Below are 47,261 nucleotides of genomic sequence, written 5' to 3'. Positions count from 1 at the left end.
GTTTGCCCCGTTCCGCGGTCAACTCGTTTCGCCTCGACGCGCCCTCGACTGGCGCGCCCCTCAATAGTTGCGATCGCAGTTCGGTCGGCAGCAGACAAAGCATCGCCGGCCCGGCGGCACGGTGTGCCGCCGACAAGCCTTGATGGCATTTGTCCGGGCGCAATCAAGGGCGTGTCCCAACTCGTCCCCACAAGCCAAGGGCGGCCGCCGCAATGATCGCGCGAATTGCGTTGGACAATACGGTACCCCGACATCCGTCGTTTGCACCGGCGCGACCAGAGCAGTCGGTCGCGTCATCCGGTGCGGGTTCCTGTCCCCCCAAGCGTGAATCGCCTGGTGAAATTAGCAATTGAGTCAGCGCAACAGCAACTGTTCTTAGCGCTTGACACGAGCTTTCCGCGAAAAAAGATCAATGGTCCCGAGTCGTTCTCAACCATAAAAAAAAGGTGCCGGACGATTCGGCACCTTTTCCTTCAATAGCTTAGTGTCGTCGCTCAGCCGATCGATTTGATCCGCGAAGCAAGCCGCGACATTTTCCGCGAAGCGGTGTTTTTATGAAACACTCCCTTGGACACGCCGCGCATCAGTTCGGGCTGCGCGGTACGCAGTGCGTTTTGTGCAGCTTCCTTGTCGCCGGACGCGATTGCTTCCTCGACCTTGCGCAGGAATGTGCGAATCCGCGAGCGGCGCGCCTTGTTGACGCTGAGACGGCGCGCGTTCTGGCGCGCACGTTTTTTGGATTGAAGAGTGTTGGCCATGGTGTGAACCTTTTCGGGTCTGTCATTTCGTTTCAAGTGTGCACGACGACAACCCGTTCCGGCAGGCCAATGGGCCGGAATGATTCTGGCCAGAGCGGGCCGCACGCGCATGTATGGCGCAGGCGTATAGCGGCAAACTTCGCGAAAGCAAAGCGGGAATCGATGAAAACCGCTTTCGCCCGCCTCGCGCGCCCGGCATGATCCGACCGACGCAACCGGAGAAACCAAGATGACCCTTGCCCACCGGAACTGGGTGCCCGCACGAAGCGAGACCCTGGTTCAGACCATCGCGACCCGAACGGGCTCGGAAACCAGTGCCGCGATTGCCACAAGGATCGAGGCCCTGGCCGAGGAAAACCGCAAGATCCACGAGCGCGACTGTTTCAACCTGAACCCGGCCACGAACGTGATGAATCCGCGCGCCGAAGCACTGCTGTCCTCGGGGATCGGATCGCGGCCATCGCTGGGCTATCCCGGCGACAAGTACGAAATGGGCCTTGAGGCCATCGAGGAGATAGAGGTCATCGCCGCCGAGCTGGTCGCCGATGTCTTTCAGGCGAAATTCGCCGAGATCCGCGTGCCGTCCGGGGCGCTGGCGAATCTTTACGCGTTCATGGCGATCTGCAAACCGGGCGATACGATCATCGCGCCCCCGGCCACGATCGGCGGGCATGTCACGCACCATGCCGATGGATGTGCCGGCCTGTTCGGTCTGCGCACCGTACCGGCGCCGGTCAACGCGGATGGGTACACGATTGACCTGGATGCGCTCCGGGAAATCGTCCGGCAAGAGAAACCAAAGCTGATCACCGTTGGCGGCTCGTTGAACCTGTTCGAGCATCCCGTGGCCGAGGTGCGCGCCATTGCCGACAGCGTGGGCGCGAAGGTCATGTTCGACGCCGCCCACCAATGCGGGATCATTGCCGGGCGGGCGTGGAAGAACCCCCTGGCGGAAGGCGCGCATCTGATGACGATGAGCACCTACAAGAGCCTCGGCGGTCCGGCGGGCGGCGTGATCGTCACCAACGAGCCCGAGATGGCGGAACGGCTGGACGCCATCGCCTTTCCGGGCATGACCGCCAATTTCGATGCCGCCAAGTCGGCGGCCCTGGCGGTGTCGATGCTGGACTGGCGCGAGCACGGGACGGCCTATGCACAGGCGATGATCGAGCTGTCTCAGGCGCTGGCAGAGGCGTTGGCGGTACTGGGCATTCCGGTCTTCGAGACGCCCAAGGGATATACCACCTCGCACCAGTTCGCCGTCGAGGCGGCGCAGTTCGGGAGCGGACAGGCGGCCTCGAAGACCTTGCGCAAGGCCGGGTTCCTGGCCTGCGGAATCGGCCTGCCCATCGCGGAGGTACCGGGCGACATGAACGGTCTGCGCATCGGAACGCCCGAGCTGGTTCGCTGGGGCGTCACGGCAGAGGACGCGCCGGCGCTAGCGGAGCTGATCCACGCCGGCCTCACCGGCGATCCACAAGCAGTCGCGCCGCGAACTCAGGAGATGCGCAGTCGGTTCGATGCGCTACATTACGTGATCTGAAACGGGCGGGGGCCTACAGGCCCCTGCGCCTTACTTGTCGCGGAACTGGGCTTCGCGTTTCTCGGCGAAGGCGGCCATGCCTTCCTTCTGGTCCTCGGTCGCGAAGAGCGAGTGGAAGACGCGGCGCTCGAACAGCAGGCCCTCGGCCAGCGGCACCTCGTAGGAGCGGTTGACCGCTTCCTTGACCGCCATGACGGTGATCATGGATTTCTCGGCGATCTTGCCTGCCGCCGCCATCGTTTCCTCCATCAGCTTCTTGGCCGGAACGACGCGGCTGACGAGGCCCGAGCGGTCGGCCTCTTCGGCATCCATGAAACGGCCCGTCAGGTTCATGTCCATGGATTTGGATTTGCCGATGAACCGCGTCAGGCGCTGGCTGCCGCCCATCCCGGCCATGACGCCGAGGTTGATTTCGGGCTGGCCGAACTTGGCGTTGTCCGCGGCGATGATGAAGTCGCACATCATGGCCAATTCGCACCCGCCGCCCAGCGCATAGCCCGAAACGGCGGCAATGATCGGTTTGCGGATGCGCACGATGGCGTCCGCCTCGGGGCCGAAGAGGTTGCCTGCGAAGACGTCCACGAAGGACTTTTCCGACATCATCTTGATGTCCGCCCCGGCCGCGAAAGCCTTTTCCGAGCCGGTGATGACGATGCAGCGCACCTTGTCGTTGCCTTCGGCATCCTGCAACGCATCGACAAGCTCGCCCAGCAGCTGGTCGTTGAGGGCGTTGAGGGCATCGGGGCGGTTGAGGGTAATCTTGGCGACGTGGTCTTCTACTTCGACGATGATCGTCTCATAGGCCATGAAATTTGCTTTCGCTTGTTTCTGTCAGGTCTGAGTCATTACCATTTGAGACAGTCGGATCAAGGTTATCTTTGACAGGTCGCACAATAGAAGCTCGAACGGCCCGATTGCACGACGCGGCGCACAATTCCGGTGCATCCGGCGCGACGGCACGGCGCGCTCTCGCGGTCGTAGACGTCGAAGCTGTGCTGAAAATATCCAAGCTCTCCATCGGCTTGGCGGAAGTCGCGCAAGGAGGAGCCGCCAGCGAGAATCGCGTCGTTCAGCACGGCGCGGATGATCGGCACCAGCGCCGCGACCCGGCTGGCCGAGACGCGACCGGCGCGGCGCAGGGGCGAGATACCGGCCCGGAAAAGCGCCTCGCAGACGTAGATATTGCCCAGCCCCGCGACGATTCGCTGATCCAGGAGGGCCGACTTGACCGGCGTGTTCTTTCCCGCCAGCGCGGCGACCAGGTAGGGCTCGTCGAACTGGTTGCCCAGGGGCTCGGGGCCCAGCTTGGCCAGCAGGGGATGCGCCTCCGCGGTGTCGGTGGCCATCAGGTCCATCGCGCCGAAGCGGCGCGGATCGTTGAAGGTGATGCGGGCACCGTTGGCCATGTCGAGCACCACGTGGTCGTGCTTTTCCACCGCGGGATGGTCGTGCACGAACTGCCCCAAGGGATCGCCCGAGATCAGGATGCGGCCGGACATGCCGAGGTGGATCAGCAGCGTCTCGCCCGAGGACAGGTCGGCAAGGATGTATTTCGACCGCCGCCGCAGGGTCAGGACGCGCTGGCCAGCCAGACGCTCGGCCATGCCCGGCGGGAAAGGCCAGCGCAGATCGGGGCGGTTGACGCGCGCGGTGGCGATCACCGCGCCGGTCATCGCGGGTTCCAGCCCGCGGCGCACTGTCTCGACCTCTGGCAATTCCGGCATTCCGTCCCCTCTGCGACCAAACGGGCGCATTGTAACCCGCCCCCGGCGACCTATAAGAAGGACTCGAGGATCAAACGGCAAGGCCGCGGGGATAAATGACCGGGAAAACAACGCATTTCGGATACGAGGACATCCCCGAGGAGGAAAAGGCGGGCCGCGTGCGCGGTGTGTTCGGGTCGGTCGCGTCGAAATACGACGTGATGAACGACGCCATGTCCTTTGGCATCCACCGCATCTGGAAGGACGCGATGATGGACTGGCTGGCGCCGCGTGCGGGGCAGCGCCTGCTGGACGTGGCGGGCGGCACCGGCGACATCGCCTTTCGGTTTCTCAAACGCGCCGGTTCGGGCCATGCCACCGTGCTGGACCTGACCGAGCCGATGCTGGTCGAGGGCCGCAAGCGCGCCGAGGCGGAGCAGATGGCCGCGAACCTGGACTGGGTGGTGGGCGACGCGATGGCGCTGCCCTTTGCCGACAACAGTTTCGACGTTTACACAATCAGCTTCGGCATTCGGAACGTCACCCGCCCGCAGGAGGCCCTGAACGAGGCCTTTCGCGTGCTGAAACCCGGCGGGCGATTGATGGTGACGGAGTTCAGCCAGATCCCCAATGACCTGATGCAGAAGGTCTATGACCTCTACTCCTTCAACATCATTCCGCAGATGGGGCGGGCCATCGCCGGGGACCGCGACAGCTATCAGTACCTGGTAGAATCGATCCGCAAGTTCCCGGACCAGGAGACTTTCCTGGGCATGGTGCGCGACGCCGGGTTCGAGCAGGCCAAGTACCGCAATCTCAGCATGGGAATCGCCTGTCTGCATTCCGGCTGGAAGATCTGAGCCATGCGCGGGCCGCACAATATCCTGCGCCTGATCCGCACGGGCGCCACGCTGGAGCGCACCGGCGCCATGGGCCTGATCATGGATGCGATGGATGCACCGCCCTTGGTGCGCGGGACCATGCGGTTCCTGGCCTGGCCGTTTCAATGGCTGGGCTACAAGGGCGACACCAGCATGCCGCCCGCCCTGCGCGCGCTGACCGCGCTGGGCCCGGCCTATATCAAGTTCGGGCAGGTCTTTTCGACCCGGCCCGATATCGTCGGCGATGCCCTGGCGCAGGAACTGCGGGTGTTGCAGGACAAGCTGCCGCCCTTCGACGCCAGCGTCGCCAAGGCCAGCGTGGCCAGTTCGCTGGGGCAACCTGTCGACGCGATATTCTCCGAGTTCAGCGCACCGATTGCCGCCGCGTCGATTGCGCAGGTCCACAAGGCGCGGCTGCGCGATACCGGCCAGGACGTGGCGGTCAAGGTGCTGCGCCCGGGGATCGAGCGGGCCTTTCGCAGGGATATCGACGCGTTCTATTTCGCGGCGCGCATGATTGAGGTGCTGTCCCCGTCCGCCCGCCGACTGAAACCCCGCGATGTGATCGCCCATTTCGAAGGCGTGGTTAACGGAGAGCTCGACCTTCGGCTCGAAGCGGCCTCGGCCAGCGAATTCACCGCCAACACCGCCGAGGATGAAGGTTTCAGCCTGCCGGCCGTCAACTGGGATATGTCCGGGCGGCGGGTGATGGTGATGGAATGGGCCGACGGCGCGCCGATGGGCGACAACGCCGCCATTGATGCCGCCGGTCACGACCGCGCGGAACTGGGCGAACGGGTGCTGCAGCTTTTCCTGAAACATGCGCTGCGCGACGGGTTCTTTCACGCCGACATGCACCAGGGCAACCTGAAGGTCGCGCCGAACGGAGATATCATCGCCTATGATTTCGGCATCATGGGACATATCGACGAGTACACGCGCCGGGTCTATGCCGAGATCCTGTACGGGTTCATCAAGCGTGACTACCGCCGGGTCGCCGAAGTGCATTTCGAAGCCGGATACGTGCCCGCCGACCGCGACGTCGATGAATTCGCGCGGGCGCTCCGCGCCGTGGGCGAGCCGATCTTCGGCATGGATGCCTCGAAAATCTCGATGGGGGGGCTGCTAAGCTATCTCTTTGAAGTGACAGAGAGATTCGGGATGGAAACCCGGACCGAGCTGATCCTGCTGCAACGCACGATGGTGGTGGTCGAGGGCGTCGCCCGCAGCCTGAACCCGCAGACCAACATCTGGCAGGTCGCCAAGCCCGTGGTCGAGGATTACATCCGCAAGAACATCGGACCCGGCGCCGCCGTGCGCGACTTGCGCCGCACGCTGATGGTCGTGTCGCGCTATGGCCCGCGCCTGCCGCAGATCGTGGAAAGCGCGTTGATCCGCCAATCCAGGCCTGCGCCGGAACCAAGGCAGGGCCTGCGCTGGAAATCCGTGCTATGGCTGGGGCTCGGCGTCGCGTTCGGCACGATGGCGACGCTGCTGGCGACGACCCTTTTCTGAGACGTGGCTTTGATGTGACTCCGCCCGTGTATCAAGTTGCAATCCACCGCCAAGGGTGTCGGAATCAAGGTTGCCTCGCTATCCTGCAGGGGACGTCAAAGGAAGGAAACGCGCAGTGATCCGTACATCGACACGCGTTCTGATCACGCTCGGATTGCTTGGCCTCCCCGGCCTCGCGCTGGCCGACAATCTGAAAACGCTGACGACCAACAATTACGGCGTGCCCGGCGGCCTGATCGACATGCCGACCGCCGAATCCGCGCCGGACGGTCAGTTGTCGACCAACGTCACGTATTTCGACGGGTTTTACCGCGCGACCCTGAGCTTTCAGATCACCGACCGCCTGACAGGCAGCTTTCGCTACGCGGGGACGGAAGGCATCTCGCCGACCTTTTCGACCTATTACGACCGCAGCTTCGACCTGCGGTTTCGCGTGTTCGACGAGACGGATTGGACACCCGCCGTCTCGGTCGGCCTGCGCGACTTCGTCGGCACCGGGCTGCTTTCCAGCGAGTATGTCGTCGCCACCAAGTCGATCGGGGACCGCCTGCGCGTGACCGGCGGCCTCGGGTTCGGGCGGCTTGGCAGCTACGCAAGTGACGGCAGCATCGGCTCGCGGGCACCATTCAGTTTTGCCCAGGCCGGCACGGGTGGCCAGTTCAACGTCGACGACTGGTTCCAGGGCGACTACGCGTTCTTCGGCGGTGTCAGCTATCAGGCGACGGACAAACTGTTGCTGAGCGCTGAGTATTCCTCGGACAATTACGACACCGCGCAAGCGGCAGGGGTTCTGAAACGGTCGACCCCCTGGAACTTTGCGCTGTCCTATCAGATCAACGATGGCACGGCCTTGCGGGCGTTTGCCCTGCATGGCGAAGAGTTCGGCGCCGCGCTGACCTTCAGCCTCAATCCCAAGACTCCGTCGGTCAAGGGCGGCACCGAGCTGGCGCCCCTGCCGGTCGCCGTCCGTGGGCCGCGCAGCGCCGAAGACCTTGGCTGGACCACCCAACCGGGCCGCGAGAAGGCGATCACCGCGTCGCTGGAGAACAGCCTTCAGCAATCCGAACTGGACCTCGAGGGCGTGACGCTGAACGCTCGCAGCGCACATGTCCGCATCCGCAACGAGAAATACGATGCCACGTCGCAGGCGCTGGGCCGGACATTGCGCGTCATGAGCCGCGAATTGCCGGCTTCTGTCGAAATGCTGCATGTGACGCTGATTGAGAACGGCATCCCGGCCAGCACGATGAGCTTCAGCCGCACCGACCTGGAACGGCTGGAACACAGGCCGGCGCGCGAGGCGCTCGCCGCCGCGCAGTTCAGCGATACGCTGCGCTTCGGCGACTATCCCGACCCGTTCCCCGAGGTCTATCCGCGCTTCGAATGGTCAATCGCTCCGTATCTTCGAACCTCTCTGTTCGATCCGAACGATCCGCTGCGCGTCGATCTTGGCGTGCGGGCGAAGGGCAAGTATCACCTGGGGTCCGGGTGGGTCCTGTCGGGGTCTGTCGGTCAGAAGGTGGTCGGCAACCTGGACGAGGCGGCGCAACCCAACAACTCCCAGTTGCCGCGGGTGCGGTCCGACACGGCGCTTTACAACCAGACGGACGAACCGTTCCTGGAGCACCTGACAGTCGCCAAGTACGGCCGGCTTGCGCCGGATTTCTACAGCCGTGTCACCGCCGGCTATCTGGAACGCATGTATGCCGGTGTTTCGGGCGAGGTTCTGTGGAAGCCGGTGAACAGCCGGTTGGCGCTCGGGGCGGAGCTGAACTACACCCATCCGCGCGATTTCGATCAGCAGTTCGGACTTCGGTCGCGGGTCACGCCGGGCGGCACCATCCCCGAGTTCAATGGCCATGTCTCGGCCTATTACGATTTCGGCAACGGCTTTCACGGCCAGCTGGACGCCGGGCGCTACCTGGCCGGCGACTGGGGGAGCACGATCACGCTCGACCGCGAGTTCGCCAACGGCTGGAAGATCGGCGCGTTTGCCACGTTCACTGACGTGTCGTCTTCGCAATTCGGCGAAGGGTCGTTCGACAAGGGAATCCGCTTTACCGTTCCGCTTTCGTGGCTGCTGGGCCAGCCCACCAAGCAAAAGGCCAGCGGCGTCATCCGCCCCCTGACCCGGGACGGCGGTCAGCGGCTTGAAGTGGACGGGCGGCTTTACGAGACCATTCGCGGATCGCATCGCCCCGAAGTCGCAAAGAGCTGGGGGAAATACTGGAGATGACGCGTATATCGAAGCATCTGCTCGCCGCCGGTCTGATCGCGGTGCTTGGCCTGACGGCGTGCACCAACACGCGCCAGGAATCATCGATCCTGTCCGTCGGCAAATCCTTGATAGACTCCCGCCGCGCCCAACCTGGCGCCAGGCCCAAGGTCAACGACAGCATCGTCCAGCGCGAGATAGGCCGCGCCCTGCAATCGACCGACGGTCCGCTTGCCCTCATGCAGATCGAGGGAACGGGCAGCGTCGCGGTGCTGCGCGTGATCGAGACCAATGGCCCGCATTCCACCTGGGCCGCCTGGGGCACCAGCGAACGCCGCAGCGTGTCGACACGCGGCGGGGTCATCACATCGACCCGCGGGCTGGGCACCGACCTGATGTCGTCCAGTATCAAAGGGCTGCTGACCATGCTGTCGCGCCGGCAGGACGGGATCGAAAGCCAGATTCTCAGACATCTGGACGGCGAAAACCAGATCGAGGAAACGCTGGCCTATTGCGCCTTCACGCCGGGCCCACGTCAGGACTATGCCGCGGGCGCGCTGCGGCTGCAGGCAACGCGGGTCGACGTCTATTGCAAGTCCGACAACGGAACGTTCAGCAATTATTACCTGGTCAGCCAGAACGGCCGGATCGTCAAGTCGCGCACCTGGCTGGGCGAGGGGTTGGGATACTTCACCTTGAGCCATCTGCGCTGAGATCCAAAGCGTTTCGCCTTTTCCCTGAACCATCGGCGAATGGCGAAGCGCGTGCAACGATTGGCTGTTGTGCTGGGTTTCGCGGGTAAGCTGTGATCCGGGTTTATCGCGAAACGCTTTAGTGCCGTGCCGGAGTGCTGCCCGGGTCAGCGAAAGATGGGAAAGCAAAAGAAAAGCGGGCCCGAAAGCCCGCCTTTAAATCGGAATGTACCGCAAATGCGGTTTTATCAGTTCGCCACAAGGCTCGTCGTGGAGGACGACGAGTCGGCGAGGGCGACGATCAGGCCAGCGGCGACAACGCCGACGACAACGTAGGTCACGCCGCCGATTGACAGCAGCGAGCCTTGCTGGGCCTGGGTCGACACGAACGGATCGTTCGTTGCGGGTGCGTCCTGAGCGGCGGCCGGCGCAACCGAGGCTGCGACAACAGCAGAGGCAGCGATGAGTGTCGAAAGTTTCTTCATGACAGTCTCCAAGTGATAGGGTTGCACGATGCCGAAGCACCACATTTCACGCCCTGTATCTCATATCCGGGTCGGAATTAAAACCTTATCTGTACGCCAGCGGGCAAATTCGCGGATTATTTTGGCGCTGTGACCAATACGCCAATTTATTGATCCGGTCGCGGCAGACGGAGGCCCAGCAGCGACGCGGCACCGACCTCCTGGCCGTTTTCCATGACCAAGACCGTCTGGCCTGCGTCGATGCGCGCCTCGATGATTCGTCCGTGCACCTCGACCGGCGTCGACGCGACGACCTCGGCACCCGAGAACGATTCGACCGTCACGTCATAGGTGCCGGGCGCCAGCACGGTGCCCGAAGCGTCCGTGCCCAGCCACGCGATTTCCTCTCGGTCTCCGGACACGGCGAGGCGCTGGAGGCTGTCGCCCGCAATCGTCAACCTCACGGGTGCGCCCTCGAAGACCACGGGCGCGACCGCCCGCCCTTCCATGCCGATCCAGCCGGACAGTTGCGACACGCCCATGAGGCTCATCTGGGCACTGAGCGCCGAAAGCAGGTCGTTGCTCTTGACCTGTTGTTCAACGCCCGAGAATGTCGCCAGCTGTGTCGCGAACTCGGTCGACTCCATCGGGTTCAACGGGTCCTGGTTCTCCATCTGGACGGTGAGCATTTTTATGAAGGTCTCGAAGTCGGAACTGAGAACGGTCGAAGCGGAGCGCGACGCCTGTGCCGCAGCCGCGCCGGTCGCAGAGGTGGTGGGAGCAACGTCCATCATTTTGTCCTTTCAGAGGGTCAAAGCCGAATATCGACGCGATCGAGCGCAATGGATGCGTGCCCGACCTGCGGGTGCGTGGCCGGTGCCTGATCTTCGGTCAGCGCCGCGTCCACCGGCCCGATGGCATCGCCCTCGGGCCCACGGCCCTGACCGGAGCGCGGATGTCCGCTTTGGCCGAACGAGAACTGGGCCGCGCCGTAGCCGATATCGCGAAAATCCTGCGCAAGCATGTCTGCATGCCGGCGCAGGAGGTCGAGTGTTTCGGGGCGGTCGGCCATCACGCTGACAAGAACCCCGGCATCGCCGGTCTGAAGGCTGATCCGCACGCGCCCAAGTTCGGCCGGATTCAGGTGAATCTCGGCGGATTTGTCGCCCGCGCCGCGGAACCCCGTGGTCAGCTGTTCGATCACGTGGCGCGGCAGGTCAGGACCGCGCGTCGCCGCCGCAAGGGAGCTTTGGCGCAAGGGCGCGCTGGTCTCGACCTGGCTCGTGTGGGCGGAGCTTGGGCTGGTGCGGCCCGTTTCATCCAGCGTGTCGCCGACGCGCTCCTCTGCGGGCAGAACCGGGTTGCGAGCTGCAAAAACCGGGGGGGTGGGTGCGACGGGGGCCGCAGGAGCGGCCACGACCGACGGAGACGGCGCGGACGGGGCCCGCTCCAGCTTTTCTGCGGGCTCGACTGTTCCTGGCGTCGGCCGCGCTACATTCTCCAAGGCCTGTTCGGGTCGAACCATCGCCGCGGGCGCAATGCGATCGATTGTTCCCGCCGGGGCGCGCGCTGGCGCCTTGGCCCGTGTCAGACCCTGCTCCGGCCGACTCTGAGGGCCCGGATGGAACGGCGCGGGTTGCTCGCCGCGTGAATACGGGCGGTTTGCAGACCCCGCATCGCGGGTTTCACCCCCGGTGTCGCGCACCGTCGCCGCAGGCTCGGCTTGGGTGTCATTTGAAGGGTTCGGGCGCGTTTGGCCGGCAGGGACGTCCAAGCTGCCGGCTCGCGCGAGTCGCGGCGCTGCATCATTTGAGGCGTTGGCCGCCTGCGTGTCCAATGTCGGACGGGCCGCGTTTGGCGCGGGTCCACCTTCGGCGGCCCGGGCAACGGTGACCGGGCCATCCGCCAGGTCGACGCGAGAGGCCGCTGTGTTCACGGACGATTGAGGCGGCTCACCCGGTGTCAGTGACGGCACGCCCGGGCCATCCTCTGCCACCTTCGACAAGGACACCTTGGCATTGTTCGCGATGGACGCGGTTATGTCAGGGTCGACGCTGCTGGAAGCCGCCTGCCCCATTTCCAAGGCCGCACGCTCCGCGCCCTGTCGCCGCATTGCTGGTGACGGCATCTTTGCAAGCAGTTCAGCGTTCGAGGACGCGGGACGATCACCCGCAATCGCGCCGGGCACTATGCGGGCCGGCCCGACGTCCTCGGATGAATCCTCCGCCTGATCCGCTTGTCCGCCCGGTCCGCCAAAGACGGTTGCCGGGTCGCGAGCCGCGTCGGGGCCAGCCGCATGCGACGATGCGGCCCCGTCTTGCCGCGATAGGTGCGCGGCTTCTGCGGATGCCTGTGCGTCTGGGCGTTCTGCAACGGGGGTGTCGGGACGACCTGTTGCAAAGCCTGCATGAGGACCGGAGGTGGCCGGATCCTCGTTCGGCGGTCCGCCGCGCCCCGTGCCTTGTTCAGTCGCCGCAGGTAGATCGGCGGGAAGGTCGTCAGGACTGCCGGCCGCTTCCGCAAAGGCGGGCGGAAAGAGCGACGAATCCTTGCCGCGATTAGTAGCCGGATCATCAACCGACACTTCCGACACTTCTTGATCTTGCGCTGCCGCATCGTCTTTCGTGTCAGGGTGCGCAGGCACGACGGACCCTGCGGTATCGTTTACCGCACCCGCCTGATCGCGGGCGCGCATGTCCGTGAAAACGGTCGCAAAACTGCGCCGGTCGGCCCCTCCGGACGTGTTGCCCGCCTGAATCGGATCGTTCCCCTGCCTGGGAGGGCCAGCGCGGGAATGGGCGGTCGTGGCGTCGCCGGTCGGTAAGTGAAACATCGAATAGCTCCGGGATTTCTTCCTCAGCCCGGAAAACTTCGCAGATCGGAATTACCAGTTCTTTACCGCTTTGATGTCAAATGGCGGAGAGTTCACTGCATTGGAGGAATTCTGGTGACGGTTTTTTTACCCATCGGGCCGAAACTCGACCCACAAACAACGCAGCCTGCGACACCGGCGGACGCGCGTCGTCACGCCGCCGCGATGCAGGCCGCCCAGAAGCTCGAGGCGACTTTCCTCGCGGAGATGCTCAAGGCCGCCGGCCTTGGTGAGCAGGCCAGTTCGTTTTCCGGCGGCGCGGGCGAGGACCAGTTCGCCTCGTTCCACCGGCAGGCCCTTGCCGACAGGATTGCGCAAGCAGGGGGCATTGGTCTGTCCGAACATTTTCTGAGGTCAATCATGGAGAGACAAGGTGAGTGAGACTTCCGCCCAAACCCTGATCGATGAACTGGACCGGCTGCTCGATTTCGAGCGCCAAGCCGTCCTGGACGGCAACCTTCAGGAAATGTCGGGCATCATCAGGAAAAAGGAATGCCTGATCGACGCGCTGAGCGATCTCGATGCGTCCCATGCCGCCCCGATGTCCGAGATCCAGGACAAGCTCACGCGCAACCAGACATTGCTTGACGGCGCGCTGCAAGGCATCCGGCGCGCGTCGGCGCGACTCGCCGCGGTGAGAAAGGTGCGCCGGACCCTCGAAACCTACGGCGAGGACGGACAGAAGAAGACCATCGACGCACGAGTCGCCCGCCAACTGGAGAAGCGGGCGTGAGGCTCGAAGCCGTTTGGCAGTCATTTGTCTCAAATGCCCATCAAGCGAGCGGCCGGTGTTAAGGGTCTCTTAGCAGTTCAACGGCATTTCTCGGCCTGCGTCCGGAAACGGATGGCGCGATGCCAATCAGATGCATCGCACACGTCAGAACGACTTTCGAGGCAACCGCGTGACAGCGGTGCAATTGGACCGGCGCAAAGCGCCGCAAGTAAAGGAATATGCTATCGCGACCTTCCAGGCACCGCCATGGTGCCCGTCACCGCCCGTGACCTTTTTCCGTTTGATGATGACCGGCGCGGCGTTGTCACCAGACGCACTCATCTCACCACCTATTTACTCACCCGAAACAATCGTTAGCAGACCGCGGCTTACTCGATTGTTAACAGATCAATTTTTCCGCGTTACGCGGCGGCGGATCCCCGCGGGGAGACCAGAGCATTTGAAGCAAATGCCCTGCACTTGGCTTTTGAGATTCCCTCGCGGAAATGGTATCAAGGGATAGATCGCGCCAGTATGGCCGAAACCAATTCCAGTGACACGTGTGGTGCGTAGGGAGCACGTGGGGCAACGGAGGGTATCGGCAGATACGCGCGATACCCTCCGTACGATTTTTCCATGCGAACCTGCGAGAGGTCTGCATCCTAGGGCGTCAGGCCCGCCATCCCGCAAATGATGGTCCATTCGTCCTCGGTCACGGGTTGCACCGACAGGCGAGAGTTGCGCACCAACACCATGTCGGACAAGCGCGGGTCGTCCTTGACCATGTCCAGGGTGACCGGCGTCTTCGCGGCCTCCAGCGCCTTGATGTCCACGCACTCCCAGCGGTCATCCTCGGTCGTGCTGTCGGGATGCGCTTCGGCGATGACTTCGACCGTGCCGACCACCGCCTTTTCCGTTTGACTGTGATAGAAGAACCCGCGGTCACCCACGGCCATGTCACGCATGAAATTGCGCGCCTGATAGTTGCGCACGCCGTCCCATTCCTCGCCGGCATCGGCCTTCGCCACCTGCTGGTCCCAGCTCCAGGTCGACGGCTCGGATTTGAACAGCCAATAGCGCATGGCTCAGATCACCTTGTTCCAGGGAATCAGCTCGACACTCTGAAAAAGGTCGGCCGCCTTGTAGGGATCTTTCGCCGCCCATGCCTCGGCGGCGGCCATGTCTTCCACCTCCAGAATCACCAGCGACCCGATCATGCCCCCCTCGGCATCCAGGAGCGGGCCGGCCTGGCTGACGATGCCGCTGTCCTTCAGATAGGCCACGTGCTTGTCACGGTTGTCGAGACGGGTTTGCAGGGCGCCGGGCTTGTCCCGGGCAATCAGGGCGATCAGCATTCATTCTTCCTTCAATGGACGTTGCAACAGCATATCGACCGCGTCGCGCACGTTCAATTCACCACTGACCAGCCCGGTCACGACGCGGGTGATCGGCAGGTCCAGGCCGGTCTCCTGCGCCATCTCCGCCAGCGCCTGGGCCGTCGCCGCGCCCTCGACCGTCACACCGCTGTCAAACGCATCGCCCGCGCCGATGCTTTGACCAAAGCGATAATTGCGCGACTGCTCTGACGTGCAGGTCAGCACCAGATCGCCAAATCCCGAAAGCCCGGCCAGGGTCTCGGCCTTTGCGCCATATTTTTCCGCCACCTTCACAAGCTCGGCGAAACCGCGCGTCATCAGCGCCGCCCGCGCACTCTCCCCCAGCCCGGCACCGATTGCCACGCCGCACGCGATGGCGATGACATTCTTCAGCGCGCCACCAAGCTCTGCGCCGATGACATCCGTGGTGCGATAGAGCCTGATGTTCGGCGTCGTCAGTCGCATCTGCAGGCGTTCGCCGGCGCTTTCATCTGCGCATGCCAGGGTCAGCGCGGTCGGCAGGCCGCGGGCGATATCATGGGCAAAGGACGGGCCGGTCAAGGTGGCGGGAATGGCGTCGGGCACATGCTCGGCGACGATCTGCGTCGGCCTCAACCCGGTGCCGCGCTCCATCCCCTTGCAACAGGCGACCACGTGTTTGCCCGCCAGGGTTTCGCCGCAAGTCTCCAGAAAGCGTCTCAGCTTTTGCGCCGGAACGGACAGCAGCACGATTTCGGCCTGCAATATAGTCTCTATATCGGCTGAAACCGCGATATTGCCCGGCAGGTCGACGCCGGGCAGACGTCGCGCATTCTGCCTCGACGCGTGGATTTCGCGCACCTGCTCGGCATCGCGCGCCCACAGGGTCATCGGGCCGTTTCGGGCCAGGGAAACGGCCAGCGCTGTTCCGAATGCACCGGCGCCGATCACCGCGATCATGCCTTCGCCCCTTTCTTTCCCCCGCCCAGAAGGGACGGGCTGCGTTGGTCCAAGGGCCAGCGCGGACGCGCGGCCAGGGTCATGTCGTCAATCCGCCCCGCGCGGAAGAGTTCCCCGCCGGCATAGGCGATCATCGCCGCGTTATCCGTGCAGAGCGCCAGCGGGGGTGCAACGAAAGCCACGCCGAATTCGCTTGAAACAGTCTCTAACCCACTGCGAACGAACTGGTTCGCGGCCACGCCACCGGCAACGGCCAGCGCCGGCGGCGCGGACAGGATTCTGCCGGCCTCGGTCAGGGCACGCCGCGTCTTTTCCTGCAGCACGTCTGCGACCGCACCCTGGAACCCGGCGCAAAGATCGGCCCGGTCCCGCCGTGTCAGCCCGCCCTTCTCGGCGATCACCTCGTCCCGGGCGCGCAGCAGCGCGGTTTTCAACCCGGAAAACGACATGTCGCAGCCTGGCCTGTCCAGCAGGGGCCGCGGGAAACGGAACCGCTCCGCATCGCCCGCCCGGGCCTCGCGCTCGATCTTCGGGCCGCCGGGCTGGGGCAAGCCCAGCAAGCGCGCGGACTTGTCGAACGCCTCTCCAGGTGCGTCGTCGATGGTGCCGCCCAGCCGCGTGAAACGGTCGCTTCCCTCGACCAGCAGAAACTGACAATGACCACCCGAAACCAGAAGCATCACGTAAGGATATGCCAGACCATCCGTCAGCCTTGGCGTCAAAGCGTGCCCCGCAAGGTGGTTGACGCCCACGAGCGGCAGACCCCGCGCGGCGGCGATGGCCTTGCCCGTCATCACGCCTGACAGCACGCCCCCGATCAGCCCCGGCCCCGCCGTCGCGGCCACGAGCTGAATGCGATCCAAGGACGTTTCAGCGTGGTTCAGAGCCTCATTGACCGCGATATCCAGCTTTTCGGCATGTGCGCGTGCGGCGATTTCCGGGACGATGCCGCCAAAGGAGCCGTGCAGGTCGTCCTGCCCCAGAACGACCGACGACAGGATCTCCGCACCGTGCTCGCGCATCCGCACGACCGCCGCCGCGGTGTCGTCGCAGCTGCTCTCCAGCCCGAGGATCGTCAGGTTGTCCGTCATTTCACGCCCGTTGCGCCAAGCCCTTGTGGCAGGTAACACCGCAAGGGAGCGCAAACAACTCCGGAGCGTCCATGTCGCCCCTGATCCTCATCACACGCCCCCGGGACGCGGCAGACGCCTTCGCAGCCGACCTGGAGGATAAGCTGGGCCGGGACGCGGACGTATGCATTGCGCCGCTTCTGCGGATCGAGATGTCGACGGACTTGCCCGACCTCGCACCCTACAGGACGCTCATATTCACCTCCGCTCACGCGGTCGAAAGCTTTGCCACGGCCACCCGGTGCCGGGATTTCGCCTGCTACGTCGTCGGCACCGGCACCGGCAAGGTCGCAGCACAACACGGCTTTGATCCGGTCGTGGGGCCCGGCACGGGCAAGGAACTGGCGCAGGATATCCGCAACGCCTCTGCCGCCACTCCGTGCCTCTACCTGCGTGGAGACCCCATCGCGTTCGACCTCGCCCAATACCTGAATTCCGCCGGAACCGAGACGCACGAGGCCATCGTCTATCGCCAGCTGCCCTGCGCCCTTTCGAAAAAGGCGCTGGACCGCGTGAAAAGGCACGGTATCGTGGTTGCGCCGGTTTTTTCGCCGCGAAGTGCCCAGCTTTTGCTAGATGCGCTGCCGAAAGGCGCTAACTTGCATGTCGCGGCGATCAGCGAGGCCGTGGCGGGGATCTTTCCCCGGAACAGAGCGGCAAGGATCAGTGTGGCGGCGCGGCCCGACAGACCCGCGATGCTGTCCTGCGTCGCGCAACTTTGGTCTGATGCCAATCGGCTTGAGAGCGGAAGCACCGCACAGTAAGCTTTCTGGCAGGCTGCAATGGCAAGATTCGAAAGAGGTTTTCACGTGGCAAAGAAACCATCGTCCGGGGCAAAGACACCGCTCGACATGGACGCATCGAAGGAAGACGAGACCGCGCAGCCGGAAGACACCGTTAAAGCCACCGACAACGATACCGTCGCGCCCACAGGCGACGACACGGTCGAGGCGTCCGGCGCGACCACCGATGCGACCCCGGACACGAAACCGGCGGGCAGCCACTCCGGCATCGAAGAACCTGCATCGGGGCAGTCCGAAACGCCTGCGCACGACGCGATGACCAAGGGCGACGGCGACACCGAAGAGCCTGCCGCCGAGACATCCGGCACCGATACGCCCGCGCACGACGTGACGTCGGAAACCGCCACGAATATGGGCGCTGACACTGACGAGACTTCCGACGGCGAGACCTCGGACGCGGCAGGGTCCGGCAGCAGCCCCACCGCGACCGAACCCGCCACCAGCCTGCCCGCCACGGCACCGCAGCCCGCAAAGGGGGCCGGCGCCGGAAGCATGATCCTGGGCGGCGTCGTTGCGGGCGCCATCGGCTTTGCCGCCGCCTATTTCGGCGTGGCGCAGCAAGTCATCCCGCGCGACGAGGTTCTGATCGGGGATGTCGGCGCCCTCAACCAAAGGGTCGAGGAGCAGGCCGACACGATCGACGCCCTGACCGAGAAGGTGGGCGGCATCACCAATACCGATGACAGCGCGCTTCAGGCGCAGGTCGAAGCGCTCGGAACATTGTCCGACCGCGTGGCAGAGACAGAACAACGGATCGAGGACCTCGCCGCGCGGCTGGGCGATGTCGAGCAGCGCCCGGTTTCCGAAAGCGCCGACGCCGCCGCCATCGCCGCCTACGAGAACGAACTGAATGCCGCGCGCGAGGAATTCGCCGCGCAGCGCGCCGAACTCGAGGACTTGATCGCCCAGGCCATGCAGACCGAAACCGTCGCCGACGAGGCCGCGGTCGCCGCGATGAAACGCGCCGCGATCAGCCGCGTTCAGGCCGCGCTCGACAACGGCACCGGGTTTGCCGGCGCGGTGGCCGAGTTGCAGGACACCGATGTCGAGGTGCCGGGTACCCTGACCTCCGTCGCCGAAGAGGGGGTCGCAACCCTGCCCAGCCTGCAGGAAAGCTTTCCCGACGCCGCCCGGGCCGCGCTGGATGCGTCGCGCGAGGTCACCGGCGAAGGCACCGGACTCAAGGGCTTTCTGAAGAGCCAGCTTGGCGTGCGGTCGCTGGAACCCCGCGAAGGGGACGATCCCGACGCGGTGCTGTCCCGGGCCGAGGCCGCCGTGCGCGACGGCCGGCTGCAGGATGCACTGGCGGAGATCGAGACGCTGCCCGAAGAAGGCCGCGCCGAGCTGTCCGATTGGGCCGGCCGGGCGGCAGAACGGCTCGAAGCGGTGGGCGCGGCCCAGTCGCTGAGCGAGACATTGAACTAAGGCCGGGGGGAATTCAAAGAATGCTGTGGTCCGTCATCAAGATCGTTCTCTTCATCGGCCTCGTCGCCGCGGCCAGTTGGAGCGCGATCTACCTGCTCGAACTCGACGGCGGCGTGCGCATCGTCATGGCCGGACAGGAATTCAACCTGACCCCGCTGATGGCCGTGATCGCGCTTGCCCTGCTTGTCATCGCCGTCTGGCTGCTGCTGAAGATCGTATCGCTGCTGGTCGCTGTGCTGCATTTCATCAACGGGGACGACACCGCGCTGTCGCGCTATTTCCAGCGCAATCGGCAGGAGAAAGGCTATCAGGCCCTGTCCGAGGGGATGATGGCGCTGGCCTCTGGCGAGGGCGAGCTGGCCATGGCCAAGGCCGGCAAGGCCGAGCGCTATCTCAACAAGCCCGCGCTGACCAACTTGATCACCGCGCAAGCCGCAGAGATGTCCGGCAACCGCCGCAAGGCCGAGGAGACCTATAAGCGCCTTCTGACCAACGAGAAGACCCGTTTCGTGGGTGTGCGCGGCATCCTGCGTCAAAAGCTGGCCGACGGCGAAACCGACACCGCGCTGAAGCTGGCCAAGACCGCCTTCACGCTGAAGCCCAAGCACGAGGAAGTGCAGGACACCCTGCTGAAACTGCAGGCGCAGACCGGCGACTGGAAAGGCGCGCGCGAAACCCTCAGTGCCAAGCTGAAATCCGGGAACCTGCCGCGCGACGTGCATCGCCGCCGCGACGCGGTGCTGGCGCTCTCCGAGGCGCGCGACATCCTCGACGAAGGCAAGAGCATCGAGGCGCGCGAGGCGGCGATCCAGGCGAACAAGCTCTCGCCCGATCTCGTACCGGCCGCCGTGCTGACCGCCCGCGGCTATATGGAGCAGGGCAACAAGCGCAACGCCACCCGCGTGATCAAGAAGGCATGGGATGCCCAGCCGCACCCGGACCTTGCCGCCGCCTTCGCGGAAATCGAGCCCGACGAGACGCCGCAGGCCCGCATCAAGCGGTTCGCCAGACTGCTAAAGACTCATCCCGATCACCGCGAAACCCGCCTGATCGACGCCGAACTGCACCTTGCGGCCGAGGATTTCCCCGCAGCCCGCCGTGCGCTGGGGGATCTGGCCGAGGTAGATCCCGATGCGCGTGCGCTGACCATCATGGCCGCCATCGAGCGTGGCGAAGGCGCGTCGGACAGCGTGGTCAAAGGCTGGCTGGCACGGGCGCTGTCGGCCCCGCGCGGGCCGCAATGGGTGTGCGAGAACTGTCACCACATCCACCCCGAATGGGCGCCGTCCTGCAGCAACTGCCACGCGTTCGACACGCTCAGCTGGCGCGCGCCGCCGGCATCTTCGGTCGCCTCGTCCACGGGCATCGAGATGCTGCCGCTCATCATCGGCTCGGTCGAGGATCACACCACGCCCGATGAGACCATCGACGAGGATGATACGACCGACGCGGAAATCGACGACGCCGAAATCGTCGAGGAACCGAAGCCGGCAGAGACGGAAAAATAGTCCTTTTCGGATGGGATTTGTGGTGCTATAGCCGCCCCCCACGGGGCCGCTGTAGCTCAGCTGGTAGAGCACGTCATTCGTAATGATGGGGTCGGGGGTTCGAGTCCCTTCAGCGGCACCACAATCGCCCAGTAGACCACTGAAAAATTCGGTTTCTCTGCTGGATGCTTGTCTTTATCCCCTTAAATATCCACTCTTTCATTTTCGCTGGCGCGACCTGTTAAGCGCGCTGGCCGAGGAGAATTCGTCTCAATTGGTATCATGTGGCTGAGCGCGGTGTTTTTCTGCTGGAAAAGGACACGTCCTGAAAGGCGCACGAATTGGATAGTATCGTCCCGGAGAATGTTTGCGAAGCTCGGCTACAAGCCTTTCGTAACGCGAAATTTCAGCTTCATCATCCATATTGACGTCATCATTTATCGACATTCGACTAAGACCCAAAACGGATCATACCCCAATCAACCCTAGGTGCCTATACTGGGTTGCTAGACGGGGTTAGCGTTATCGCCAGATTGACTGCGGTCTCGGCCCAGAGCGGACACTGGTCGACCCAGTCCAATGCTGTGGTGCGGCTCGTCGAAGTGGCCATTCAAGCCCAGCGCAGCATTTCTCTCGCCGAATGACGGCAGAGCGGGACGAAGTCAACTTTTGCTGCAACTGCGCCAGTGTCTGCAATCATTGGCTATGCAATTTTGTGTATAGCCCAGCTGCGAGATTGAGGTCCCAGTCATCGCTAGGCGCATACCGCCATTCTTCCTCTTCCCATTTGCCATTTATCCATTGCGCAAAGAAACATCGAACAAAGTCTGGTTTGTGACGGCATAACGACCCTGACAACCAGTCTTTCCGCTTGTCAGGGATGGCTTCCAAGGCTTTGACAACCTCTTCTTGCGGTGCTGTCTCAAACTCGTCCAAATCCCACGCGCCATGACGCACCAACCAAGGACCAAAATCGTCGGTCCATTTAAACGCTTTGTTAGATATAGTCTCCATGTATCCGCACTCGGCCATGGCAAAGCAAACCCTGTTCAAAGAGTGTTTTGTTGGGACAACAGCCTCATAGTGTCGATACAGATCGTTGACGTAATCAGAGTGGCAGGCCAGCCCGTCAAGAAGGTGGTCAAGGTCGCTACGCTTGTGTCAGATAGCCAAGGTGGGTTGGTCGTTGTTTGGCTCTAATACTCGCCAATAGTGGCCTTCAGACGCAAGCAGACCCACTCTCTCTAAGGCACTACAGCTAATCTCGTAATTGCTTTGAGCCAAGTCGTGTAAAAGATCAGGCGCGGGTGACATATCAACAAGGTGCGATAGCATTTCTTCACGCAACCAGAACGCAACGGCCTGAAGTAGAGCGGTTTCCTCTTCGGATAGTTTTTCGACCATTTATTGTCCAAGCATTGCGTTTTAGGAGCACTGAATCGGACATTGGTTCAATACGCAACATCAGTCAAAATGGGCTCGCTGCAGACCTTCTCTGCAGGAGCTACTTTCGGTGATATGCTCTATTTCCAACGTCGGGTTGGCGTTGAGGCAGGGAGCGGCAAACCGGAGTAACCGCCATGACAATTGCGAACTTCCCTGCCATTCGAGCCTGCAGACCCGCCTGGAACAAAGGCCGTGTAATCGGCCAGAAGCGACCCTTGCTGCCCAAGCACGTCTGGGCCATTCGCGTTGGTCCTGAGATCGCCGAGAGCCATCGGGAGCTGGCTCGCTTCAACCTCGCCATCGACAGCAAACTGCGAGGGTGTGATCTGGTAAAACTCAAGGTGACCGACGTCTATGCCTCCGGCCAAGTGAAGGAGCGCGCTTCGGTCATCCAAAGCAAGACGCAGAGGTCGGTGCGTTTCGAGGTCACAGAGGGCACACGCAAGTCGCTCGCGCGATGGATGGATGAACCGCTAATGGTTGGCTCAGAATTTCTGTGGCCGGGGCCGTTTCATGAGCGCCTCCACATATCGATGCGACAATACGCCCGCCTCGTGCGGGACTGGGTGAGCTCCATTTGATTGGAAGCTACGTCCCACGGCACGCACTCGATGCGCCGGACCAAGGTTGCACAAATCTGCAAGAAAACCGGGACCCTGCGTGCCGTGCAGCGCCTGCTCGGTCACACCAAGATGGACAGCACCGTCCGCTATCTCGGGGTTGAGCTTGAAGATGCGCTCGCAATCGCGGAGGCAGTGGAAATCTGAACGATACGGGCCGGTTGGTCACGGCCGGCCCAGAGCGGTCCTTCATGGTATATCTTGCGAGGTCCGGTCAGCTCCGATCCAGTGCAGGCATCACGACCCGACCCCCAATTCCACGGCGTTCGGTGGTACCGCTCCGGGCAACAAGTCGCGTCAGGGAATTATTTCCAACTCGGCTACTTTGTTTCCTTCCAGACGGAACAGATACCGCAGATCGACCGGGCTCCCCGGAAAATTGCCGACGAGATGGCTGGTTACGATAGTGCGACCACCCTCCTCGGTCAGCGAGAATGGTTCCACGGTATAGGTGTATTGCGTTGAGGCGTTGGCCATCCACTGCCGGATCGCCTCCCGACCCTTGTACGTATTGCCTTCATCGACAACGATCGCGTCATCGGTAAAGCATTCCGCTATCGCCTTCGCGTTGCCCTTTTTGTCGGCCGAGAAATACTGGGCGATCACTGCCGGTAGTTCAAGTTTCATCATCATTCTCCTGTTGCGGTCCAAGGCGCGACAACCCTCTGACCGCCGCGCCAACAGGTAATCTAAGTGAGGATGAAAATTCGATAATAGGGATAAAACAACACGCCGAATCCCAGAATCCGGGATAATCAGTCTGCCGAAACCTCCCGAAAATTATCCCGGATTTCAAGATAGCGCATGTCATTTAATCCATATTTTCTAAACACACGACGTCCCTTAATTTTCCAGAAAGCAACATTCAGCAATAAATCCGGAGCTCAGATCATGACCGATTTTCTCAACCTGACTGGTAAGCGCGCACTCGTGACCGGGGGCACCCAAGGTGCCGGAGCCGCGACTGTCGAACTGCTGCGAACGCTCGGCGCAACGGTCCTGACGACCGCGCGCTCGCGCCCGGAGCAGATGAATGCAGACGTATTCGTCGCCGCAGACCTGACGACACCCGCAGGCTGCAAGGCGGTGACCGATGCGGTCCGGGAAGAACTGGGCGGCATCGACATCGTTGTCCACATGGTCGGCGGGTCATCCGCGCCGAGCGGCGGCCACGCGGCACTCGATGACGATCAATGGCAAATGGAGCTCGATCTGAACCTCTTTCCTTCGGTCCGGCTCGACCGGTTGCTGGTGCCCGAGATGGTGGCCCAGGGCCACGGTGTCGTCATCCACGTCACCTCGATCCAGCGCGTCCTGCCCCTGCCGGAGGCCACAACAGCCTATGCCGCAGCCAAAGCCGCTCTTTCGGCCTACAGCAAGAGTCTGTCCAAGGAAGTCTCTCCGAAAGGCGTCCGGGTCCTGCGAGTCTCTCCCGGCTGGATCGAGACCGAGGCATCGGTGCGTCTCGCCCAGCGCCTCGCAGAGGAGCAAGGGACCGACTACGAAGGCGGCAAGCAACTCATCATGCAGTCTTTGGGTGGTATCCCGATAGGCCGCCCGACAAAACCCCAAGAGATCGCCAGCCTGATCGCCTTCTTGGCGTCGGACCGCGCGGCCACGATAACGGGCACCGAGTACACCATCGATGGCGGAACCGTTCCGACCGTCTGAGCGCCCGCCCCTTTGCGCGTCGGACCCCATAACCCCGGCGCCGGGCCGCATGGCCAACTTGCGGCGTTGCATCGTCCATTCCGGTGAACGGTGAAACCACCAACGGTGGTCTGTTTGCGGTGTGCCGCAGCAACCACGTCATCTCGACCAAACCGTTTTCGACATCAACACAGCCATCCCACGGAGAATCCTGCATGGACACCGATCCGACCCTGACGCGGCACGACCTCGCCGTCTTGGACAACCAGAAAGCCCTGCGCCAAGCGCTTCGATCCGATTACGACTTCATCGTCTGTGGCGCCGGGTCCAGCGGCTCGGTCGTCGCGGCCCGGCTGGCCGAACAGCCGGACGTCAGCGTTCTACTGCTCGAGGCCGGCGGCGACGACACGGCAGACACGGTCACCAACCCGGCCCTGTGGCCCCTGAACCTCGACAGCGAGCGCGACTGGGGGTTCTCCGGCGAACCCAGCCCGACCCTCGGCGGTCGCAGGCTTCCGCTCAGCATGGGCAAAGGCCTCGGCGGTGGATCGAGCATCAACGTCATGGTCTGGGCCCGGGGTCACAAAGAAGACTGGAACCACTTCGCCGCCGAATCCGGCGATCCTGCCTGGGGGTACCAGTCCATCCTTGGCTATTACCGCCGCATTGAGGATTGGCATGGCACACCCGACGCCGAACGGCGCGGCATGGGCGGCCCTGTCCACGTCGAACAACCTGCAGCGCCCCAGCCCGTCGCCCGCGCGATGCTCGAGGCTGCCGGGCACATGGGCATCCCGGTCTTCGACAGCCCGAACGGGGCGATGATGGAAGGCCCCGGCGGGGCCGCTATCGCGGATCTCCGCATCCGCGACGGCCGGCGCCAGTCAGTGTTCCGCTCCTACACCCACCGCATCATGCACCAGCCCAACCTGACCGTTCTGACCGGCGCCCTCGTCTCCCGCGTCCTGCTGGATGGCTCGTCGGCCATAGGAGTCGAAGTCCTGCTCGACGGCAAGCTCCGGCAGTTCCGCGCACGCTGCGAGACCATTCTGTCGCTTGGCGCCATCCAGACCCCGAAAGTCCTGATGCAATCGGGTATCGGACCCCAGCACGAGCTTGCCGCACATGGCATCCGGACCGTGCGCGACCTTCCCGGCGTCGGCCAGAATCACCAGGATCACCTCGCCTTCGGCTGCACCTGGGCCTATCAAAAGCCGGAGGGTGTCGGCGGCGGCGGATGCGAGGCGACGCTCTATTGGCAAAGCTCTGCGCGCCTCAAACAGCCCGATATCCTGCAATGCCAGCTCGAATTCCCGGTGCCCGCCCCAGAGGAAGCGGGCATCGGCACGCCGCCCCATGGCTGGACCATGTTCGCGGGCCTGGCCCAGCCGAAAAGCCGGGGCCGCCTGCGGCTGTCAGGGCCGAATCCCGACGATCCGCTCCTGATCGAGCCGAACGCGCTCAGCGAACCCGAGGATCTGGAGACCGCCCTTACCGCCGTCGAGATGTGCCGCGAGATCGGCAACCACGCGGCATTCACGCCCCTCGTCCGGCAGGAGGTCGCGCCTGGCAGCCGGAATCGCAAGGCGATGGTCGATTTCATTCGCAACTCGGCGGTCACCTATTGGCACCAGTCCTGCACCGCCAAGATGGGACGGGACGAGATGTCGGTCGTCGACCATCGGCTCAAGGTCTATGGCATCGACAACCTGCGCATCGCTGATGCCTCGATCATGCCCCGCATCACCACCGGCAACACGATGGCCGCCTGCGTGGTGATCGGAGAGCGTGCCGCCGACATGATCCGCCAGCAACACGGTCTGACGCGCGCCGAACAGCCCCTCGCAGCCAGGGCATGAACAAAATCGACGCGGATCGGGGGCACGACATCCCCCGGTCCGCATGTTCCGGCGCGTCCAGATCAAACGGACAATGACACCGACCGAGGCCGGACCGTGCCAGCCTACATCGCCTTCCATGCCGCATGGCCACGCACCGACAACCCGCTTTCTTCGAATCCGGAACTGTGCCTTAGATGATGCAGCAAGGCGCATCAGAACACCCGAGACCTGCGGAAACCCGAACAATGCCGGAAGATCCTTTCAGCCCGGACCTCGATCGGATCGATCGAAACATTATGCGTGCGCTTCAGAAAGATGCCCGGATGGCCAATTCCGACCTGGCTCGGCTGGTGAACGTCAGCGCCGCGACATGCCACCGCCGCACCCAGCGTCTGATCGAACAGAAATACATCACATCCGTCCGAGCGCAGATCGCGCCGGCCAGCGTGGGGCTGGGGACGCTCGTGATGGTCGGCGTTGTGCTGGACCGGTCCACACCCGAAAGCTTTTCCGAGTTCGAAGAGACCGTCGCAGGTATGAAAGAGGTCCTCGACTGCAACCTCGTCGCCGGGGATTTCGACTATCTGCTGAAGATCAGGACACGGGACATGGAAGGGTTCAACCTGTTGCACGGCCGCAAACTCATCACCCTGCCGGGCGTTCGCCAGATCCGCACTTTCTTCGTGCTGAAAGAGGTCAAGGACAACGCGCCTCTGGCATTCTGACGGATTCACCTCAAACCGGCGTCCCCGACCTCTGCGGTCGCTGTCAAGGGGCGGCATGACCCGCCCCTGTTGTATGCACCGCTGGCGACCCGGCGGCCATCGGATCGCACGCGCACCGTCACGCCGCCCTGACCTGTCGGACCATGTGCGCCCATGTGGCCATCCGCGCCCCCTGGTGCCTTGCCGCACGCAACGTCGCCTCGGGAAGAGGCGCACCTTGTCCGTCCGTAAAGCTGGTGCCGTACGGGTTTCCCCCGGCGGCATGAATTGCAGGATCGGTATACCCGGGCGGCACCATGATCGCGCCCCAGTGATAGAACACGTTGTGCAAGGCCAGCAGGGTGGATTCCTGCCCACCATGAACGTTCCCGGCCCCTGTGAAGGCACTCACGGCCTTGTCGGTCAGCTTCCCGTTCATCCACAGACCGCCGCAGCTGTCCAGGAACTGCTTCAACTGCGCCGCCGGCAGCCCGAAACGCGTCGGCGTGCCGAAAACGAAACCATCCGCCCATTCCAAATCCGAGTGGGTGGCAACGGGTACTTCACGCGTTGCCTCAAGGTGTTTCCTCCATGCCGGGTTGGCATCTATTGCCGCGTCGGGCGCCAGCTCCGCGACCCGCCGTATCCTGACCGCGGCGCCGTTCTTTTCGGCGCCGGCGGCGATTTCCTGTGCTATCGTGAATGTGTTGCCGGTGCTGCTGTAATAGACGATTGCCAGCCGGACGGGATGTTGATCTGTCATGTCGCTTTCCTTTGTTTGACGCATGGAAAGCTATGTGCGCGCACCCGTCTGCACTACGGCGTCAGATTTCGTTTCACTGTCTGCCCATATGGACAATCACATGTCTAAGACGCCCAGCCTCGATGACCTCGCCCGCTTCAGAAAAGTCGTCGACAAAGGCTCTTTCGCAGCCGCCGCCCGGGATCTCGGCATTCCCAAAAGCACCCTCAGCAAGGCCATCGCACGGCTGGAGCAGGATCTGGGCGTACGCCTGCTTGAGCGGACGACGCGCAACATGCGGCCGACCGAAACCGGGCGGATCGTGGCGGATCACGGCAAGACGATGGTCGACGCCTTCGATGCGGCCCGGCGCGCGGCCAGCGACACCGACGGGCCGTCGGGCCGCATCCGTGTCGGGTGTCCGCCGGGCCTGTTGAATGATCTGCTGGATGATGTCATCGCCGAATTTCTCACCGACTTTCCCAGGGTCCGGATCGAACTGGTCGCGATGGCGGGCCCGCTCGACCTCGTCAGGGACGATGTGGATATCACGATCCGCGCGCGGTCACAGGTCGAGGCCGGCGCCTCGCATGTCGTGCGGCGGCTTGGGGTGTCGCGTGGCATCCTTGTTGCCGCGCCGTCCCTTGCCGGTACGAGCCATATGCTGACGCCTCGGGATTTGCAGGCCATCCCGACCCTGTGCCTGCCCGGCGACAGCCGTGTATGGGAGCTTTTTAACCGGGATGGCAAACCCCATACCATCGACGTCACCCCGCGGCTGGTCACGAGCGACATCGCCACCCTGCGGCACGCTGCAATCAGGGGGCTGGGCGTCGTCCTGCTGCCCGAACATTCCTGTATGCCGGATATTGCAGGCGGCCAGCTGATGCGAGTCTTGCCCGACATCTCGACGGTCGAGGGCACGATCTACGCTGTGTTCTCACGCGACACCGCAAGGGCCTCGGCGCTTCGCGCCTTCATAGACCACCTTGCACGCGCCTTCGCCATCGCCCCATTCCGGCGATAGCCCGGCCAATCTTCACACCGCCCGGGCCGAGCGCGCCAGCTCGCGCGCAAGATCGACGAATACCTTGAACGCAGCAGGCGGGTTGCGCCGGCTGGGGTAATACAGGCACAGCGGCGCAACCGGCGGGGTCCAATCGTCGAGAATCCGCACCAGTCGGCCCGCCGCGATATCCGCGCGCACGTTCGACTCCATGAAATAGCCGATGCCCACGCCATCGAGGACCGCGGTGCGCGCCAGGCTGGCCTCATCCAGGGTCAGTGGCCCGTCCACGTCGACATGCACCGGCTGGCCCTCGGATTCGAACTGCCAGCGAAACAGCGCGCCGTTCGGCAGGCGGACGCGAATACAGGTATGCGCCTTCAGGTCGGCTGGAACCCGCGGGACATCCCGGTTCGCAAAATAGGACGGCGCGGCCACTACGGCATGGCGCCGCGCTGGCCCCAGCGGAATCGCGATCATGTCCGACGGAACGAGGGTTTTGCTGCGCACCCCGAAATCGAACCCGTCCGCCACGATGTCCACAAGGCTCCCCTCGGTCACGAGATCGACCTGAACCTGGGGAAACCGCTTCAGGAACTCCAGGATCAGTGGTTCAAGAATCTCCTGCGCAGCGGTGACGAAGGTGTTGATACGCACGGTGCCGGAAGGCGTCTCCTGCTGCGATCGGACAGTGTCCAGAGCCTGATGGATATCCCGCACCGCCGGGCTGACCTGATCGACAAACCTGTGCCCTGCCTCGGTCAGCGAGACACTGCGCGTCGTGCGATTGAACAGGCGCACGCCCAGTTGTCCTTCCAGCTTGGAAATCGCATTGCTGAGCGCGCTCGTCGACATGCCCATATCGAGTGCCGCAGCCCGGAACGATCCTCTGCGGCTGATCGCGAGCACGGCATCGAAGTCGGTCAGCTTGTAGTTTTTCATTGTCCTGATTTCCGTAATTCAACATCTCACTTTATCCTAATTATCAAAACGCCGTCAAAAGCATAATTTACGGTCACGCATCAACTGACCGAAAGGAGCAGACAGCACAAAAGCTTACCCGGACCGGCGCTGATTCGAACGAGCCGGACATGAAATATTCTTTCAAAACTTGGGTAAGCCTTGGCCGAAAAAACGCCGATTTTCAATCATGCTGCAGCGTATCCAGCAAACCATACGCCAAAGTTGCAAGCACCCATCAGCGTCAAAACGCTACGATGCCGACGCCTGCGACAGGGATGCCATCCAGTAAAAAAGACCGGAAAGCCGCCCTCCCACGGCCTTTATGGACCTCTGCCAATATCAACCAAAGGAACATTCAAATGTCCAAGAAACTCAGAACTGCTGTCGCCGCCGCTGCCGCCGCCGCGACCATCACGACCAGCGCAAACGCGCAAGATACGATCCCGTCCGAACAGCCGGTCAAATCCGTCGTCCTCGTTCACGGCGCCTTTGCCGACGGGTCGGGCTGGCGCGGCGTGTACGACATCCTCACCGCCCGCGGCTACCGTGTCAGCATCGTGCAGAACCCGCTGACCTCTCTTGCAGATGACGTGGCCGCCACCGACCGCATCCTCGACCGTCAGGACGGTCCGGCGATCCTCGTAGGGCATTCCTACGGCGGAACGGTCATCACCGAGGCGGGCATCAACCCCAAGGTTGCAGGCCTCGTCTACGTCTCCGCGCTGGCCCCAGACGTGGGCGAGACCACGGGCGACCAGTTCGCCGACATCCCCGCTCCGCCGGAATTCATCATCGAGACCGGCGATGACGGGTTCGGCTTCGTCAACCTCGAAGAGTTCAAGACCGGCTTTGCCGGCGACACCGCCGATGCGGACGCGGCTTTCCTTCGGGACAGCCAGGTGCCTATCAATATGGATATCTTCGGAACGCCGGTGAAACACGCCGCCTGGAAGGAAAAGCCGAGCTGGGCCGTAATCGCGACCGAGGACAAGGCCATCGACCCGAAACTGCTGCGCCAAACCGCCGACCGGATTGGCGCCGTGTCGGTCGACGTGCCCGGCAGCCATGTCGTCTTTCTGACCAAGCCGGATGAAGTCGCCGACGTGATCGATGAGGCCGCCCGCGCCTCTGGCGGAAGCTGAATTATCAAGCGCGTGCGGCGGGGCCCGCCTCGCCGCATGAACCCGCAATCTGCTCAACCAGAAATCTCACTTGGGGAAATCACCCCGGCAATGGAGCCACACCATGTCCCATCTGAAAGTGAAATCTATACTCTCCTGGAGCGCGATCCTGTTCCTCATCTCGGTCGCGGCCGTCGCCGTCGCCTCCTGGATCGTCAATGTAGACAGTTTCATCGGTGGTCACGTTCAGGCGAACCGTACCTGCAAGCTGCCGAAATCCGACCCGTGTCAGTTGATCATATCGGGAAAACGCCATGTCCGGACCTGAATCAATCCCGCTCACCCGCCGCTGCGCGATTGCCGGTGGCACGGGCCTGCTGATTGCAGCGACCACACCGCTGCTGACCGCTCCCGGCCTGCGGGCCGAAACATCTCCCTCCATCAAAGGAACTCAGACCATGACCTACATTTCCGCCGAAGACGGCACGCAGATCTTCTACCGCGACTGGGGCCCGCGCGACGCGCAGCCCATCGTGTTCCACCACGGCTGGCCCCTGACGGCCGACGAGTGGGATGCCCAGATGCTCTATTTCCTCGGCAAGGGCTTTCGCGTCATCGCCTTCGACCGGCGCGGACACGGGCGCTCGGACCAGACGGAAACCGGCAACGAAATGGACACCTATGCCTCCGATGTCATCGCCCTGGCCGACGCGCTGGACCTCAAGGCAGCCGTGCATGTGGGCCATTCCACCGGCGGTGGCGAGGTCGTGCACTACGCCGCCCGCGCCAAGCCCGGGCGCGTCTCGAAGCTGGTGCTGATCGGTGCCGTGCCGCCGGTCATGGTGAAGAAGGACAGCAACCCCGACGGCACGCCGCTGGACGTATTCGACGGCTTCCGCCAGGCGCTTTTGGCGAACCGGCCGCAATTCTACCTCGACGTGGCATCGGGCCCGTTCTATGGCTTCAACCGCCCGGACGCGGAGGTCAGCGAAGGCCTTATCCGCAATTGGTGGCGGCAGGGGATGCAGGGCAGCGCCAAGGCGCACTACGACTGCATCGAGGCGTTCTCGGAAACCGACTTTACCGAGGACCTCAAGGCGATCCAACTGCCGACGCTGGTGATGCATGGCAGCGACGATCAGGTCGTGCCCATAAAGTCCTCTGCCTCAAGGACGGTCGAGATCATGCCGAACGCGACGCTCAAGGTCTATGACGGCGCCTCTCATGGCATGGCGGCGACGATGGCTGAAGCGATCAACGCGGACATCTTGGGCTATCTGCAGTCCAGTTGACGAACAGCACCGATCTGACGCAGAACGCGCCAGTTCGGGCCTCGCCTGCCAAGCTTCCCCCGTCTCTCCCCGGGGGAAGCCACCAGTCGGTTCTGGAAAAGCAATAGAAACTCCCACTCCAATTGACCAATGGCATCCAGACAGCGAACAGCCCAAAGCCGCCCTTGGTTTTTAGCGGTGCCGCTGCGCGGCAGAATACTCAAAGCTGACCTCAGTGATGCCAGCATGCTTCACTGGCTAGACCCAGTTTTTGATACCAAGTTGGCAACTCATCGAACCACACGGTAGATTTGGAGACGTGTTCGACCGCCCGCTTAAATCAATACCTATATGACCAAGTCCCCGCTCATCGCGGATTGCCGTATGCGCGTTCTTTTTCCAATAGACCCTGCCGCCTCTAATCGAGCTCAGAACTTCATCAACGTCTTGATCCGTGTTGGCATCACGCCAGAACGGCCCAAAAAGCTGCTTCGTGCTTGTGCTAAAGCCTTGATTTTGCAATTCAGATTTTCATCAGCTGACAAACCGCCTTGACTCCCGACCGACCCGCCTATGAACCTCGGGTATGCCAGACACCTACACAACGGAGGCAATCACAAACGCCGAACACTCCGAGAGACCGGTAACCGGCACGCGGCGTGTAACGGAAAATTCGCGAGCTATCAGCACAACCGGGCGGTTTTTGAAATCCCGGAAAAGTGACCATCGCGAACATCAACAGGGAGATTTAAATGAAAAAGACACTGACAGCCTCAATTCTGTACCTCGGGCTTGCGCTGCCGATATTGGCACAGGACACCGGCGGCCGGCTTGACATCGTGGTGCAACCCGAACCGCCCAGCCTGATGTTGGGTCTCGTACAAAACGGACCGACGCAGCTGGTTGCGGGCGACATTTACGAAAGCCTTTTGCGCTATGACACCGACCTGAACCCGATGCCGTCGCTGGCCAAGTCGTGGGAGATTTCAGACGATGCGCTGACCTATACCTTTACGCTTCAGGACGGGGTCACCTGGCATGATGGCGAGCCCTTCACCGCCGAGGACGTGGTGTTTTCGGTCGATACGTTCCTGCGCGAAACCCATGCGCGACTTCGGGTCAGTTTGGAACACGTTGAATCCGTGACCGCGCCAGACGATCACACCGTCGTTTTCAAGCTGAAGAACCCTTTTGGCCCATTCATCGGCGTCTTCGAGGCCGGAACCATGCCGATGATCCCCAAGCATATCTACGAGGGGACGGATTTCGCCAACAACGAAGCGAACAACGCGCCGATCGGCACCGGCCCGTACAAGTTCAATGAGTGGGAGAAAGGCAGCTACATCCACCTGGTGAAGAACGAGGATTATTATCTGGAGGGACAGCCCTATCTGGATGAGGTCTATTATCGCGTCATTCCCGATGCCGCCTCGCGCGCGGTGGCGTTCGAAAATGGCGAGGTCGACGTGCTGCCCGGTGGCTCTGTCGAGAACTGGGACGTGAAACGCCTGACCGAGATGGACGGTGTCTGTTCCACCGGCAAGGGTTGGGAGTACTTCGCGCCCCATGCGATGGCGTGGATGAACACCCGCGAAGGGGCCACGGCAAACAAGGATTTCCGCAAAGCTGTGATGCACGCGATGGACCGCGAATTCGTGAAGGATGTGATCTGGAACGGGTTCGGCACGGTCGCCACCAGCCCGGTATCGTCCAAGACGAATTTCTACACCGACGACACCATCATGTACGATCATAACCCCGACAAGGCACGCGAGCACCTGGAGGCCGCAGGCTATGACGGGGAAACCGTGCGCATTCTGCCTTTGCCCTACGGCGAGACATGGCAACGCTGGGCCGAGGCGATGAAGCAGAACCTCGAAGAAGTGGGCGTCAACGTCGAAGTGGTGGCGACCGACGTCGCCGGCTGGAACCAGAAACAGGCCGAGTGGGATTTCGATATCGCCTTCACCTACCTCTACCAGTACGGTGATCCGGCCTTGGGTGTCGCACGCAGCTATCTTTCGTCCAACATCGCCAAGGGCAGCCCGTGGAACAACGTCGCCGGTTATGAAAACCCTGAGGTGGACGAGATGTTCGCCGAAGCCGCCATCGCCGCCACCCCGGAAGAGCGTCAGGAGATTTACACGCAAGTCCAGAAACAACTGGTCGACGACGTGCCGGTCGCCTGGCTTCTGGAGATCGAGTTTCCAACGATCTATCGCTGCGACGTGAAGGATCTCGTGACCACCGCCATCGGTGTGAATGACGGGCTGCGCGACGCGTGGGTCGAGCAATAGATCCAAGTGAGGATGCAAAGCTGGCCCGGAATGACCCGGGCCAGCCTCTATTCGGTCCCTGACGACCACCGCGAACCGAGCAGGCCCAGACAATGAACCTTGCCGCCGCCATATTTGGCCGTACCGCCAAAGCCATCATCACGCTTTTGCTGGTCGTCGTGCTGAATTTCTTCCTGATCCATGCAGCCCCCGGCGACCCGGCGATGGTCATGGCAGGCGAAGCAGGCGCAGCGGACGAACAATTCATCCAGCAATTGCGCCAGCAGTTCGGGCTGGATCAGCCGCTTTACGTACAGTTCTGGAATTACGTCTCGGGCGTCGTGCAACTAGATCTTGGCTACTCCTATCGTCAACAGATGCCCGTGCTGGACCTGATCCTGGACCGATTGCCCGCTACGCTGTTACTGACGATGACCGCCTTTGGCATGTCCCTGCTTCTGGGGATCGTGTTCGGCCTTGCCGCCGCCGCACGGCAGGGCAAATGGAGCGATACCGCGATCACCACCATGGCATTGCTGTTTTATGCCACACCGCTTTTCTGGGTTGCGCTGATGGCCGTCGTGCTGTTCTCGGTGCATCTGGGCTGGTTCCCGGCCTTCGGATACGAAACCGTTGGCGCTGAATACACCGGCATAACCGCTGTGCTGGACCGGCTGAAACACCTGTTCCTGCCGGCGCTGACGCTTGGGCTTTTCTTCATGGCAGTGTACCTGCGGATGACACGGTCCTCGGTTCTCGAAGTCAGCCAGATGGATTTCGTCAAGACGGCCCGCGCCAAGGGTCTGCGCGAGGGAACCATACGGCGTCGTCACATACTGCGCAATGCCCTGTTGCCCGTCGTCACACTGGCCGGTCTTCAGGCAGGGCAGCTGGTGGGCGGTGCCGTTCTGACCGAAACCGTGTTCGCATGGCCCGGTATCGGTCGCCTTATGTTCGAGAGCTTGACCGCGCGTGACTATAACACGCTCCTCGGTGTGTTCCTTGTCTCGGCCGCCATGGTGATCGCCTTCAACATCATCACCGATATTGTGTATCGGCTGATTGATCCGCGGATTTGAGGAGACACCCATGATCGATTTCCTCAAAAGATTCTCCCGCAACCGGGGCGCGGTGATCGGCGCGGTGATCCTGACTTGCGTTGTTCTCTTGGCCATCTTCGCGCCTCTGATTTACCCAGAAAGCCCGTGGAAGATGGTGCAGCGGCCCTTCCTCGAACCGTTCAGCACCGAGGGCTTTCCTCTAGGCACCGATACGTTGGGCCGCGACGTGGCGGCGGGGTTGGTGCATGGCGCGCGCGTGTCGCTGATCGTGGGGCTGGTGTCGACCCTGGTGGCGCTGTTGATCGGCGTGCCGCTCGGGGCATTCGCGGGCTTCTACGGAGGGCTGGTGGATGACGGCGCCATGCGTTTTACCGAGTTTTTCCAGACCATCCCGAACTTCGCGCTTGCCATCGTCCTGGTCGCGATCCTGGAACCGACGCTGCCGACGATAACGCTGGCCATCGCCATCGTCAGCTGGCCGCCCGTCGCCCGCCTCGTGCGGGCCGAGGTACTGTCGCTGCGCAAGCGTGAGTTCGTCGATGCCGCACGGCTTGCTGGGCTATCAAACGCCCGTATTCTTTTCGGACATATCCTGCCCAACGCGATGTCACCGATCATCGTCATGGCCTCTTTGATGGTGGCAACGGCGATCCTGCTGGAAAGCTCGTTGTCCTTCCTCGGCTTGGGGGATCCCAATATCATGAGCTGGGGCTACATGATCGGCGCGGCGCGCACGGTGATCCGCACGGCCTGGTGGCTAAGCTTCATTCCGGGCGTGGCGATCCTGCTGACGGTTCTGGCCCTGAACCTCATTGGCGAGGGGTTGAACGACGCCCTGAACCCCCGGCTGGCAAGAAAGGGGCGCTAGGATGGAAACCGTGCTGTCGATCCGCGATCTGGCGATATCCCTGCCGCCCGGCGCGGACCGGGACTATGCAGTTCAGAACGTGGACTTCGACCTGAAGTCCAGCGAAATCCTCTGTGTGGTCGGCGAATCCGGGTCGGGCAAGTCCATGACCGCCAACGCACTCATGGGCCTGCTGCCCGATCAGGTTGAGATCGCCCAAGGCTCTGCCGAATTCGAAGGGCGCGACCTGATGGCAATCCCGGACCATGAAAGGCGCAAACTGCGCGGCGACCGGATCGGCATGATCTTCCAGGAGCCGATGACGGCACTCAACCCGTTGATGCGCATCGGCGACCAGATCACCGAGGTCTTCGAGGCGCATAACCGCCACAGCCCGCCCGAACGGCGCGCCAAGGCGCTGGACCTGGTCCGCGAGGTTGGTCTGCCCGACCCCGAAAAGATCATCCGCGCCTATCCGTTCCAGTTGTCGGGTGGGCAACGGCAACGTGCGATGATCGCCATGGCGTTGGCTCTTGATCCGGCGATCCTGATTGCCGACGAACCGACAACCGCTCTGGACGTCACCACGCAGGCCAAGATCCTCGACCTTATCAAGACCATCCAGTCCCGGCACGGCATGGCGGTGATGTTCATCACCCATGATTTTGGTGTGGTCGCGGAAATCGCCGACCGGGTGATCGTGATGCGCTATGGCGAGATCGTCGAGCAAGGCGCGGCGCGCGAGGTTCTGGCCAATCCGCAACACGCCTATACCAAGGCCCTGCTAGAGGCGATCCCGTCCGATCACGTCCCGACGCCGGAGCCTGTACGCGCGCAGCCGGTGCTAGAGGTCCGCAACCTGTGCAAGACCTTTGTCACCTCGGGCGGGCTATTCAAAGCCTCCCGCAGCGTGACCGCAATCGACGATGTCTCTTTCACCATCGCACGCGGCGAGGTCTTGGGGATCGTCGGAGAATCCGGCTCGGGCAAGTCCACCGTGGGCCGTGCAATCGTCCGGCTGGTGGAGCCCGACAGCGGCGAAGTCATCCTTGACGGCCAAGACATGAACAGCCTCACGGCTCAGGAGCTACGCCACGCCCGCTGCCGGGTTCAAATGATTTTTCAGGATCCTTACGCGTCACTTAATCCGCGCAAGAAGATCCTCCATGCGCTCTCCGAAGGCCCCATCGTGCAAGGCGTGTCCAAAGAGAAAGCCCATGCCCGCGCACGTGAACTGCTGGAAATCGTCGAGTTGGATGCAGGCGCCGCCGATCGCTTTCCACACGAGTTTTCCGGCGGACAGCGACAGCGCATCGGGATTGCCCGGGCCTTGGCGATGGATCCAGACCTTATCATTGCGGACGAGGCGGTTTCGGCGCTTGACGTATCTATCCAGGCCCAAGTGCTGGACCTTTTGCGAGACCTGCAAAGCCGACTGAATCTTTCGCTCATGTTCATCACTCACGACATGCGCGTGGCGGCTCAACTTTGCGATCGGGTGGCCGTGATGCAAAAGGGCAAGCTGGTGGAGATCGGGCCGGTGGCCGAGGTGTTTCTCGATCCCAAAGAGGACTATACGCGCAGCCTTCTGGCGGCCGTGCCCGGCACGACATGGGATCGACAATTGGCATGAGCGATCCTTGGACAAGGATCAATCCGGATCGCGGTGTCGTCCAAAGCAGCAGGGTTTCGAGTTACAAGGTTCGACACTTCGGCGCCACGTTCATAAACGCCTTGGCAATATTCTAAGCGGTGGCGACTTGAATGAAAGGACCGTGCTGCGCAGGCGGTCCTTGGCTGACGTCTACACCTTCGGACAGTGCGGCGAAGCAGTTATCGAAACCGGATTCTCGAATTTACTCGAGTTTGCCTATGGCAACGACAACGGGCCAATCGCAACTGGCGCATTTTTGACGAAGGTTGATGAAAGTCTGTCCCTGGCACGCAAATCATATCCACCCAAGGTTAGAGGATACGCCGAGGCAAAGGACGACTTATCCGGGCATTTAATTTCATAATTACAATGAGGTAAGCACTCCCATCGGTCACAGAGAGACACGCGTGAGCATGAAGGCGATGCCCTTCAGTGGCACCACTTTCCTGGATACATCTCAGTCCTCTCTACAAGGGTTCGTCGCCTTCGGGGTTTACTGTGCCGTCTCGACCCAAGGTGCGATATGGAACGCTGGAACCGCCGTCGCCTCGACGCAGGAATTGTCGAGCCTGCGTGAGGGATCATTGACGAAGGCCACGGTCATGTCCCCGACGCAATCGACATAAGCCAGCGCGCCGTGACCGGCCTCGGCAATGAAGAAGTGCTGCGCGTTGCTCAGCCCGCGCGTGGCCTCCTTTGCCCAGCTTGCAGCAGTCTGCGTGTCCCATCCCGACCCGATTGAAACCGTGGGAATATCGCTTTCCACCACCTCGTGCCAATTGTCGCGCGGCGCCGGCGTGAACGCCTTGCAAGCCGTGTAGACGCCCATGGCCGGGCCATCGAAAAAAGCCGTCACGTCAAAGGGCTGTTCCGCGACCGTCTGCCGGTAACCTTCCATCGTGTTGTACGGCACATCCTCCTGGCATGCGTAGAGCATCAGGTCGATGGAGTTCTGCTGAAACTCCAACGTGTGAGACTGCACCGATTGCGCAGCGTCGGCATAGACGGCGGCGACTTCTTCGTCGGTCATCGCCTCCACGATGGCCAGCAGGCGCGCAAGATGTGGCCCCTCGAAATGCGTTTCGACAAACTCCGACAACCTGGCGCGCGTGGGTTCGCCCAACTGCAGCGCCGAGTATCCTTCCAGTGTCGCGCGGGCGGCATCCGAGGTGACGATCGTGTCGGGCACGGCGGCCGACATTTCGGCATCGAACAATCCCGGCATCGGGCCCAGCACGCGGTCACGGCGCAACTGACGGCGCAGGTCAGCCACGGCGATCCCGAGCGCCGCTGTGGCATCCTCGATGATCTCGGCATCTCCCAGCGCCATCTGCAGCAGGTGCACCTGCTGCTCGGTCAGATCGTCCCGCCGTGCCGCAAGAACCGCCTCCGCATCCGGCTGCGGCACCGAGAAATTCCAGTCCTTCACGACCATCTCGATGGTCGGCGTGTCCTCTCCCCGGTGCAACTCGTACACCATCGCGGGGATATACGGCGTGAGCGAGCCGAGGTTGAACCGATCGTTGCGCTGCGAGAAGAAGCTGAGCACCAGTTGCGGCGGAATGGTCGCGCCGTCGACCACCAGGTCCCCCGCCGTCGACCGCGCGATGACGTCGCGCAGCACCCCGCCCAGATCAGGATAGGCGGTGTCACAGGCCGTGTCCGCGGCGCAATCCTCGACCAGCCGCTGCATCGATTCCGCCAGTGGCAGGGTCAGCGTGTCATAAAGCCTGACCCACGGGGGCGCGACGCCGTCGATCACGGCTGACCGGACACCCTCGGGCGCAGTGCGCAACACCTCCAGCGTCAGCTTGGTACCGTAGGAAATGCCGTAAAGGTTCCATTCCTCGTAGCCCAGCGCGGTCAGGATCATCGGCACGTCCAGCGCGTTCTGCCGCGTGTTGTATTTCGAAAGATCCGTGCCGTCCGCTTCGATCTCGGACAGGCAATCCTTCAGGAACTGGCTGACCACGGGGTTTCCCTCCGGGTCCGCTTCCAGCGCGCCGGTCTCCTCGGTCATGACCTGGCTGACATTCTGCGCAATCTGCTCGTTGCAGACCACGCTGCCCGAAGAGATGCCCGCGGCCCGCTGATCGAAGATGATCACGTCGCGATTGGCACGAAACGGCGCAAAGGCGTCCGCCATGAAGCTCAGACCGCTGTTCAGGTTACCGATCCCCGGCCCGCCATGCAGGTAAACCAGCGGGTCCGGGGCCGGATAGGTCGTCTCGGATCGCAGGATCGCAAAAGCGAGGTCGACACTTTGCCCGTTCTGCGGCGCGTCGTGATCCTCCGGCACGGTGACCGTTCCGCAAAGGATCGTCTCGCCGACGATTTCCGACATCGCCATCGGGTCGCGACAAGACACGATCTCGACGGGGGCGCCTTCGCCCCGAGCCAACAGGGTCTCGAAATACCTCCCGTCCGGCTCGGGCGCCGTCAGGGCCATCAGCAGTGTGATGATATCTTTCATCGTGAACCTCGCCTGAATGAATTGCGGGCAGAAAACGCCCCGGTTCATCGTTACAAATACACATGTCGAAAACTTGTAATTCCGGCGACTGTCACATCGGACCAAAGGCAACGGACTGCAGGTGACTCACGCCAGGGCAACGCCACGGCTTGACGGTGCAAGACCACACTACCACGTATGTCGTGATCGGTCCAAAGACGGGCCACGCGATTGCTTTTCGTTGAGCGTCCGCATCTTTTCGCTTAAGCAGGCGCACATCGCGCGGCAGCGCCCTATATGAGTTCGAAAACAAGCGGGCGGATCATGGCCAATCACTTCTACAAATCGGACCTTCCGGACGACCTCGATCTTGGGTCCGTCGTCGCCATCGATTGTGAAACGATGGGGCTCAACCCCCATCGGGACAGGCTTTGCGTCGTGCAGCTGTCGGGCGGCGACGGCGACGCGCATATCGTTCAGGTGATGCAGGGCCAGACCAGCGCGCCCAACCTCGAACGTCTTCTGACCGATCCCTGCGTCCTGAAGCTGTTCCATTTCGGTCGCTTCGATATTGCCGCGATGTTCAACGCCTTCGGCGCGCTGGCCGCGCCTGTCTACTGCACCAAGATCGCCAGCAAGCTTATCCGCACCTATACCGACCGGCACGGGCTGAAATACCTGCTTCAGGAACTGCTGGGCGTCGATATTTCCAAGCAACAGCAATCGTCGGACTGGGGCGCGCCCGAACTGAGCGACGCGCAGCTGGACTATGCCGCCTCTGACGTTCTTTACCTGCATCGGCTGCGCTCGGAACTGGACGCCAGGCTGGCCCGCGAGGGCCGCACCGAGCTGGCCCAAAGCTGTTTCGACTTTCTGCCGACGCGGGCCCGGCTGGACCTGGCCGGCTGGCCCGAAACGGATATCTTTGCGCACTGACCATGGCAACGACCGACAACTTCTACTCGCGCCTGGTGGCCTGGATGAAGATCATCCTGCCGTTGGCCGCGCTTGGCCTGTTGTCCACGATCTTCCTGATTTCGCGCCATATCGACCCGACCAAATCCATCCCCATCGCCAATATCGACCTGGAGCAGCGCGCGCGCGACCAGGGCGCGACGAACGCGGCCTTTGCCGGCGTGACCAGCGGCGGGGACGAGGTGACGATCACCGCCGAAACCGCCCGCCCGGCAACGGACGATCCCCGCCTGATCAACGCCGAGGATGTCACCGCCGAGATGCGGTTGTTTTCCGGCGGCATGGTGACCGTCAGGTCCGATCGCGGCGACATGCACCAATCCGATCTGAACGCCTCGCTGATGGGCAACGTCCATATCGACACGACCACCGGCTACGAGATGACCACCGAGCGGCTGAACGCAAAGCTGGACGTGCTTTACGCCGAAACGCCCGGCCCCGTGTCGGGCACCGGCCCCGCCGGAGACCTGACCGCGGGGCGCATGGTCTTGTCCGAGGACGACGAAACCGGCGAGGCACATTTGGTTTTCACCGAAGGGGTGAAGCTGGTATATACTCCGCAGCCGTCCGAGGACCCAGATCAGTGACCCATTCGTTTCGCATTTTGATTGCAGTCATTTTGTTGTGCCAGCCACTTGGCGCCGCCGCCCAGGGCGCGCAGGTCGCCTTCGGCAACACCGCGCAGGACAGCAGCCTTCCGGTCGAGGTCACCGCCGACAATCTGGACGTGAACCAGCAGGACGGCACCGCGGTCTTTACCGGCAACGTTCTGATCGGACAGGGCGAGATGCGCCTGTCCGCGCCCCGCGTTCTGGTGGTCTACAAGAGCGATCAAAGCGGCATCGAAGAGCTTCAGGCGACCGGCGGCGTCACCCTTGTCAGCGGCGAGGATGCGGCCGAGGCGTCGCGCGCCGATTACAACGTCGACACCGGCCTGATCGAGATGGAGGGCGACGTGCTCCTCGTTCAGGGTATCAACGCGCTGAGCGGTGACAAGATGTTCGTCGACACGCGGGCCGGGACCGCCCGTGTCACGGGCCGCGTCAAGACGATCCTGCAACCCGAGGACGGGAACGAGTGATGGCCCGGCCCGAGTTGCATATCGCCCACGAAAGCACCGGCCTGTCGGTCGAGAACCTGCGCAAGAGCTACAAGAAGCGCGTCGTCATCCGCGATGTCACCCTCTCCCTGCGCCAGGGCGAGGTCGTGGCGCTTCTCGGCCCGAACGGGTCGGGCAAGACGACGACCTTCTACGCCATCGCCGGGCTGATCCATCCCGAGGGCGGGCATGTGCGGATCGACGGGCGCGACGTGACCAACCTGCCGATGTATCGCCGCGCCAAGCTGGGCGTCGGCTACCTGCCGCAGGAAATGTCGATCTTTCGCGGCATGTCGGTCGAGGACAACATCATGGCGATCCTCGATATCTCGAAGGACAGCCGCCACAAGCGCCGCGAGCGGCTCGAGGAATTGCTGTCGGAATTTTCCATCGAGCACCTGCGCCGCGCCCCCGCGCTGGCCCTGTCGGGCGGTGAGCGGCGCCGGGTGGAGATTGCCCGCTGCCTTGCCGCCCAGCCCAAGTACCTGCTGCTGGACGAACCCTTTGCCGGGGTCGATCCGATCTCGGTCGGCGATATCCGCCACCTGGTCGCCGACCTCAAGAAGCGCGGCATCGGCGTACTGATCACCGACCACAACGTGCGCGAAACGCTCGAAATCGTGGACCGTGCCTATATCCTGCATGACGGCAAGGTCCTGATGTCGGGCACCCCGTCCGAGGTCGTGTCGAACGAAAACGTCCGCCGCGTCTACCTCGGCGAAAATTTTCGTATATCCTGAGCGATCTTGCGCCGGGCCCTCACGCAATCTCCATTGACAAGATGCCCATATCGCGGATCAAATGAGGTATGACGCTTTCGGTTTTTGCACTGTTCGAGCCGTGCGACCCATCCTTTGGGCCGGGCCCGGGCACACAGAAAACGTCATTACATCCCTCACGGATTTGACCTGGATCAGCGCGTCTCATCGCGCCACAGGCCATTTCTGTCCGCATGTTGGAGGTTCTGAATGCGCTATCAAATCAGTGGAAAACAAATCGATGTCGGCCAGGCTTTGCAGACTCATGTCGAGAACGAGTTGAACTCCATTGTGGAAAAATACGCCGAACGGCCGACGGACGCGCACGTGATCTTTTCCAAGAGCGCGAGCGAATTCGTCTGCGAGGCAACGGTCCACCTGTCCACCGGGCTGACCGCCCAGGCCAAGGCCCACGCGCATGAGATCTACGCCGCGTTCGACGATTGCAGCGAGAAACTGGAAAAGCAGTTGCGCCGCTACAAGCGCCGTTTGAAGGACCATCATCGCGACCGGGCGGAACCTATTGAACTTTCTCAGGCTTCCGCCTATATCCTCGCCTCCGAAGCCGATGGGGGAGAATCGGAACCCGAAAGCCTGCAGCCGGTTATCGTTGCAGAGATGGAGCATCATATTCCCTCTCTGTCGGTCGGCGAGGCAGTCATGCAGATGGAACTTGCCGGCGCCCCGGTGCTCGTGTTCCGGAATGAAGGAAAAGAAGGGGTCAACGTCGTTTATCGCCGCGATGACGGCAATATCGGATGGATCGACCCGTAAACAATCGAGCTAGCAAGGCGGAACCGGCCGCCGATGGAGCATAACTGAATGCAGTTCACTCAGATTTTGCGGCCTGACGCGGTCCGGGTCTATTCCTCCGTGTCCAGCAAAAAGCGCCTTCTGCACGAGCTTGGCAGCATTGCCGAGTCCGTCTACGGCCTCGATCCGCAAAAAGTGGTGGACGCCCTGATCGAGCGCGAAAACCTCGGACCCACAGGCGTGGGGCATGGCGTGGCCTTGCCCCATGCGCGTCTGGCGGGCATCGACTCGGTCGTGGGTGCGCTGGTGCTGCTGGACACGCCGATTGACTTCAACTCGGTCGACCGCCAGCCGGTCGACCTGGCCTTTGCCCTGTTCGCGCCCGAAGATGCCGGCGTGGAACATCTCAAGGCGCTGGCGCTTGTCTCGCGCACCCTGCGCGATCCGGCGATCTGCGCCAAGCTGCGGGCCAATGACGATCCCGCGACGCTGCACACGATTATCACCGAGGCACAGTCGGTTCAGGCGGCGTAAGCCCGAAACCCGAACATCATGTAGTCGCGCTGGTAGATGTCACTGACCAGCGTCTCGATCTCTTCGTCGTAAATTTCGTCGATCGAAAAGGGCTGATCGGGCACGGATGTGGCCGGGCGCGCGGCCGCGTCATAGCCCACCGATGCCGCCAGCCGCGGAAGCGCCTCGGCCAGTTCCTCCTCGCGCAGCACGAGATCCGGCAGGCTGAACTGCGCCATGCCCTGCATGATCGCCGATTGCGTGGCCCAGTGCGCGTCCACACGGATATTCGTCTGTCCGGCAAGGTTCGCCTTCAGAAACTCCAGGAACGCCGCAAAGGCCTGCTTGTGCGCCTCGCGGTCATAGCCCTCGTCCGGCATCTTCCCCGGCAGCGGCAGCTTGTGGAAATTGCGCAAAGTCTTTCGGATGTCCGCAAGACATCCCGGCCCGGTTTGCAGGATCTTGTCGCAGAACGCCGCATGGGCCCGCGCCACGGGATGCCGCACCACGGTAAAGCCGCGATGCCCCGGATGACGCCGCTTCCACTGGCGCAGGTCCTTCTGGTTCAGCTTGGTCGGCAGGTCGTCCGCCGCCACGCTATCCAGCCCCGCCAGCCAGTCGCACACCGCCGCCTCGGGTCCCGACCGGATCGGCATGTACAGCAGCGCCGCATGGGCTCCGGTCACGAAGCCCGGCACCGCCGGCCCCCGGCGCGGCTCGAAATTGGGCGTCCGGGTCAGGTTGAACGGATCGAGCCCGGCAAAGGCCTGTTCCATGTCCCTGAAGTTGGACACCTTGTCTTCAAGTCCGCTGGGATTCTGCTTTTTCAGCGACGCGTCCAGCGCCTCCAGCCGCTCATCGCTGCCCAGGAACTTCGCCAGACCGTTCAGCACGTCTAGGTTCTGCAGATCCTCGTAGGCGATGTAGAACGCCGCCTGTCCCGACGCCTGCAGCCGGTTCAGCAGGAACACCTGAAATTCCTGCAGCTTGGTCACATGCGTCTCGAACTCGGCCTTGTCGAAGCGAACCTGGCTGTCCTTGCGCCGCTTCACGTTGGTCAGCTTCCACTGGCCCGTGGCCTGGGCGATCTTCCAGCTGACATAGCTGTCCAGCGGGTTGCGCGTCAGGATGATCTTGGCGCAGCGCGGATCGTCCAGCATCACGTCAAGGATGCGCGGGTCATGATCGTGAAAGTACCGGAAACCGCCCATCTTGCCCGGCACGTCCCGCACCGCCTTGATCAACTGCATCGGGTCGGCATCGCGCGTATGCTGCGCCACGCCGGCGATCTCGTCGCGGTTGGGATAGCCGATGAAATGCGGGTTGAACGCCTCGCCGAAACACTCGAAGCTTTCGAACGCGTTCAGGTTCGCCTCGAGAAAGTTGGACCCGGTGCGCATCTCGGCAAACACCGCGAAATAGTCGAATTGACCTGCCATCTATCGCACCAGATAGGGTTTGCGTTGTTGCGCCTGCGGCTCGCGCAGGCGGTGCTCGACCGGGAAATCGCCCATCAGGTAGGGATGCATCCCCTGGTTCTTGAGGTTCTGCAAAAACTGCCCGAACCCGGTCAGGTCGGCCATCTTCGGCACCTCGGCCAGGCCATGCACGCTTTGCTTGCCAATCTCGTCGATGATCGTCTGCAAGGGCTCCATCGGCGCCTCGATGAACTCCGCCATGGTCCAGATCCGCACCCGCGCCTTGCCCCATTGCGAGCGCAGCACATCCAGGTGCTTGCTTTCGATCTGTTGCAGCAACGCGGCCTCCTGCCGGATGTCGGCGAAGTTCATGTTCGACTTGAACAGCGGCACCGCCCACGCGCCCGAAATGACAGAGATCTGCGCGTTCTGGTCCTTGGCCAGCGGCCACTCGATCTTCTTGATGTGGTCGCGCGGACCGACCTGGAAACACTGCCGCTCGCCCCGCGTGTTCCAGATCAGGCTCGCCAGGAACGCCTGCGGATTGTAATCGCGCAGCTTCGCACTGTCGCTCAGCGCGCCGTTCATCACCGTCTGGCCATCGGAAAACTCGGCCCGCTCAGGGGCAAAGAGATGCCCGTGCACCCGCGTGCCCGTGACCTTGGCCAGCCAGGGCTCGAAATTCTCGAAAAGGTCGCTGAACCCCTCGAACACCGAGTATTGCGCGCAGGTCAGCCCGTTTTCGCGCCCCTCCACCGGAAACCGGCTCTGCATCAGCAGGCCGGGCCGCCCGCGCGTCCGACGTTCCACCGCCTTGGCAAAGATCCGGTCGATCTTGCCGGGGTTGGGCTCGGTCCGCTTCATCGCGCCCGCCGCATCGGTCAGGAACGCATTGTAAAGCCGGTTGGCAAAGGGCCAGATCTTGCGCGCCACGAAACAGTCCGACCGCCGCAAAAGCTGCAGGTGATCGTCGTAGAAGATGTGCGGCTTGCCCTGGTAATCGAACTTCGACAGGGTCAGCGACCGGCTCTCGATTTGCCTGGAATAGAGCCTTGCAAGCGTCTGGAAATAGCTTTCGTCCGGGATCCACACCCGCTTGAAATAGCTGTCATAGGTCGCCCGCTCGGGGTCCGTCAGGATCGCCGACAGGGTCTGGCGCGTCAGGCACCACCATTGGCTGCCCATATGCGGCACGATCCCGTTGGGAATGCGCCGCTTGTAGCCGATCTTACGTTGCAGGCGAACATAGGCGTCGAACAGCTTGCGGTGCCGCCGCCACGAAAACGGGAACCGCAGGGTGAACCTCTCGTGATCCAGGCCTCCGATGGTCCAGGGCACATCCGCCGTCGTGGCGCTTTCGATGAAATCGGTCTGCGGCCGATCCTCCAGGTAGTCGATCAGTTCCTGCACCGGCCGCAGCGGCAGGCACGAGCCGGACGCCAGGTAAACATGCCGCACGTCGGGAAAGCTCTTGAGCATGATCTCCGACGCCGCCTGCGTCGCCGCCACCAGCCCCCAGGTGCCCCACTCGCACCGATGCCGCCTGGCGAATTTCACCTGCTCGAGGTCGGACAGC

At 62.6% G+C, this 47,261-nt stretch carries 45 protein-coding genes, 1 tRNA gene and 2 pseudogenes (1 of these 48 running past the window's edge); 30 read left to right on the top strand and 18 right to left on the bottom strand.

All coding sequences use genetic code 11. The annotated features are described in order from the left end of the window. Window positions 1-494: 494 nt before the first annotated feature. The gene (rpsT, locus tag FIU89_RS20775) at window positions 495-758 is read right to left on the bottom strand and encodes a 30S ribosomal protein S20 (protein WP_152494345.1); all 264 of its coding nucleotides are present in this window, start codon (window positions 756-758) and stop codon (window positions 495-497) included. 229 nt (window positions 759-987) lie between these two features. Here rpsT and FIU89_RS20770 point away from each other — a divergent pair, with 229 nt between their 5' ends. Continuing rightward, entirely contained in the window at window positions 988-2,301 is a 1,314-nt protein-coding gene (locus FIU89_RS20770; RefSeq protein WP_152494344.1) for a serine hydroxymethyltransferase, read from the top strand. Between the two features lie 30 nt (window positions 2,302-2,331). On the opposite strand, the gene FIU89_RS20765 is transcribed toward FIU89_RS20770, so the two are convergent. Beyond that, window positions 2,332-3,108 (bottom strand): enoyl-CoA hydratase, encoded by a 777-nt coding sequence (locus tag FIU89_RS20765; RefSeq protein WP_152494343.1) that lies wholly within the window; start codon window positions 3,106-3,108, stop codon window positions 2,332-2,334. A 65-nt stretch (window positions 3,109-3,173) separates the two neighbouring features. Continuing rightward, window positions 3,174-4,025, bottom strand: coding sequence for a bifunctional DNA-formamidopyrimidine glycosylase/DNA-(apurinic or apyrimidinic site) lyase (gene mutM / locus FIU89_RS20760; RefSeq protein ID WP_152494342.1), 852 nt, complete (start codon window positions 4,023-4,025; stop codon window positions 3,174-3,176). A 95-nt stretch (window positions 4,026-4,120) separates the two neighbouring features. Between mutM and ubiE the strand changes: the two genes are divergently transcribed. The 4 genes from ubiE to FIU89_RS20740 all read left to right on the top strand — a co-directional run bounded on the left by ubiE (window position 4,121) and on the right by FIU89_RS20740 (window position 9,328). Next, window positions 4,121-4,864: a bifunctional demethylmenaquinone methyltransferase/2-methoxy-6-polyprenyl-1,4-benzoquinol methylase UbiE gene (gene ubiE, locus FIU89_RS20755; RefSeq protein WP_152494341.1), complete on the top strand. Its 744-nt coding sequence runs from the start codon at window positions 4,121-4,123 to the stop codon at window positions 4,862-4,864. A gap of 3 nt (window positions 4,865-4,867) precedes the next feature. Continuing rightward, window positions 4,868-6,400, top strand: coding sequence for a 2-polyprenylphenol 6-hydroxylase (ubiB, locus tag FIU89_RS20750; RefSeq protein WP_152494340.1), 1,533 nt, complete (start codon window positions 4,868-4,870; stop codon window positions 6,398-6,400). A gap of 115 nt (window positions 6,401-6,515) precedes the next feature. Further along, window positions 6,516-8,636 (top strand): YjbH domain-containing protein, encoded by a 2,121-nt coding sequence (locus tag FIU89_RS20745; protein WP_254701753.1) that lies wholly within the window; start codon window positions 6,516-6,518, stop codon window positions 8,634-8,636. Next, the gene (locus FIU89_RS20740) at window positions 8,633-9,328 is read left to right on the top strand and encodes a YjbF family lipoprotein (RefSeq protein WP_152494339.1); all 696 of its coding nucleotides are present in this window, start codon (window positions 8,633-8,635) and stop codon (window positions 9,326-9,328) included. The genes FIU89_RS20745 and FIU89_RS20740 overlap by 4 nt, the downstream gene beginning before the upstream one ends. A 227-nt stretch (window positions 9,329-9,555) precedes the next feature. Here FIU89_RS20740 and FIU89_RS20735 read toward each other — a convergent pair whose 3' ends face one another. The 3 genes from FIU89_RS20735 to FIU89_RS20725 all read right to left on the bottom strand — a co-directional run bounded on the left by FIU89_RS20735 (window position 9,556) and on the right by FIU89_RS20725 (window position 12,604). Next, window positions 9,556-9,792: a hypothetical protein gene (locus FIU89_RS20735; RefSeq protein WP_152494338.1), complete on the bottom strand. Its 237-nt coding sequence runs from the start codon at window positions 9,790-9,792 to the stop codon at window positions 9,556-9,558. Window positions 9,793-9,938: 146 nt separating this feature from the next. Beyond that, window positions 9,939-10,562 carry a flagellar hook capping FlgD N-terminal domain-containing protein gene (locus tag FIU89_RS20730; protein ID WP_152494337.1) on the bottom strand — a complete coding sequence of 208 codons (624 nt, stop codon included), beginning with the start codon at window positions 10,560-10,562 and terminating at the stop codon, window positions 9,939-9,941. A 20-nt stretch (window positions 10,563-10,582) separates the two neighbouring features. Then, on the bottom strand, window positions 10,583-12,604 hold the full coding sequence (locus FIU89_RS20725; RefSeq protein ID WP_152494336.1) for a flagellar hook-length control protein FliK: 2,022 nt from the start codon (window positions 12,602-12,604) through the stop codon (window positions 10,583-10,585). Window positions 12,605-12,808: 204 nt separating this feature from the next. On the opposite strand from FIU89_RS20725, the gene FIU89_RS20720 reads away from it, so the two are divergent. Together FIU89_RS20720 and FIU89_RS20715 are read left to right on the top strand one after the other, a co-directional pair. Next, window positions 12,809-13,024, top strand: a complete 216-nt coding sequence (locus tag FIU89_RS20720) for a rod-binding protein (protein WP_152494623.1) — start codon at window positions 12,809-12,811, stop codon at window positions 13,022-13,024. Continuing rightward, complete coding sequence (locus FIU89_RS20715) at window positions 13,017-13,376, top strand: flagellar protein FlgN (protein WP_152494335.1); 360 nt, start codon at window positions 13,017-13,019, stop codon at window positions 13,374-13,376. The genes FIU89_RS20720 and FIU89_RS20715 overlap by 8 nt, the downstream gene beginning before the upstream one ends. Window positions 13,377-13,595: 219 nt before the next feature. Here FIU89_RS20715 and FIU89_RS22675 read toward each other — a convergent pair. The 5 genes and pseudogenes from FIU89_RS22675 to tsaD form a co-directional block, all read right to left on the bottom strand. Beyond that, a pseudogene (locus FIU89_RS22675) lies at window positions 13,596-13,697 on the bottom strand (chemotaxis protein MotB); the annotation flags it as partial. A 320-nt stretch (window positions 13,698-14,017) separates the two neighbouring features. After that, complete coding sequence (locus tag FIU89_RS20705) at window positions 14,018-14,437, bottom strand: EVE domain-containing protein (RefSeq protein ID WP_152494334.1); 420 nt, start codon at window positions 14,435-14,437, stop codon at window positions 14,018-14,020. A 3-nt stretch (window positions 14,438-14,440) separates the two neighbouring features. Next, the gene (locus FIU89_RS20700; RefSeq protein ID WP_152494333.1) at window positions 14,441-14,710 is read right to left on the bottom strand and encodes a YciI family protein; all 270 of its coding nucleotides are present in this window, start codon (window positions 14,708-14,710) and stop codon (window positions 14,441-14,443) included. Further along, window positions 14,711-15,670 (bottom strand): NAD(P)H-dependent glycerol-3-phosphate dehydrogenase, encoded by a 960-nt coding sequence (locus FIU89_RS20695; protein WP_152494332.1) that lies wholly within the window; start codon window positions 15,668-15,670, stop codon window positions 14,711-14,713. Further along, window positions 15,667-16,761, bottom strand: a complete 1,095-nt coding sequence (tsaD, locus tag FIU89_RS20690) for a tRNA (adenosine(37)-N6)-threonylcarbamoyltransferase complex transferase subunit TsaD (protein ID WP_152494331.1) — start codon at window positions 16,759-16,761, stop codon at window positions 15,667-15,669. Before tsaD ends, FIU89_RS20695 begins: the two co-directional genes overlap by 4 nt. A 71-nt stretch (window positions 16,762-16,832) precedes the next feature. On the opposite strand from tsaD, the gene FIU89_RS20685 reads away from it, so the two are divergent. From FIU89_RS20685 to FIU89_RS20670, 4 genes are all read left to right on the top strand, one after another. Then, a complete protein-coding gene (locus tag FIU89_RS20685; protein ID WP_152494330.1) occupies window positions 16,833-17,564 on the top strand; it encodes a uroporphyrinogen-III synthase in 732 nt (243 codons plus the stop codon). 45 nt (window positions 17,565-17,609) lie between these two features. Beyond that, window positions 17,610-19,028, top strand: coding sequence for a hypothetical protein (locus FIU89_RS20680; protein WP_152494329.1), 1,419 nt, complete (start codon window positions 17,610-17,612; stop codon window positions 19,026-19,028). A gap of 20 nt (window positions 19,029-19,048) precedes the next feature. Next, on the top strand, window positions 19,049-20,536 hold the full coding sequence (locus FIU89_RS20675) for a heme biosynthesis protein HemY (RefSeq protein ID WP_152494328.1): 1,488 nt from the start codon (window positions 19,049-19,051) through the stop codon (window positions 20,534-20,536). 45 nt (window positions 20,537-20,581) lie between these two features. Further along, a tRNA-Thr gene (locus FIU89_RS20670) sits at window positions 20,582-20,657 on the top strand. A 554-nt stretch (window positions 20,658-21,211) separates the two neighbouring features. On the opposite strand, the gene FIU89_RS20665 is transcribed toward FIU89_RS20670, so the two are convergent. After that, a complete protein-coding gene (locus FIU89_RS20665; RefSeq protein WP_172978183.1) occupies window positions 21,212-21,547 on the bottom strand; it encodes a hypothetical protein in 336 nt (111 codons plus the stop codon). Between the two features lie 548 nt (window positions 21,548-22,095). Between FIU89_RS20665 and FIU89_RS20660 the strand changes: the two are divergent. Further along, window positions 22,096-22,728 (top strand): annotated as a pseudogene (locus FIU89_RS20660) (tyrosine-type recombinase/integrase). A 150-nt stretch (window positions 22,729-22,878) separates the two neighbouring features. Here the strand turns inward: FIU89_RS20660 and FIU89_RS20655 are convergent. Continuing rightward, window positions 22,879-23,208 (bottom strand): nuclear transport factor 2 family protein, encoded by a 330-nt coding sequence (locus tag FIU89_RS20655; RefSeq protein WP_152494326.1) that lies wholly within the window; start codon window positions 23,206-23,208, stop codon window positions 22,879-22,881. 264 nt (window positions 23,209-23,472) lie between these two features. On the opposite strand from FIU89_RS20655, the gene FIU89_RS20650 reads away from it, so the two are divergent. The 3 genes from FIU89_RS20650 (at window position 23,473) to FIU89_RS20640 (ending at window position 26,797) form a co-directional block, all read left to right on the top strand. Then, a complete protein-coding gene (locus tag FIU89_RS20650; protein ID WP_152494325.1) occupies window positions 23,473-24,252 on the top strand; it encodes an SDR family oxidoreductase in 780 nt (259 codons plus the stop codon). Window positions 24,253-24,446: 194 nt separating this feature from the next. Beyond that, window positions 24,447-26,090 (top strand): GMC family oxidoreductase, encoded by a 1,644-nt coding sequence (locus FIU89_RS20645; protein WP_152494324.1) that lies wholly within the window; start codon window positions 24,447-24,449, stop codon window positions 26,088-26,090. A 305-nt stretch (window positions 26,091-26,395) separates the two neighbouring features. Continuing rightward, window positions 26,396-26,797, top strand: coding sequence for an Lrp/AsnC family transcriptional regulator (locus tag FIU89_RS20640; protein ID WP_254701752.1), 402 nt, complete (start codon window positions 26,396-26,398; stop codon window positions 26,795-26,797). A gap of 118 nt (window positions 26,798-26,915) precedes the next feature. Here the strand turns inward: FIU89_RS20640 and wrbA are convergent, their stop codons facing one another. Then, complete coding sequence (gene wrbA, locus FIU89_RS20635; RefSeq protein ID WP_152494322.1) at window positions 26,916-27,539, bottom strand: NAD(P)H:quinone oxidoreductase; 624 nt, start codon at window positions 27,537-27,539, stop codon at window positions 26,916-26,918. A 100-nt stretch (window positions 27,540-27,639) separates the two neighbouring features. Between wrbA and FIU89_RS20630 the strand changes: the two genes are divergently transcribed. Continuing rightward, window positions 27,640-28,545, top strand: coding sequence for a LysR family transcriptional regulator (locus FIU89_RS20630; RefSeq protein ID WP_172978182.1), 906 nt, complete (start codon window positions 27,640-27,642; stop codon window positions 28,543-28,545). A gap of 12 nt (window positions 28,546-28,557) precedes the next feature. On the opposite strand, the gene FIU89_RS20625 is transcribed toward FIU89_RS20630, so the two are convergent. Next, entirely contained in the window at window positions 28,558-29,466 is a 909-nt protein-coding gene (locus FIU89_RS20625; protein WP_152494320.1) for a LysR family transcriptional regulator, read from the bottom strand. 380 nt (window positions 29,467-29,846) lie between these two features. On the opposite strand from FIU89_RS20625, the gene FIU89_RS20620 reads away from it, so the two are divergent. The 8 genes from FIU89_RS20620 (at window position 29,847) to FIU89_RS22495 (ending at window position 38,081) form a co-directional block, all read left to right on the top strand. Next, entirely contained in the window at window positions 29,847-30,629 is a 783-nt protein-coding gene (locus FIU89_RS20620) for an alpha/beta fold hydrolase (protein WP_152494319.1), read from the top strand. A gap of 103 nt (window positions 30,630-30,732) precedes the next feature. After that, window positions 30,733-30,936, top strand: a complete 204-nt coding sequence (locus FIU89_RS20615; RefSeq protein WP_144435619.1) for a hypothetical protein — start codon at window positions 30,733-30,735, stop codon at window positions 30,934-30,936. A gap of 130 nt (window positions 30,937-31,066) precedes the next feature. Then, complete coding sequence (locus tag FIU89_RS20610) at window positions 31,067-31,900, top strand: alpha/beta fold hydrolase (protein WP_152494318.1); 834 nt, start codon at window positions 31,067-31,069, stop codon at window positions 31,898-31,900. Window positions 31,901-32,631: 731 nt separating this feature from the next. After that, window positions 32,632-34,176, top strand: a complete 1,545-nt coding sequence (locus FIU89_RS20600; RefSeq protein WP_152494316.1) for an ABC transporter substrate-binding protein — start codon at window positions 32,632-32,634, stop codon at window positions 34,174-34,176. A 92-nt stretch (window positions 34,177-34,268) separates the two neighbouring features. Beyond that, on the top strand, window positions 34,269-35,234 hold the full coding sequence (locus FIU89_RS20595; RefSeq protein WP_152473885.1) for an ABC transporter permease: 966 nt from the start codon (window positions 34,269-34,271) through the stop codon (window positions 35,232-35,234). A 10-nt stretch (window positions 35,235-35,244) separates the two neighbouring features. After that, entirely contained in the window at window positions 35,245-36,084 is an 840-nt protein-coding gene (locus FIU89_RS20590; protein ID WP_172977422.1) for an ABC transporter permease, read from the top strand. A 1-nt stretch (window position 36,085) separates the two neighbouring features. Next, the gene (locus FIU89_RS20585; RefSeq protein WP_152494315.1) at window positions 36,086-37,696 is read left to right on the top strand and encodes an ABC transporter ATP-binding protein; all 1,611 of its coding nucleotides are present in this window, start codon (window positions 36,086-36,088) and stop codon (window positions 37,694-37,696) included. Window positions 37,697-37,856: 160 nt separating this feature from the next. Then, window positions 37,857-38,081, top strand: a complete 225-nt coding sequence (locus FIU89_RS22495; RefSeq protein WP_216647042.1) for a hypothetical protein — start codon at window positions 37,857-37,859, stop codon at window positions 38,079-38,081. A gap of 129 nt (window positions 38,082-38,210) precedes the next feature. Here FIU89_RS22495 and FIU89_RS20575 read toward each other — a convergent pair whose 3' ends face one another. Beyond that, on the bottom strand, window positions 38,211-40,190 hold the full coding sequence (locus FIU89_RS20575) for an alpha/beta fold hydrolase (RefSeq protein WP_172978180.1): 1,980 nt from the start codon (window positions 40,188-40,190) through the stop codon (window positions 38,211-38,213). 303 nt (window positions 40,191-40,493) lie between these two features. Between FIU89_RS20575 and FIU89_RS20570 the strand changes: the two genes are divergently transcribed. From FIU89_RS20570 to FIU89_RS20545, 6 genes are all read left to right on the top strand, one after another. Continuing rightward, window positions 40,494-41,105: a ribonuclease D gene (locus FIU89_RS20570; protein ID WP_152494622.1), complete on the top strand. Its 612-nt coding sequence runs from the start codon at window positions 40,494-40,496 to the stop codon at window positions 41,103-41,105. Between the two features lie 2 nt (window positions 41,106-41,107). Then, complete coding sequence (gene lptC / locus FIU89_RS20565; RefSeq protein WP_152494312.1) at window positions 41,108-41,731, top strand: LPS export ABC transporter periplasmic protein LptC; 624 nt, start codon at window positions 41,108-41,110, stop codon at window positions 41,729-41,731. A gap of 32 nt (window positions 41,732-41,763) precedes the next feature. Continuing rightward, window positions 41,764-42,225, top strand: coding sequence for a lipopolysaccharide transport periplasmic protein LptA (gene lptA / locus FIU89_RS20560; RefSeq protein ID WP_254701893.1), 462 nt, complete (start codon window positions 41,764-41,766; stop codon window positions 42,223-42,225). Continuing rightward, window positions 42,225-42,983: an LPS export ABC transporter ATP-binding protein gene (gene lptB / locus FIU89_RS20555; RefSeq protein ID WP_152494310.1), complete on the top strand. Its 759-nt coding sequence runs from the start codon at window positions 42,225-42,227 to the stop codon at window positions 42,981-42,983. Before lptA ends, lptB begins: the two co-directional genes overlap by 1 nt. A 228-nt stretch (window positions 42,984-43,211) precedes the next feature. Further along, a complete protein-coding gene (gene raiA / locus FIU89_RS20550) occupies window positions 43,212-43,775 on the top strand; it encodes a ribosome-associated translation inhibitor RaiA (protein ID WP_152494309.1) in 564 nt (187 codons plus the stop codon). 48 nt (window positions 43,776-43,823) lie between these two features. Further along, window positions 43,824-44,288, top strand: a complete 465-nt coding sequence (locus FIU89_RS20545) for a PTS sugar transporter subunit IIA (protein WP_152494308.1) — start codon at window positions 43,824-43,826, stop codon at window positions 44,286-44,288. Here the strand turns inward: FIU89_RS20545 and FIU89_RS20540 are convergent. After that, window positions 44,276-45,706: a sulfotransferase family 2 domain-containing protein gene (locus FIU89_RS20540; protein WP_152494307.1), complete on the bottom strand. Its 1,431-nt coding sequence runs from the start codon at window positions 45,704-45,706 to the stop codon at window positions 44,276-44,278. The two genes, FIU89_RS20545 and FIU89_RS20540, sit on opposite strands and share 13 nt — an antisense overlap. Then, window positions 45,707-47,261 carry the 3' portion of a beta-1,6-N-acetylglucosaminyltransferase gene (locus FIU89_RS20535; RefSeq protein ID WP_152494306.1) on the bottom strand. It continues 146 nt past the right edge of the window, so the window shows 1,555 of its 1,701 coding nt (coding positions 147-1,701); the start codon falls outside the window, past its right edge; it ends in the stop codon at window positions 45,707-45,709. It lies immediately after the preceding gene.

The sequence above is a fragment of the Roseovarius sp. THAF27 genome (assembly GCF_009363655.1).
Taxonomy (GTDB): domain Bacteria; phylum Pseudomonadota; class Alphaproteobacteria; order Rhodobacterales; family Rhodobacteraceae; genus Roseovarius.
Note: the sequence above shows the minus strand (reverse complement) of the source record. Positions and strands in the feature narration are given on the sequence as shown.

Excerpts from the sequence above, each read along its gene's own strand:
- tsaD (WP_152494331.1), bottom strand. The coding sequence starts at position 16,761 with ATGACGGACAACCTGACGATCCTCGGGCTGGAGAGCAGCTGCGACGAC.
- FIU89_RS20600 (WP_152494316.1), top strand. The coding sequence starts at position 32,632 with ATGAAAAAGACACTGACAGCCTCAATTCTGTACCTCGGGCTTGCGCTG.
- FIU89_RS20675 (WP_152494328.1), top strand. The coding sequence starts at position 19,049 with ATGCTGTGGTCCGTCATCAAGATCGTTCTCTTCATCGGCCTCGTCGCC.
- FIU89_RS20650 (WP_152494325.1), top strand. The coding sequence starts at position 23,473 with ATGACCGATTTTCTCAACCTGACTGGTAAGCGCGCACTCGTGACCGGG.
- FIU89_RS20540 (WP_152494307.1), bottom strand. The coding sequence starts at position 45,706 with ATGGCAGGTCAATTCGACTATTTCGCGGTGTTTGCCGAGATGCGCACC.
- FIU89_RS20595 (WP_152473885.1), top strand. The coding sequence starts at position 34,269 with ATGAACCTTGCCGCCGCCATATTTGGCCGTACCGCCAAAGCCATCATC.
- FIU89_RS20610 (WP_152494318.1), top strand. The coding sequence starts at position 31,067 with ATGACCTACATTTCCGCCGAAGACGGCACGCAGATCTTCTACCGCGAC.
- FIU89_RS20645 (WP_152494324.1), top strand. The coding sequence starts at position 24,447 with ATGGACACCGATCCGACCCTGACGCGGCACGACCTCGCCGTCTTGGAC.
- FIU89_RS20575 (WP_172978180.1), bottom strand. The coding sequence starts at position 40,190 with ATGAAAGATATCATCACACTGCTGATGGCCCTGACGGCGCCCGAGCCG.
- FIU89_RS20765 (WP_152494343.1), bottom strand. The coding sequence starts at position 3,108 with ATGGCCTATGAGACGATCATCGTCGAAGTAGAAGACCACGTCGCCAAG.
- FIU89_RS20700 (WP_152494333.1), bottom strand. The coding sequence starts at position 14,710 with ATGCTGATCGCCCTGATTGCCCGGGACAAGCCCGGCGCCCTGCAAACC.
- FIU89_RS20685 (WP_152494330.1), top strand. The coding sequence starts at position 16,833 with ATGTCGCCCCTGATCCTCATCACACGCCCCCGGGACGCGGCAGACGCC.
- FIU89_RS20725 (WP_152494336.1), bottom strand. The coding sequence starts at position 12,604 with ATGTTTCACTTACCGACCGGCGACGCCACGACCGCCCATTCCCGCGCT.
- FIU89_RS20730 (WP_152494337.1), bottom strand. The coding sequence starts at position 10,562 with ATGGACGTTGCTCCCACCACCTCTGCGACCGGCGCGGCTGCGGCACAG.
- FIU89_RS20655 (WP_152494326.1), bottom strand. The coding sequence starts at position 23,208 with ATGAAACTTGAACTACCGGCAGTGATCGCCCAGTATTTCTCGGCCGAC.
- FIU89_RS20720 (WP_152494623.1), top strand. The coding sequence starts at position 12,809 with ATGCAGGCCGCCCAGAAGCTCGAGGCGACTTTCCTCGCGGAGATGCTC.
- FIU89_RS20625 (WP_152494320.1), bottom strand. The coding sequence starts at position 29,466 with ATGAAAAACTACAAGCTGACCGACTTCGATGCCGTGCTCGCGATCAGC.
- FIU89_RS20570 (WP_152494622.1), top strand. The coding sequence starts at position 40,494 with ATGGCCAATCACTTCTACAAATCGGACCTTCCGGACGACCTCGATCTT.
- FIU89_RS20705 (WP_152494334.1), bottom strand. The coding sequence starts at position 14,437 with ATGCGCTATTGGCTGTTCAAATCCGAGCCGTCGACCTGGAGCTGGGAC.
- lptB (WP_152494310.1), top strand. The coding sequence starts at position 42,225 with ATGGCCCGGCCCGAGTTGCATATCGCCCACGAAAGCACCGGCCTGTCG.
- wrbA (WP_152494322.1), bottom strand. The coding sequence starts at position 27,539 with ATGACAGATCAACATCCCGTCCGGCTGGCAATCGTCTATTACAGCAGC.
- FIU89_RS20740 (WP_152494339.1), top strand. The coding sequence starts at position 8,633 with ATGACGCGTATATCGAAGCATCTGCTCGCCGCCGGTCTGATCGCGGTG.
- FIU89_RS20640 (WP_254701752.1), top strand. The coding sequence starts at position 26,396 with ATGGCCAATTCCGACCTGGCTCGGCTGGTGAACGTCAGCGCCGCGACA.
- FIU89_RS20615 (WP_144435619.1), top strand. The coding sequence starts at position 30,733 with ATGTCCCATCTGAAAGTGAAATCTATACTCTCCTGGAGCGCGATCCTG.
- ubiE (WP_152494341.1), top strand. The coding sequence starts at position 4,121 with ATGACCGGGAAAACAACGCATTTCGGATACGAGGACATCCCCGAGGAG.
- FIU89_RS20665 (WP_172978183.1), bottom strand. The coding sequence starts at position 21,547 with ATGGCCGAGTGCGGATACATGGAGACTATATCTAACAAAGCGTTTAAA.
- FIU89_RS20545 (WP_152494308.1), top strand. The coding sequence starts at position 43,824 with ATGCAGTTCACTCAGATTTTGCGGCCTGACGCGGTCCGGGTCTATTCC.
- FIU89_RS20770 (WP_152494344.1), top strand. The coding sequence starts at position 988 with ATGACCCTTGCCCACCGGAACTGGGTGCCCGCACGAAGCGAGACCCTG.
- FIU89_RS20695 (WP_152494332.1), bottom strand. The coding sequence starts at position 15,670 with ATGATCGCGGTGATCGGCGCCGGTGCATTCGGAACAGCGCTGGCCGTT.
- ubiB (WP_152494340.1), top strand. The coding sequence starts at position 4,868 with ATGCGCGGGCCGCACAATATCCTGCGCCTGATCCGCACGGGCGCCACG.
- raiA (WP_152494309.1), top strand. The coding sequence starts at position 43,212 with ATGCGCTATCAAATCAGTGGAAAACAAATCGATGTCGGCCAGGCTTTG.
- rpsT (WP_152494345.1), bottom strand. The coding sequence starts at position 758 with ATGGCCAACACTCTTCAATCCAAAAAACGTGCGCGCCAGAACGCGCGC.
- FIU89_RS20620 (WP_152494319.1), top strand. The coding sequence starts at position 29,847 with ATGTCCAAGAAACTCAGAACTGCTGTCGCCGCCGCTGCCGCCGCCGCG.
- mutM (WP_152494342.1), bottom strand. The coding sequence starts at position 4,025 with ATGCCGGAATTGCCAGAGGTCGAGACAGTGCGCCGCGGGCTGGAACCC.
- FIU89_RS20735 (WP_152494338.1), bottom strand. The coding sequence starts at position 9,792 with ATGAAGAAACTTTCGACACTCATCGCTGCCTCTGCTGTTGTCGCAGCC.
- FIU89_RS20630 (WP_172978182.1), top strand. The coding sequence starts at position 27,640 with ATGTCTAAGACGCCCAGCCTCGATGACCTCGCCCGCTTCAGAAAAGTC.
- FIU89_RS20590 (WP_172977422.1), top strand. The coding sequence starts at position 35,245 with ATGATCGATTTCCTCAAAAGATTCTCCCGCAACCGGGGCGCGGTGATC.
- lptC (WP_152494312.1), top strand. The coding sequence starts at position 41,108 with ATGGCAACGACCGACAACTTCTACTCGCGCCTGGTGGCCTGGATGAAG.
- FIU89_RS20585 (WP_152494315.1), top strand. The coding sequence starts at position 36,086 with ATGGAAACCGTGCTGTCGATCCGCGATCTGGCGATATCCCTGCCGCCC.